The 57,671-nt window shown below is 36.4% G+C and carries 62 protein-coding genes and 1 other annotated feature (2 of these 63 cut by a window edge); of the genes, 10 read left to right on the top strand and 52 right to left on the bottom strand.

Features of this window, described 5'->3' with window-relative positions; genetic code table 11:
• The 21 genes from J7S27_02250 to J7S27_02150 form a co-directional block, all read right to left on the bottom strand.
• A protein-coding gene (locus tag J7S27_02250) for an inositol monophosphatase family protein (GenBank protein QTU83359.1) crosses the window boundary here: on the bottom strand, positions 1-676 show its 5' portion. 86 nt of this gene lie to the left of the window's left edge; only the first 676 of its 762 coding nucleotides appear in the window; the start codon lies at positions 674-676; the stop codon falls past the left edge of the window.
• Position 677: 1 nt separating this feature from the next.
• Positions 678-959 carry a UPF0223 family protein gene (locus tag J7S27_02245; GenBank protein ID QTU83358.1) on the bottom strand — a complete coding sequence of 94 codons (282 nt, stop codon included), beginning with the start codon at positions 957-959 and terminating at the stop codon, positions 678-680.
• Positions 960-978: 19 nt separating this feature from the next.
• A complete protein-coding gene (locus tag J7S27_02240; GenBank protein ID QTU83357.1) occupies positions 979-1,305 on the bottom strand; it encodes a hypothetical protein in 327 nt (108 codons plus the stop codon).
• A gap of 127 nt (positions 1,306-1,432) precedes the next feature.
• A complete protein-coding gene (topA, locus tag J7S27_02235) occupies positions 1,433-3,505 on the bottom strand; it encodes a type I DNA topoisomerase (GenBank protein ID QTU83356.1) in 2,073 nt (690 codons plus the stop codon).
• 171 nt (positions 3,506-3,676) lie between these two features.
• Positions 3,677-3,913: a YneF family protein gene (locus tag J7S27_02230; GenBank protein QTU83355.1), complete on the bottom strand. Its 237-nt coding sequence runs from the start codon at positions 3,911-3,913 to the stop codon at positions 3,677-3,679.
• Between the two features lie 227 nt (positions 3,914-4,140).
• Positions 4,141-4,680 carry a hypothetical protein gene (locus J7S27_02225; GenBank protein ID QTU83354.1) on the bottom strand — a complete coding sequence of 180 codons (540 nt, stop codon included), beginning with the start codon at positions 4,678-4,680 and terminating at the stop codon, positions 4,141-4,143.
• Positions 4,670-4,918, bottom strand: a complete 249-nt coding sequence (locus J7S27_02220; protein QTU83353.1) for a DUF896 family protein — start codon at positions 4,916-4,918, stop codon at positions 4,670-4,672. The genes J7S27_02225 and J7S27_02220 overlap by 11 nt, the downstream gene beginning before the upstream one ends.
• Before the next feature lie 2 nt (positions 4,919-4,920).
• A complete protein-coding gene (locus tag J7S27_02215; GenBank protein QTU83352.1) occupies positions 4,921-5,556 on the bottom strand; it encodes a thiamine diphosphokinase in 636 nt (211 codons plus the stop codon).
• A gap of 1 nt (position 5,557) precedes the next feature.
• On the bottom strand, positions 5,558-6,202 hold the full coding sequence (locus J7S27_02210; protein QTU83351.1) for a ribulose-phosphate 3-epimerase: 645 nt from the start codon (positions 6,200-6,202) through the stop codon (positions 5,558-5,560).
• Between the two features lie 24 nt (positions 6,203-6,226).
• Entirely contained in the window at positions 6,227-7,105 is an 879-nt protein-coding gene (rsgA, locus tag J7S27_02205) for a ribosome small subunit-dependent GTPase A (protein ID QTU83350.1), read from the bottom strand.
• 60 nt (positions 7,106-7,165) lie between these two features.
• The gene (locus tag J7S27_02200) at positions 7,166-7,519 is read right to left on the bottom strand and encodes a YtxH domain-containing protein (protein ID QTU83349.1); all 354 of its coding nucleotides are present in this window, start codon (positions 7,517-7,519) and stop codon (positions 7,166-7,168) included.
• Positions 7,520-7,531: 12 nt separating this feature from the next.
• The gene (locus J7S27_02195; GenBank protein ID QTU83348.1) at positions 7,532-7,945 is read right to left on the bottom strand and encodes a DUF948 domain-containing protein; all 414 of its coding nucleotides are present in this window, start codon (positions 7,943-7,945) and stop codon (positions 7,532-7,534) included.
• Positions 7,932-9,455 carry a HAMP domain-containing histidine kinase gene (locus tag J7S27_02190; GenBank protein QTU83347.1) on the bottom strand — a complete coding sequence of 508 codons (1,524 nt, stop codon included), beginning with the start codon at positions 9,453-9,455 and terminating at the stop codon, positions 7,932-7,934. Before J7S27_02190 ends, J7S27_02195 begins: the two co-directional genes overlap by 14 nt.
• Entirely contained in the window at positions 9,439-10,140 is a 702-nt protein-coding gene (locus tag J7S27_02185; protein ID QTU83346.1) for a response regulator transcription factor, read from the bottom strand. The genes J7S27_02190 and J7S27_02185 overlap by 17 nt, the downstream gene beginning before the upstream one ends.
• A gap of 135 nt (positions 10,141-10,275) precedes the next feature.
• Complete coding sequence (locus J7S27_02180; GenBank protein ID QTU83345.1) at positions 10,276-12,705, bottom strand: phenylalanine--tRNA ligase subunit beta; 2,430 nt, start codon at positions 12,703-12,705, stop codon at positions 10,276-10,278.
• A complete protein-coding gene (pheS, locus tag J7S27_02175; GenBank protein QTU83344.1) occupies positions 12,705-13,778 on the bottom strand; it encodes a phenylalanine--tRNA ligase subunit alpha in 1,074 nt (357 codons plus the stop codon). The genes J7S27_02180 and pheS overlap by 1 nt, the downstream gene beginning before the upstream one ends.
• Before the next feature lie 220 nt (positions 13,779-13,998).
• The gene (locus J7S27_02170; protein QTU83604.1) at positions 13,999-14,343 is read right to left on the bottom strand and encodes a helix-turn-helix transcriptional regulator; all 345 of its coding nucleotides are present in this window, start codon (positions 14,341-14,343) and stop codon (positions 13,999-14,001) included.
• Positions 14,344-14,381: 38 nt separating this feature from the next.
• The gene (nusG, locus tag J7S27_02165) at positions 14,382-14,930 is read right to left on the bottom strand and encodes a transcription termination/antitermination protein NusG (GenBank protein QTU83343.1); all 549 of its coding nucleotides are present in this window, start codon (positions 14,928-14,930) and stop codon (positions 14,382-14,384) included.
• Positions 14,931-14,993: 63 nt separating this feature from the next.
• On the bottom strand, positions 14,994-15,467 hold the full coding sequence (tsaE, locus tag J7S27_02160) for a tRNA (adenosine(37)-N6)-threonylcarbamoyltransferase complex ATPase subunit type 1 TsaE (GenBank protein ID QTU83342.1): 474 nt from the start codon (positions 15,465-15,467) through the stop codon (positions 14,994-14,996).
• Complete coding sequence (locus J7S27_02155) at positions 15,460-15,894, bottom strand: YbjN domain-containing protein (GenBank protein QTU83341.1); 435 nt, start codon at positions 15,892-15,894, stop codon at positions 15,460-15,462. Before J7S27_02155 ends, tsaE begins: the two co-directional genes overlap by 8 nt.
• 61 nt (positions 15,895-15,955) lie before the next feature.
• Positions 15,956-17,311: an MATE family efflux transporter gene (locus J7S27_02150; GenBank protein QTU83340.1), complete on the bottom strand. Its 1,356-nt coding sequence runs from the start codon at positions 17,309-17,311 to the stop codon at positions 15,956-15,958.
• Positions 17,312-17,427: 116 nt separating this feature from the next.
• On the opposite strand from J7S27_02150, the gene J7S27_02145 reads away from it, so the two are divergent.
• Positions 17,428-19,065: a Na/Pi cotransporter family protein gene (locus J7S27_02145; GenBank protein QTU83603.1), complete on the top strand. Its 1,638-nt coding sequence runs from the start codon at positions 17,428-17,430 to the stop codon at positions 19,063-19,065.
• 278 nt (positions 19,066-19,343) lie between these two features.
• Here the strand turns inward: J7S27_02145 and J7S27_02140 are convergent, their stop codons facing one another.
• Both J7S27_02140 and J7S27_02135 read right to left on the bottom strand, forming a co-directional pair.
• Positions 19,344-21,086 carry an ABC transporter ATP-binding protein gene (locus J7S27_02140; protein ID QTU83339.1) on the bottom strand — a complete coding sequence of 581 codons (1,743 nt, stop codon included), beginning with the start codon at positions 21,084-21,086 and terminating at the stop codon, positions 19,344-19,346.
• Positions 21,086-22,807 carry an ABC transporter ATP-binding protein gene (locus J7S27_02135; protein QTU83338.1) on the bottom strand — a complete coding sequence of 574 codons (1,722 nt, stop codon included), beginning with the start codon at positions 22,805-22,807 and terminating at the stop codon, positions 21,086-21,088. The genes J7S27_02140 and J7S27_02135 overlap by 1 nt, the downstream gene beginning before the upstream one ends.
• 689 nt (positions 22,808-23,496) lie before the next feature.
• On the opposite strand from J7S27_02135, the gene J7S27_02130 reads away from it, so the two are divergent.
• The gene (locus tag J7S27_02130; protein ID QTU83337.1) at positions 23,497-23,700 is read left to right on the top strand and encodes a hypothetical protein; all 204 of its coding nucleotides are present in this window, start codon (positions 23,497-23,499) and stop codon (positions 23,698-23,700) included.
• Positions 23,701-23,864: 164 nt separating this feature from the next.
• Here the strand turns inward: J7S27_02130 and J7S27_02125 are convergent, their stop codons facing one another.
• Positions 23,865-24,116 (bottom strand): type B 50S ribosomal protein L31, encoded by a 252-nt coding sequence (locus J7S27_02125; GenBank protein QTU83336.1) that lies wholly within the window; start codon positions 24,114-24,116, stop codon positions 23,865-23,867.
• 256 nt (positions 24,117-24,372) lie between these two features.
• Here J7S27_02125 and J7S27_02120 point away from each other — a divergent pair, with 256 nt between their 5' ends.
• Positions 24,373-24,561: a 50S ribosomal protein L28 gene (locus tag J7S27_02120; protein ID QTU83335.1), complete on the top strand. Its 189-nt coding sequence runs from the start codon at positions 24,373-24,375 to the stop codon at positions 24,559-24,561.
• Between the two features lie 273 nt (positions 24,562-24,834).
• On the opposite strand, the gene J7S27_02115 is transcribed toward J7S27_02120, so the two are convergent.
• The 10 genes from J7S27_02115 to J7S27_02070 form a co-directional block, all read right to left on the bottom strand.
• Positions 24,835-25,866, bottom strand: coding sequence for a PTS sugar transporter subunit IIC (locus tag J7S27_02115; protein QTU83334.1), 1,032 nt, complete (start codon positions 25,864-25,866; stop codon positions 24,835-24,837).
• A gap of 106 nt (positions 25,867-25,972) precedes the next feature.
• A complete protein-coding gene (gene lepB, locus J7S27_02110; protein QTU83602.1) occupies positions 25,973-26,584 on the bottom strand; it encodes a signal peptidase I in 612 nt (203 codons plus the stop codon).
• Positions 26,585-26,682: 98 nt separating this feature from the next.
• Positions 26,683-28,152, bottom strand: a complete 1,470-nt coding sequence (locus tag J7S27_02105; GenBank protein ID QTU83333.1) for a S41 family peptidase — start codon at positions 28,150-28,152, stop codon at positions 26,683-26,685.
• On the bottom strand, positions 28,152-28,859 hold the full coding sequence (deoD, locus tag J7S27_02100; GenBank protein ID QTU83332.1) for a purine-nucleoside phosphorylase: 708 nt from the start codon (positions 28,857-28,859) through the stop codon (positions 28,152-28,154). Before deoD ends, J7S27_02105 begins: the two co-directional genes overlap by 1 nt.
• Before the next feature lie 10 nt (positions 28,860-28,869).
• Positions 28,870-29,091, bottom strand: coding sequence for a sterile alpha motif-like domain-containing protein (locus tag J7S27_02095; protein ID QTU83331.1), 222 nt, complete (start codon positions 29,089-29,091; stop codon positions 28,870-28,872).
• Positions 29,084-29,920, bottom strand: coding sequence for a DegV family protein (locus tag J7S27_02090; GenBank protein QTU83330.1), 837 nt, complete (start codon positions 29,918-29,920; stop codon positions 29,084-29,086). The genes J7S27_02095 and J7S27_02090 overlap by 8 nt, the downstream gene beginning before the upstream one ends.
• Before the next feature lie 294 nt (positions 29,921-30,214).
• Positions 30,215-30,484, bottom strand: a complete 270-nt coding sequence (locus J7S27_02085) for a Txe/YoeB family addiction module toxin (GenBank protein QTU83329.1) — start codon at positions 30,482-30,484, stop codon at positions 30,215-30,217.
• A 3-nt stretch (positions 30,485-30,487) separates the two neighbouring features.
• Positions 30,488-30,721, bottom strand: a complete 234-nt coding sequence (locus J7S27_02080) for a type II toxin-antitoxin system Phd/YefM family antitoxin (GenBank protein QTU83328.1) — start codon at positions 30,719-30,721, stop codon at positions 30,488-30,490.
• Between the two features lie 223 nt (positions 30,722-30,944).
• Positions 30,945-31,820, bottom strand: coding sequence for an ROK family protein (locus tag J7S27_02075; GenBank protein QTU83327.1), 876 nt, complete (start codon positions 31,818-31,820; stop codon positions 30,945-30,947).
• Between the two features lie 67 nt (positions 31,821-31,887).
• Positions 31,888-33,300 (bottom strand): PTS transporter subunit EIIC, encoded by a 1,413-nt coding sequence (locus tag J7S27_02070; GenBank protein ID QTU83326.1) that lies wholly within the window; start codon positions 33,298-33,300, stop codon positions 31,888-31,890.
• A gap of 181 nt (positions 33,301-33,481) precedes the next feature.
• Here J7S27_02070 and J7S27_02065 point away from each other — a divergent pair, with 181 nt between their 5' ends.
• The 7 genes from J7S27_02065 (at position 33,482) to J7S27_02035 (ending at position 40,547) form a co-directional block, all read left to right on the top strand.
• Positions 33,482-34,930, top strand: a complete 1,449-nt coding sequence (locus J7S27_02065) for a sucrose-6-phosphate hydrolase (GenBank protein ID QTU83325.1) — start codon at positions 33,482-33,484, stop codon at positions 34,928-34,930.
• Positions 34,920-35,885, top strand: a complete 966-nt coding sequence (locus tag J7S27_02060; GenBank protein ID QTU83324.1) for a LacI family DNA-binding transcriptional regulator — start codon at positions 34,920-34,922, stop codon at positions 35,883-35,885. The genes J7S27_02065 and J7S27_02060 overlap by 11 nt, the downstream gene beginning before the upstream one ends.
• Positions 35,886-35,919: 34 nt before the next feature.
• Positions 35,920-36,111: a binding site (T-box leader), on the top strand.
• A gap of 49 nt (positions 36,112-36,160) precedes the next feature.
• Positions 36,161-37,432 (top strand): tyrosine--tRNA ligase, encoded by a 1,272-nt coding sequence (locus tag J7S27_02055; protein ID QTU83323.1) that lies wholly within the window; start codon positions 36,161-36,163, stop codon positions 37,430-37,432.
• Between the two features lie 230 nt (positions 37,433-37,662).
• Complete coding sequence (locus J7S27_02050; protein QTU83322.1) at positions 37,663-38,241, top strand: hypothetical protein; 579 nt, start codon at positions 37,663-37,665, stop codon at positions 38,239-38,241.
• A 192-nt stretch (positions 38,242-38,433) separates the two neighbouring features.
• Positions 38,434-39,045: a hypothetical protein gene (locus J7S27_02045; protein ID QTU83321.1), complete on the top strand. Its 612-nt coding sequence runs from the start codon at positions 38,434-38,436 to the stop codon at positions 39,043-39,045.
• 285 nt (positions 39,046-39,330) lie between these two features.
• Positions 39,331-40,098: a threonine/serine exporter family protein gene (locus J7S27_02040; protein QTU83320.1), complete on the top strand. Its 768-nt coding sequence runs from the start codon at positions 39,331-39,333 to the stop codon at positions 40,096-40,098.
• Entirely contained in the window at positions 40,095-40,547 is a 453-nt protein-coding gene (locus tag J7S27_02035) for a threonine/serine exporter family protein (GenBank protein QTU83319.1), read from the top strand. The genes J7S27_02040 and J7S27_02035 overlap by 4 nt, the downstream gene beginning before the upstream one ends.
• 69 nt (positions 40,548-40,616) lie before the next feature.
• Here J7S27_02035 and J7S27_02030 read toward each other — a convergent pair whose 3' ends face one another.
• The 18 genes from J7S27_02030 to J7S27_01945 form a co-directional block, all read right to left on the bottom strand.
• A complete protein-coding gene (locus J7S27_02030) occupies positions 40,617-41,222 on the bottom strand; it encodes a superoxide dismutase (GenBank protein ID QTU83318.1) in 606 nt (201 codons plus the stop codon).
• 77 nt (positions 41,223-41,299) lie between these two features.
• Positions 41,300-41,587, bottom strand: coding sequence for a glutaredoxin (locus J7S27_02025; protein QTU83317.1), 288 nt, complete (start codon positions 41,585-41,587; stop codon positions 41,300-41,302).
• 9 nt (positions 41,588-41,596) lie between these two features.
• Positions 41,597-41,908: a hypothetical protein gene (locus J7S27_02020; GenBank protein QTU83316.1), complete on the bottom strand. Its 312-nt coding sequence runs from the start codon at positions 41,906-41,908 to the stop codon at positions 41,597-41,599.
• Positions 41,905-42,666 carry an RNA methyltransferase gene (locus J7S27_02015; protein QTU83315.1) on the bottom strand — a complete coding sequence of 254 codons (762 nt, stop codon included), beginning with the start codon at positions 42,664-42,666 and terminating at the stop codon, positions 41,905-41,907. Before J7S27_02015 ends, J7S27_02020 begins: the two co-directional genes overlap by 4 nt.
• Positions 42,667-42,677: 11 nt before the next feature.
• The gene (gene purR / locus J7S27_02010; protein ID QTU83314.1) at positions 42,678-43,505 is read right to left on the bottom strand and encodes a pur operon repressor; all 828 of its coding nucleotides are present in this window, start codon (positions 43,503-43,505) and stop codon (positions 42,678-42,680) included.
• 82 nt (positions 43,506-43,587) lie between these two features.
• Complete coding sequence (locus tag J7S27_02005; GenBank protein ID QTU83313.1) at positions 43,588-44,946, bottom strand: UDP-N-acetylmuramoyl-tripeptide--D-alanyl-D-alanine ligase; 1,359 nt, start codon at positions 44,944-44,946, stop codon at positions 43,588-43,590.
• A gap of 27 nt (positions 44,947-44,973) precedes the next feature.
• Complete coding sequence (locus J7S27_02000; GenBank protein QTU83312.1) at positions 44,974-45,462, bottom strand: dihydrofolate reductase; 489 nt, start codon at positions 45,460-45,462, stop codon at positions 44,974-44,976.
• Between the two features lie 9 nt (positions 45,463-45,471).
• The gene (gene udk / locus J7S27_01995; GenBank protein ID QTU83311.1) at positions 45,472-46,095 is read right to left on the bottom strand and encodes a uridine kinase; all 624 of its coding nucleotides are present in this window, start codon (positions 46,093-46,095) and stop codon (positions 45,472-45,474) included.
• A 298-nt stretch (positions 46,096-46,393) separates the two neighbouring features.
• Positions 46,394-47,524 carry an endolytic transglycosylase MltG gene (mltG, locus tag J7S27_01990; protein ID QTU83310.1) on the bottom strand — a complete coding sequence of 377 codons (1,131 nt, stop codon included), beginning with the start codon at positions 47,522-47,524 and terminating at the stop codon, positions 46,394-46,396.
• A 32-nt stretch (positions 47,525-47,556) separates the two neighbouring features.
• Entirely contained in the window at positions 47,557-48,672 is a 1,116-nt protein-coding gene (locus tag J7S27_01985; GenBank protein QTU83309.1) for a cysteine desulfurase, read from the bottom strand.
• A gap of 9 nt (positions 48,673-48,681) precedes the next feature.
• A complete protein-coding gene (gene gshAB / locus J7S27_01980) occupies positions 48,682-50,922 on the bottom strand; it encodes a bifunctional glutamate--cysteine ligase GshA/glutathione synthetase GshB (GenBank protein QTU83308.1) in 2,241 nt (746 codons plus the stop codon).
• Positions 50,923-50,925: 3 nt separating this feature from the next.
• Positions 50,926-51,942: a DNA polymerase III subunit delta gene (gene holA, locus J7S27_01975; protein QTU83307.1), complete on the bottom strand. Its 1,017-nt coding sequence runs from the start codon at positions 51,940-51,942 to the stop codon at positions 50,926-50,928.
• A 268-nt stretch (positions 51,943-52,210) separates the two neighbouring features.
• Entirely contained in the window at positions 52,211-52,819 is a 609-nt protein-coding gene (locus J7S27_01970; protein QTU83306.1) for a hypothetical protein, read from the bottom strand.
• Between the two features lie 28 nt (positions 52,820-52,847).
• Positions 52,848-53,576 carry a class B sortase gene (gene srtB / locus J7S27_01965; protein QTU83305.1) on the bottom strand — a complete coding sequence of 243 codons (729 nt, stop codon included), beginning with the start codon at positions 53,574-53,576 and terminating at the stop codon, positions 52,848-52,850.
• 13 nt (positions 53,577-53,589) lie between these two features.
• Positions 53,590-54,720 (bottom strand): hypothetical protein, encoded by a 1,131-nt coding sequence (locus tag J7S27_01960; GenBank protein ID QTU83304.1) that lies wholly within the window; start codon positions 54,718-54,720, stop codon positions 53,590-53,592.
• Positions 54,721-54,759: 39 nt separating this feature from the next.
• The gene (gene lepB / locus J7S27_01955; GenBank protein ID QTU83303.1) at positions 54,760-55,323 is read right to left on the bottom strand and encodes a signal peptidase I; all 564 of its coding nucleotides are present in this window, start codon (positions 55,321-55,323) and stop codon (positions 54,760-54,762) included.
• Positions 55,298-55,534: a hypothetical protein gene (locus J7S27_01950; protein ID QTU83302.1), complete on the bottom strand. Its 237-nt coding sequence runs from the start codon at positions 55,532-55,534 to the stop codon at positions 55,298-55,300. The genes lepB (J7S27_01955) and J7S27_01950 overlap by 26 nt, the downstream gene beginning before the upstream one ends.
• Positions 55,524-57,671, bottom strand: the 3' portion of a protein-coding gene (locus tag J7S27_01945) for an InlB B-repeat-containing protein (GenBank protein QTU83301.1). The gene runs 1,371 nt beyond the window's last position; 2,148 of the gene's 3,519 nt are visible here — the last part of the coding sequence; its start codon lies off the right edge, out of view; the stop codon is at positions 55,524-55,526. Before J7S27_01945 ends, J7S27_01950 begins: the two co-directional genes overlap by 11 nt.

Genomic DNA, 57,671 nt, shown 5'->3' with positions numbered 1-57,671 from the left:
AATCCGTAACCACTAAACCTAATTCTTTCATAAAAATTAACCCTGCCATGTAGTCCCATGGATTTAAAAAGACGCAAACATATCCACCATGTTGCCCATTGATTAAACGGATAAACGATAACGCAGCCGAACCGACAATACGCAACCCTAAACTAGCACGCAACTTATCTTCAAATGAAACAGGATCTAAAAAGAATGTATTTGCTGAAATGTTTAACAAACTATTTTTTAAATCTGTGTCTTCAACAACGGGTAAAACTACACCATTTTTAGTTGCACCATGCCCTCTTTGTGCCGCGTACAACTCTTTAGACATGACGTCATAAATAAACCCTAACTCACCGACACCGTTACGATAGTACGCAATCATCACTGCAAAATTTTGCTTTTCTTTCACAAAATTTAGTGTCCCATCAATTGGATCTATAATCCAAACATCGCCGTCTAAATGATCGATTTTTTCTTGATGAATGCCCTCCTCACCTAAAACACGATGCGTTGGGTAATCTTTTGCAATCTTTTCTTTAAACAGTGTTTCCACTTCTTTATCAACATTTGTAACGACATCGGCTAACGATGTCTTTTGATTCACTTCTAACGGTTGCGACATGCGTTCTTTAATTAATTCACCAATCTCTAATAACCACGTTTCAATATTTTGTTTAATTGCTTTCATCTTATTCTCCTAAATAAATTTTTGATTTGCCATCATTATTTTTAGCGTGTTGTACAACTTTATACAACACATAACCCGATACATTTTCAAATTCTCTACCGATGCGCTTTTCTTCACCGATCGACGTTATAACTGTTTTGAAATCCGCATACGCCTTTAAAAAATCCGCTTTTAAAATTCCCGTTTCATAAGCTTTTTCTACAGCGTTAAACAGTGTGATGACCTTTGTCATTTCAATATGACTCCACGTATAATCAATGGGGTATTCATAATTTTTTGTCATATTCTCTCCTTACGTTTTATTAACTCATAGCCAAAGTTGTCGTTGTCCGCTTCATCGTATAGGCATAATATTTGTCGTAGTAAATACTAAATAAAAGTGTCACAATAAACTTACCCATTTGATATTGTTTTGTATAATAAAAAGCACATAACACCACAACAAACAATAAAAATACCCAGAATGGATAGCGACGATACATTTTAAAGCAATCGCCATCATGCGCTACGACTGATGGAGTTTCATACCATTTTCCAATTTTAGCAAATAAACGGATATCTTGGCTAGATGTATCCACCGTAATGACATCATCGTTCACTCGCTGATCAATTTGGCTTTTGGAACTCATTATCTTCACCAGCCCACTAACTTGCCGTCTATCAATCATCACTCGTGACATGTTTATACCCCTTTTTTCTGTTTGTATATCTATTATACCAAAAAATCCAATCCGTTTAACAGATTGGATCATTTTTTTATTTTTGAACAGTTTCTTTATAGTCACACTCGCTACATGCAATTTGTTTACCACCGCGTACTTTTTTCTCTACTAAGTAGTGAGCACATTTTGGACAACTTCTATCTAACGGTTTATCCCACGATACAAACGCACATTCTGGATATAAAGAACAACCATAAAATAGTTTATTTCGTTTTGATTTACGTTCTAAAATATCGCCTTTATGACACGTCGGACACGTCACACCAATTTTTTTCATAATGGCTTGCGTATTGCGACAATCCGGGAAATTAGAACACGCATAAAACTTACCAAATTTACCAATTTTAATAACCATTTCATGCCCACAATTTTCGCAATCAAATCCAGCGGGTTCATCTTTAATGTCAACTTTATCAATTTCTTGCTCGGCTTTTTGTAAATACTGACTAAACGGTTGATAAAACACATCAATGACATCTTGCCATACTTTTTTACCGTCTTCCACACCATCTAAATCAGATTCCATATTTGCCGTAAATGTAACATCGACAATATCCGGGAAAAAGTCGTTAATGAGTTGATTAACAATGGCACCCAACTCGGTTGGCTCAAATCGTTTAGAAACTAATTTAACGTAGTAGCGACGTTGAATGGTGTCTAACGTTGGCGCATACGTACTTGGACGACCGACACCATTTTCTTCAAGCGCTTTAATTAACGTCGCTTCTGAATAACGTGCAGGTGGTTGGGTAAAGTGTTGATTAGAATCGTTATCTTTAATTTTGACAACATCGCCATTTTCCAATTGAGGTAGTCGATTGTTTTTTTCTTTTGTTCCTTCGACACTCTCTTCATACACTTTTAAAAACCCTTGAAATTTGACGTTTGATCCATTCGCTCTAAATTGTACATTATTTTGTTCAATAGTTGCTTGTACCGTATCGTAAATAGCTGATGACATTTGGCTCGCCACAAATCGTGCCCAAATTAATGAATACAGTTTTAACTGCTCTTTCGTCAAATATTTTTCAATACTATTCGGTGTTCGGAATACACTAGTTGGTCGAATTGCCTCATGAGCATCTTGCGCACCTTGTGGACTCTTGCCTTGACGAAGTGTCCCTACATATTCTTTACCATGTTCTTGTGTAATATACTCTACAGCTTCATGACGCGCCACATCTGATACGCGCGTAGAATCGGTTCGCATATACGTAATTAAACCGACAGTCCCTAAACGCCCTAACGGAACACCTTCATACAACTGTTGTGCAATCGCCATAGTACGTCCCGTTCTAAAATTCAATTTACGCACCGCTTCTTGTTGTAAATTACTCGTTGTAAATGGTAAAGCTGGTTGACGTTTACGTTCTTTTTTAACAACTTGTGTCACCAAATACGTTGCATCTGTCAATTGCTTTTGAATATTTTCCACATCTTCTTTAGTATTCAGTTGTACCTTTTTACCTTTTACACCATAAAACTGTGCACCAAAAACCGTTTTATCTTTAATGAAATTCGCATCAATCGTCCAATATTCTTCAGGTTTAAATTGTTGAATAGCCTTTTCACGATCAATAATTAATTTTAACGCCACCGATTGAACACGTCCGGCACTCAACCCTTTTTTCACCTTTTTCCATAAAATTGGCGAAATCGAATACCCAACCAGTCTATCCAATACACGACGTGCTTGTTGTGAATCCACTAAATTCATATCAATGGCACGTGGTGTTTTAAACGCATTTTTAACCGCATCTTTAGTGATTTCATTAAAAACAACACGAATTGGCTGTGTCGCATCTAATCCTAATAAATGAGATAAATGCCACGCAATCGCTTCCCCTTCTCTATCCGGGTCACTTGCCAAATAGACATGTTGCGCTTTTTGTGCATATTTTTTTAACTCTTTAATCAAATCACCTTTACCACGAATGGCAATATAGCTTGGTTCATAATTGTTTGCAATATCAACACCCAATTTACTTTTTGGTAAATCGCGTAAATGCCCTTTACTCGCTACAACTTTATAATTTTTACCTAAATATTTTTCAATTGTTTTTGCTTTTGCGGGCGATTCAACAATGACTAAATTTTTATAACTCATCTTTTTCCCTATCTTTGTTCCCATATTCATCGTTATTCATAATAATTGACTCTATGAGTGATGTCAAATAAATAAAGAGCATAGACGTTAAAAATCGTCAAACGCTTTCTATTTTATACTGAAAGAAAAAACTGTTGATACACGTGTTATCAACAGTTTTCTAATACAAAATTACTTTTTAGATGATTTACGTTTTGATTGCATACGCATAGATTGCACAATTTGTTGTACTTTCTTTTCAGAAGGTTTTTGTCCCATTTGTGCCATCATTGTACGAATCATATTGTCATCAATCGGTGGGTTTTCTTCAAAATATTTCATCATTGAACGACGTGCAATGAAAAATCCACCGACAGCTCCTAGTGCTGCTGCAAGTAATGCAATCAATACTACGAATACTGGTTCCATACGTTTTCCTCATTTCTTAAAGTCAATATGTTCATATTTTACATAAATTTATAAAAAATTTCAATTATTTTCATATCCTTTTAAATACAGTTTCAAAAATAGCCATCATATAAAACCATGTGTCAACATACCGCTAATGATCATTATAGCGATATAAACCCACTTATGCGACAATCGCTTATACACTTTTTCCATGATACGCCTCAAATTTTATACATCAATTATTTTTAAAACGTTTTTTTCGGGTGTTTATCGACAACCCACTGTCCTTCTTTCAATGCCTGTTTGCCTTTTTCAGTTAAGCAATAGCCACGAATTGTGATTTTATTTGCTAATTCATCTTCGGTGTAATGCAATTTAAGCGTTTCATCCAACTCATCACGTTTCATTTTTGATAATCCCGTCACTTGCTTTTCTTTGAGTAACGCTTTAACTTGCGCGCTATTGATGTGATCTAACGAATCAAATACCGATTCTAAAAGCACATAACCATCTTTAATTAATTGCTTCATGCGTGCTGGTCCATCAATCCCATACGTATATTCAAAATATTTTGAATACGGCATTTCAGTTGTAAATGTTCCAAAATTGACACGCCACAATATCATAATGTCCCCCGGCAACAACCCATTTTCTAAACGCGTCATGTACAATTTACTCACTAATTTTACAGGAACTTTTTTTAAAAACGCCTCAACATCACGTTCCGGACTAATGTACGGCATTTCGGGATGATCACGATATAATTCATGCAATTTATTCAACATGGCGATTGTGTAATCCTTTTTCTTTTTGAATTTGCTTTAACTTTTCAGGCGTTACATCCGTACCTTCAGGATCAATGAATTTTAACCCCTCGATATGATGACGCATCCCTTTTCTAAACGTCTCTAAATATTCACTGCGCAACGCTTGTTGCTCCATTTTTTCGTCGGCTGACAACTCTTGTACCTTTGATTTTTTTGCCAACTCGTTAATTCTTGCTAATTTTTCTTTTGATAACATTTTTAATCCTTTGTTTGTAATACAATTATTTTTCCTTTTGAAAACGACACACACATCGTCTCGTCCACAAACTCGTTACTAATATAAGCAACGCTCTGTTGTAAATCTCTTTCTAGTAGCGGGTATTTGACATTTTTCAACGTGAGGTGTTGTATCGGCTCCACACTAATAAATGATAAGTAACGTTTATCTGCTTGCTTTGTTAAGACATGTTTTCCCGGCAATAAAAATTGCATCGTATTGGTGTCATCGATCAATTTGATTTTGTGCAACACATTGAAAAATCGTTCTTCAAAAACCAACCAAACATTGCATAACGTATGATCCAAACGCTTTCCATTGAGCGCACCAAAAATATTGATTTCATCAATATTTTCCCAACCATACTGTTCAATCATATAGCTAAGTGCATATTGTAAATCGGTATCATCTTTCTCAGCAGGTAACACCACCACTTCAGTAGCGTTTTGTACCGTCACCGAATCAAAATCACCAATGGCATAATCTAAAGTGTAGCCATGATCAATGAGCAATTTAGCGCCACCATCGACACCAATTAAAACATCAAAATCGTATTCGTTAAACTGCTGGCAAAAAGGAAGCTTATTCCCAGCATAAAACGTCATTTTCACACCCATATTACGCCTCTTTTAAACGATCTATCGCCACTTTAACGTCTTTGGCATCATAAATATATGATCCCGCAACGGCAATGTCCACGCCAGCGTCTTTGCACCATTTTGCCGTTTTATCGTTAATGCCGCCGTCTACTTCTATTAAATAGTCGTATCCTTTTTCTTGACGTAATGCATTTAACTGTTTCACTTTATCTAGCGTTTCAACAATAAAACTTTGCCCACCAAAACCGGGATTAACCGTCATCACTAACACCATATCCACTTGGTTTAAAACAGGTTCGATTAAACTTACTGGTGTAGCGGGATTGATGACCACACCACACTTAATATGATGCCCTTTAATTTGTTGTAACACACGATGTAAATGTTTCGTTGCTTCAACGTGAACTGTAATGTAATCTGCACCCGCTTTTGCGAACGCATCAATAAATCGTTCAGGTTGATCAATCATTAAATGAACATCTAATGGTAACGTCGTTACTTTTCGTAAAGCAGACACAACATTCGGCCCTAAAGTAATATTAGGAACAAACTGTCCATCCATTGCATCAATATGAATTAAGTCAGCACCTAAAGAGGCTACCAATTCCACATCACGTTGTAAATTCGCAAAATCTGCACTTAAAATTGAGGGAGCAATTTTCATTTTGTTTCTCCTATTTTCCAAATATTATTTTTTACCATATTGTATTGGTCGCAATTCAATTTCTTGTCTAAATTGTAAATAATTTTGATACCGTTGTGTCAACGGATAAGATGAATTTAAAGCTTCTTTAACAGCACATCCCGGTTCATTTAAATGCACACACCCACGAAAACGACAATTGTTTGATAAATGATTGAAATCTTCAAAATACGTAGGCAACTCCGTTAGTGTAATGTCACTTAAATCAATCGCACTAAATCCAGGGGTATCCGCAATATAGCAACCGTTCACATCATGAATTTCAACGTGACGTGTCGTATGCTTCCCACGATTTAAATAACTCGAAATTTCAGCCGTTTCAAGTTGCAATGTGGGTAACAATTGATTTAACAGCGTTGATTTCCCTGCACCCGATTGTCCCATTAAAACAGACAATTTAGATTTTAATTGTTGCTGAAGATTTTCAAACGCATTGTCTTCATGCCCTAAAACAACAGGGTATCCCATCTGTTCATAATGATTTAGCATGTCCATCATTTCTGGTGTAACAGGTGATAAATCCCCCTTACTCACATAAATAATTGGGGCGATATTATTTTTTTCTAACGTGACAATATAACGATCCAATAAATTCAATGAAAAATTCGGTTCAACAACAGACATCACAATGACAGCACAATCAATATTGGCAATAGACGGTCTAATCATTTCATTTTTTCTCGAATGCACATCTAAAATACGCCCTTCTTTTTGATTCGTATAATCAAAATCAACAATGTCCCCCACCAAAGGCGAAAATTGTTGCTTTCTAAATTTTCCCCGACCTCTCGTTTGATAAATTTCATTATCACTCAAAATATAATAAAATCCGCTTAACGCTTTTACAATTTGTCCTGTTTTCATGTTTTCCTCAAAATACAAAAAAGAGAATCATACGACTCTCTTTCATGGATTAGTCATCTATTATTGTGATACTTTTTCAGTTACTTCGGAAAGTTTTGCAGTTAATGCTTCTTTTTTGTCATTAAGCGCTTCTGTTAATGCATCTGTTTTTTCTGCCAACGTATCCGCTAATTCATCTTTTTTATCATTGAATTTTTCAACTAATGAATCGGTTGTATCTTTAGTTGCTGTCAACAACTCTTCACCTTTAACCGTTAATAACTCCATGTAATCTAACGCAATAGCTTTTAAGTCTTCTGATTTATCCAATAAATCTTCACGCAGTTCTTTGCCTGATTTTGGTGTAACCAATAAAGCAATTCCTGCACCAACTAATGCACCTACAATTAATCCTGGAACAAATTTTTTACACATATTCAATTCCTCCTATTTTTTGAATTGTCTAATAATTCTATTTAAAGAACTAGCCGTTTTGACGACTGAATTGTTTCTTGTTTGACGTTTTACCGTAAAACGTTTTGCCGCTAAGTTAGCTGTGCGATTAATGTCTGAAACACTCACACCCACATCACCAATAGCCGTAAATAAAGGATCTGTTTTTTCTAACTTTCCATTAATATCATTGAGTAATAAGTTACTTTTATTCAATAATCCTTGCACTTCAACTGATAAATTGTCTACATCGTTTGTCACGACATTTACTGTACGTTTTACTTCGCCCATTGTTTCATTGACCGTACCTAAAATTTTTGTCACTTTTTGAACGGTCAAAATAATAAAAGCGACTAATACAATGACCGCAACAAGTAGTAACGCTAATAAAATATCAATTAATGACATGTTTCCCCTCCTTATGTTGCTGTGTTTTTTGCTTGGCTTGCGCTATTTTAGTTGAATCGGTAATAATGGGAAGTTCAATTCTAAATATTGAACCACTGTTGATTACACTCTCAACGTGAATTGTCCCTTTATACCCTTCAATTAATTCTTTAGCAATGGATAAACCTAGCCCATTACCACCTTTATGTCTTGAACGTGCTTTATCAACACGATAAAAACGTCCAAAAACTTTAGCAATATCTTCTTCACGAATACCTTCACCATAATCTTGTATCGAAATTTGAACGTGATTTACAGTAGACGATAACGAAATATGAATGTATGGTTTATCTGTTGAATATTTTACCGCATTATCCAACAAAATGATAAACACTTGCTCTAAATGATGTCGCGCAATAGGTACAAATATTTCTTTGTTTTTATCGCCATCTATTTCTAACGTAAACGTAAAGTCTTCATTTATTATAACAAAATTTTGATGAATTTGGTAGATAAGGCTCAACACTTCCGTCACTTCGTTTTTATAATTGATGCCGACTTGCTCTGCTCTAGATAAATCTAACATTTCTTGAACAAGTGTTTTCATCCGTTCAATTTCATTGAGTGAGGCATGCAGCGACTCTTCTAAAACTTGGGGATCGTTTTTTCCCCAGCGATTTAGCAATTTCAAATGCCCTTCTACAATGGCAACGGGGGTTCGTAATTCATGTGAGACATCTTCAACGAATTGTTTTTGTTGATTGATATACAAATCCATTGTATCTAATAATTCATTAAAACCAACAGACAATTCCATCAACTCATCTGAACGGCGTTTGGATAAATCCATCCGTTTTTTCGTCTCGGCATCTTCTTTTAAACTCGCCATTGTTTGTGCCATATGTTTAATGGGTAAAAATAAATATAACGATATGCCATATGCCAATACAACACATATCACACTAGCAATTAATGAGATGGTAATATAATTTTGATACATTTCATTAATGCGTGCATGATAATTTTTAAGTGTATACACTAATTGAACGTAACCCGGTTGACTTTGCTGACCAATTTGCAATGAATGCGTAATAATAATCGCTTCTTTGCCATGATACATCACGACTTGCGGATGATTAAAAAAGGCATTTTCAATCACATCTCCACGCAAACCAGCACTTTCAAAAACCACCTTACCAGAAGCATCGACAATACGCCCTAGTACACCGTCGCGTTGTAACGTAGACGATAAATAATCGTATTCACGATTCGCTTTGTCGGGATTAAATAACTGTTCATAATCTAACGGCGAACGAACCGAATTATCCTTTTCAACAAAGGCAATAATTTGTTGTGAAGATTTTTGTGAAATCACTTTTTCTGATTCGAATTGGTTATGTCGCAACACCAAAATCATCGTAAATGAAATTAACAAATAGAACGTAATAAACGCAAAACTTAATAACCACGTCCATTTCCAACGAATAGATAAGCGGTTTAACTGTTTAATTCGATTAAGAACGGATAACATAACCGGTACCACGCACTGTTTGAACGTAACTGATTTGTCCGGGAACATCTATTTTATTACGTAAGTAACGAATATAGACGTCGACAACGTTCGTTTCTACTTCTGGCTTATAGCCCCAAACACGTTCTAATAACACATCACGAGATAAGACGACATTGATATTTTCCATTAGGATCAGTAATAATTCGTATTCACGTTTTGTTAAATCGATAATTTCATCACCGCGTTTAACAATACGATTTTCTTTTTCAATGGTTAAATCTTTATACGTTACTAACGTTTGTTTTGAAGATTTGGATTCTTCACTCACTTCAATGCGTCTAAACAACGCACGTAAGCGCGCTAATAACTCTTCAATCGCAAACGGTTTCACAATATAATCATCTGCCCCCTGATCCAATCCCGAAACACGATCAATAACGGAATCTCTTGCCGTCATAATAATAATCGGCGTATCTTTAACAGGACGAATACGACGACAAACCTCTAAACCGTTTAACTCGGGTAACATCAAATCAAGTAAAATCACATCAAAATCTTGAGATAACGCCGTTTCCAAACCTGTACGACCATTATGGCAAATTACGGTTTCATAACCTTCATGATGCAATTCTAAATCAACAAATCGCGCTAAATTTTTCTCATCTTCAATGATAAGTATACGTTTTTTACTTGTTTTATCCATATCTCCTCCTATGAGACTTTGTTAGTTCTATTATACTGCAAAAAAATAAAAAATGAAAGTTTGATTAAAAAACTAAAATTGTATAAAAAATATCAACTCCATTTGTTGAACAAATGAAGTTGATACATGTATAGATTAACGAATGATTGCACCCGTTTGTTCGATTAAGGCATCTTGAATATTTGTCATTTGACGTGTAATGTCTTCCTCGACTAACGTTGCTTCTAAATTCATAAAAGTTAAACGATACGCCAACGATTTTTTATCGTCGTCAATACCAGCACCTTGGTAAAGGTCAAAGAGTGTCACATCACTTAAATAACGACCGCCATTCGCGTACATCACATCAACCAATTGTGCATTTGTGACGTGTTTATCCACTAATAACGCCACATCACGTGTCATGCTTGGAAATTTTGGAACCGTTGTTTGTACTAACGCTTCTGGTAACTGTTGCAATAACGGTTCAATTGCAAACTCTGCAACGTACGTATCTTTTAAATCTAATTGTTGTGCTACTTTTGGATGCAATTGCCCAACAAAACCAATGACCTCACCATTAAAGACAATATTGGCTGTTCGACCCGGATGCATATCTTCTTTTTGTGTCGCTTCGTAACGAATTTTTTCGACAATACCGACTTGTTCAAAATAACGATCTAACGCACCTTTTATGTCATAAAAATCTACACCACGTGCAGTTTCCTGCCAAGACGTTTCCACAGCGTTTCCTGTTAACACAAGCGCAACGTGTTCTTTTTCGTCGGCTTGTGTTGGTGAGTCACTACGATAGAAAACACGCCCCGTTTCATACAATGCTAAATTCGTATTGTTTCGTGCAACGTTGTACGAAACAATATCCAGCATCGTCGTTAATAAACTACGACGCAATGTACTACGTTCTTCACTCATCGGCATCGCTAATCGAATGCCCTCATTAGCCTTTTCAGCTAATCGGTTCGCTTTTTCTTCACTTGTCAATGAATACGAAATCACTTGCGAATAACCAACACTTTCCATTAAACGACGCGTTAAACGTAAATAACGTTGTAACGGACTTAACCCACCTTGAATAGATGGTGTTGTTGGCAATGTGCTTGGCAATCGATCGTAACCATAAATTCGTGCTACTTCCTCAATAACATCTGCAGCAATCGAAATATCAAATCGACGTGTTGGCACACTGATTGTCAACTGATGATTGGATGACGTCATACCAAATCCTAAACGATCCACTAAAATATGCTCTACATCTTCTAATGTTAATTGCGTACCTAATTTACGATTGATTTCTTCTAAAGAAACATCAACGCAAACGCTTTTAAATTGTTTATTTTGAACAACGGCTTGCTCACTGACAACAACACCCTCACCCAATTCAGCGATTAACGCTAGCGCATGGTTCATCGCTTGTGTCATCATATCCACGTGAATCCCTTTTTCAAAGCGGGCGCTTGATTCGGAACGCAATCCAAGACGTTTAGATGTAGCACGCACACGTTGTGGATTAAATAACGCTACCTCTAATGCAATGGTCGTTGTATCATTTGTAATTTCACTATTATGTCCGCCCATTACTCCAGCTAGTGCAACCGGAACATCACTTGACGTAATCACAATATCATCAATGGTTAATGTACGCTCTTGTTCGTCCAACGTCACTAAACGTTCATTTTCTTTAGCTAAACGTACGGTAATGTCCTTTCCTAACTTGTTCACATCAAATGCGTGCATTGGTTGACCGTATAATAGCAACATATAATTTGTCACATCAACAACATTGTTCAATGGACGAATGCCCATTTTCATTAAAGTAGACTGTAACCATACGGGACTTTCTTTAATGGTCACGTCTTTTACAACACCTACCGAATAAACAGCAGAAAGGCTATCATCGACAACACTTACGGTTTCAATATAATTTTTAACAACATCTGTTGTATCGGCGTTTGCTTGATTAGACGGGAAATGTGGTGTCTTTTCAAAAATGGCACCGACTTCATACGCTACACCATACATGCTTAACGCATCTGCACGGTTAGCCGTTACCGATAATTCCAATACATCATCGTTCAACTGTAAATACTCCATCGCATCTACACCAATTGGGGCATCTTCTGGTAACACAAAAATGCCTTCGCTATACGCTTTTGGTACAACATTACTCGACACACCCAATTCATCTAACGAGCAAATCATTCCATTAGAAACTTGTCCACGAATTTTGCCCTTTTTAATTTTAATATTGTCAACAATACGCGCTCCAGGTAAAGCGACAATAACTTTTTGATGCGCTGCAATATTACTTGCACCACATACAATTTGTAGCATGCCACCTTCAACATGCGCATCACCAACTTCAACCTGGCAAATATGCAAGTGATCAGAGTCTGGATGATCAACAACTTCATGGGTATAACCAACCACAATGTTTTTTAACCCACTCGCTATATTTTCAACGCCTTCTACTTCAATACCTGTAGTAGACAATTTATCTGCTAATTCATTTGCCTTGACCGTTGAAACATCTATTAATTCATTTAACCATTTTTTTGAAACAAACATTATTTTGCCTCCTCTACTCTCGTTTGAAATTGATTTAAGAAGCGAACATCATTTTGATAAAAATGACGAATATCATCTACACCATATTTCAACATTGCAAAACGTTCTACACCTAACCCGAACGCAAAACCACTATATTTTGTTGAATCAACACCTGACATTTCAAGTACATTTGGATGGACCACACCCGCACCTAATACTTCAATCCAGCCGGTTTGTTTACATACAGAACAGCCTTGTCCACCACATTTAAAGCAACTAACGTCCACTTCAACCGATGGTTCTGTAAACGGGAAATAACTTGGTCTTAAACGAATGGTACGCTCTTGACCGAACATTTGACGTGCTACCACTTCTAGTGTCCCTTTTAAATCACCCATTGTAATATTTTCAGCGATAACCAACCCTTCAACTTGCATAAATTGATGTGAATGTGTCGCATCATCATCGTCACGACGGTATACTTTTCCAGGCGAAATCATTTTTAATGGCCCTTTTGAAAAATCATGTTTTTCCATTGTACGCGCTTGAACTGGAGACGTTTGTGTACGCATTAATGTTTGTTCCGTAATATAAAACGTATCTTGCATATCACGCGCTGGATGATCTGCTGGTAAATTCATTTTTCCAAAGTTATAGGCATCGGTTTCTACCTCTGGCCCTTCAACGACTTGATAGCCCATTGAAATAAATAAATCTTCAATTTCTTCTAACACACGTGTCAACAAATGTTGTGTGCCTTGTTGAACGCTACGACCCGGTAACGTAACATCAATCGTTTGTGCTTGTAACGCTTGAGCAAGTTGTTCTTCTTTAAACTCACGACTAATACGATCAAACGCCTCTTGGACACTTGAACGAATCGTGTTCGCCAATTGTCCAATTTCTTTTCTTTCATCAGGTGTTGCATTTTTTAATTGCTTCATCACCTCATTGAGCACACTTTTTTTCCCTAAAATTTCTTGACGTAACGCTTGAACATCTTCCATTCCCATCGCCAACGTTTCGGATAAAATTGTTTTTAATTGTGATTGCACTTGATTTTGAATTATCTTTAATTGTTCTAGTGACATTATAATCTCCTTTCAAAATAAAAAGTCCTTATAAAACAGCATTTGTTTTATAAGGACGTCAATAACGTGGTACCACCTTTATTCATAGACTCACATCTATCTTTTCATGTGTAACGGCATGACCCGTTGTACATTGCTGCACACGATTCGGGGAGTGAAAATAATTGAAGATGTTGTCATAGCTTTCAGTCTCGGCTATTCTCCCTGTTCACCATCTTTTTCAATTAACGTTCCCGTCATTATCTTTTCGCCATCGAGATGACCATTTTTTTATATTTTGAACTTCTTTAGCCAGTTCAAAACCTTTTTTTGTTAATTTATATGTAAATTTAGCCTTGCCAAAATTATGCGTGCTCTTCATGATGATTTGCTCCTGCTCCAACTCTTGTAGGCGCACCGTTAAAACACGATCACTAATTCCCGTAATTGCACTGGCAATTTCAGAAAAACGACAATCGGTTTGATACAAAACATCAATAATGACAGCATTCCATTTTTTGCCTAAAATTTCAAAAGCAAAAATTAAATCATCACTTTCATTTAAATCGACATGAACTTGTGCCATATCGAATTTCAGCATATCTATTGGCATGGGCGTTACCTCTACACTTTATCTACGTGGTTAAAGTCAACTTCTGCAACTGTTTGACGACCAAACATCTCAACAACTACTTTTAGTTTTTCTTTTTCAGCATCAACCGATTCAACAATACCTTCCATACCGTTAAATGAACCGTCTAAAATTGCAACGTGATCGCCCACTTTAAAGTCTCCGTTATGTTGACGTAAACTAATACCCATACGACGCAATACAGATTCCACTTCTTCTGGCAATAGTGGCGTCGGCTTACTTCCCGCCCCGTGTGAACCAATAAATCCAGTTACACCCGGCGTATTACGCACAACATACCATGCTTGATCCGACATAATCATTTCTAGCAACACGTAACCAGGAAATGTTTTGTCCATCACAACTTTTTCTTTACCATTTTTAACTTCGGTCACTTCTTCTTCAGGGACAACTACTCTAAAAATGTAATCTTCCATTCCCATACTTTGAATACGTGATTCTAAGTTAGCTTTTACTTTATTTTCATATCCAGAATACGTATGTAGGACATACCATAATTTTTCTTGTTCTACTGTTTCCATAATTACCTTCCTAACTTCTAAACAAAAAACCTTCAAAAGAAGGCTTATCCTAGTGCTAGTGTATCACGATTGCAGTTGTTTTTCAATTGCTATTACAATATTCTCGTACTTTTTTCCTATCGGTTCTAGTACAATACGACGATGATTTTCATTTTCTAATTGACGGGTGATGTGAATGATCAAATACTCTTGTGGTAATTGCTCTTCAATAAATTGACTCCACTCCACAACACATACCCCATCACGTTCAAAATATTCTTCAAAACCGAGGCCTTCTCCACCATTATTTTCTAGTCGATACACGTCCATGTGGTATAAAGGCATTGTCCCAGATGTATATTCACGTATAAAAGTATACGTAGGACTCTTAATTAACGCGTTAATTTCCAAGCCCATTGCCAAGCCTTTTGTAAAAGTTGTTTTGCCCGCGCCTAATTCACCGTCTAACAAAATTGTCATTGGTGATTGGCAACAAGTAGCCACGACTTTTGCAAACTGCATCGTTTCTTCTTGTGACGTCACCGTGTAATTAAGCATTTTTAAATACTCCAGCAACGGCTTCAATTTTACTATAAACATTTTCGATAACAGCTGGACCGTGCACAATACTTTCGTATAAACATTGTACATCTACTCCAGAGCGAATAAACGCACGCGCATACACTTCACCATCTTGCGCTAAATAAAACGTGTAATAACTTGAACTTTCATTAATTTCGTTTAGTGCTTCAAGCATGTCTTGACGTTTTTCATAACGATTCAACATTGTCACATAGCGATAAGTAATTTGCACGTCGGTTCTATCTAAATCGTTTGGTAAAACAATTTCTAAACGTGTTGTGTGATCTGCATTTAAATTGTAATCCATTACATAAACATTTAAATTATCACCTAATTCTTTTTTAGTTACGGGTACTTTTTTTAATGCAAATAAAGTTTCTAATGCGTGCGCTACTGTTGTCATAAATTACCTCACATCAATCTTTTATTATTGTCATCTTAACACATTACTCATCATTTTTCATTTAAATTTTTACATATTGCCACTTACCACTACGGTAGCGTATCCATACAATGATGGACGAGGTGAGTTGGTTGGCAAGTAACGCCCACCACGCACCAATAATGCCCATTCCCATCTCATTGACGAAAATATGCGCCAATACGGTACGCACAACAAAAACACCTATAATGGTTGCAATCATTGGCCAAATGGTATCGCCTGCTCCACGCAACGATCCAGCTAAAACAATTTGTTCCGCTAAAAACGGTTGGATAAGCGCTAAAATCGGTAAAACAATAACGACTTGTTCGATAACGTCGATTGATGACGAATAACCACTGGCGATCAATTGACCGAAAAAGTAAAAGACACCTGCCATAACAATTGACACGAGAAGCGCCATATACCGAATAATGGTACTGTACATTTTAGCTAAATCGCGTTGGTTTGACCCTAAATATTTCCCTGTTAATGTCGAAGCCGCAATACCAAACGCCTGACTAGGTGCTATAGAGAGTGTCCATAAATTCAATCCAATTTGATGTGCCGCATAAACAGATGTGCCTAAATTACTTACAATGACAGTAAATAACATGGCACCCGCACGAAACAGCAACTGCTCCATTGCACTTGGAAAACCTAATTTAAAAAGTTGCACAATTGTATTAGTATCAAAATGAAATTTATCTTTAAATGAAAAGGTAATTTTACTTTTCTTGCGAATTAAATAACCAAACATTAAAGTTGCGGATACAAAATTGGCGATAACCGTTGCAATACCTGTTCCAATTAACCCTAAAGCTGGCAATCCGAAGCTACCATATATTAAAACGCTATTTAAGCAGACATTAATGATATTGGCTATAACATTATTGCGCATCGGTATTTTCGTCTCACCGACACCACGCAACGCCGCCGAAATCGTCAACATAATCCCTTGAAAAACAAAGGCTAACATCATCAATCTAAAATACGGTACACCAATCTCAACGGTATACGCTTGTCCGCCTAAAGACGCGAGTAAATTTGGTGCAAAAACAAAACCTAAAGCGGCTAATGGAATAATGAAACATAACACGCTCAAAATCATGACATGTTTCAACACATTTTCAATTAAATGAATTTTATTGGCACCGTAATAACGTGAAATGATAGCAGTTGATCCAACATTTAACGCTTGTACTAACGAAACAGCTAAAAACAACGGTTGATTCGACAACCCTATCGCCGCTACCGCAGAAGATGAATATTGCGGGTCAGCAATACGACCAATCATCATCATATTGACCATACCGAATAGTGACCCTAACATTAACTCTACAAAGACCGGCCAAGCGATATTAATGACATCTTTAGCCACACGTTTCTTCTCTAACATACACTTTCCTCCAATTATATATGACATAATACGCTTTCATTTGAAAAAGCTCAAATATTTTGTTTTCATTTAACAAATATTCGGGTACAATGAACTCATTAAAATATTTGGAGGATATTATGTTAAACATAGTATTAGGCGCCATCGGCGGCTTAGGCCTATTCCTATACGGAATGAATTTAATGGCTGATAGTTTACAAAAAGTTGCAGGAAATCGTTTAAAAGAAATTATTCGTTCGCTTACACGCAATCGATTTATGTCTGTATTGGTCGGAATGTTCGTTACAATGATCATTCAAAGTTCCTCAGCAACGTCTGTTATGGTCGTTAGTTTTGTAAACGCAGAATTGATGAATTTATCACAAGCGGTTGGCATTATTTTTGGTGCTAATATCGGAACAACGATTACAGGACAATTAGTCTCATTTAACTTATCTCAATTTGCACCTTTAGCATTGGGACTTGGATTAGCATTTAAAATGTTCACTAAAAAACCCGCTCAAAAAGAAATTGCTGATATTTTTGTCGGATTTGGTATTTTATTTATCGGGATGTCATTTTTAACAGAAGCGCTATCTCCGCTAAAAGAATCCTCTGCTTTTATTGATTGGATTCAACAATACGGCACTAACCCATTAACAGGTGTCATGATTGGTTTTGTAATGACGCTTATCTTACAAAGCTCATCTGCAACTATCGGGGTTTTAATCGCCTTAGCAGCTAACGGTATCTTACCATTTTCAACAGCACTATTTATCATTTTTGGAGACAACATCGGTACATGTACAACAGCATTACTAAGCTCGTTAGGTGCCTCACGTCGTGGTAAACGCGTTGCATTAATCCATTTATCATTTAACATTATTGGAACCATTTACTTTATTCTATTTTTAACAGGTATCCTAACACAAGTGGTTACTAGCATGGATCCAGGTGATGTTTCTCGCCAAATTGCCAATGCTCATTCATTGTTTAACATTATTAACGTGATTGTCTTATTCCCATTTGCAAACTTATTAGTCAAACTTGCTTATTGGTTATTACCGGAAACACCAGATGAAGTGGAAAGTCAAACGAAACCGTCATCTTACTTAGATACATTATTATTAGCCACACCAACAATGGCGTTCAATAACGCAATGTACGAAATTGTTTCTATGGCTTCACAAGCGGAAAAAACACTTAACTACGCTATTGAAGGTGTACAAAGTCACGATACACACATTATTGATAAAGCGTTACGTAGCGAAAAGAAAGTCAATGCTTACGAAAAAAATATTATTGCTTATTTAATTCAATTATCTAATCAAGAAAATATTTCAGCTACCGATTTAACAAAAATCGATTTAGCTATTGGTGCGGTTCACGATATTGAACGCATTAGTGATCATGCCGAAAATATTGCTGAATTTGCTCAAGTCGTTTCAGAAAATAAAACATTATTAACAGACGATATTATTAGCGAATTAAATTACGTTTATGATTTAACGAAAAAATCGTTCTTCTATGCCATTGACGCCTTTTCTTCTGGAAACGCCAAAGACATTGAACAAGTTAAACAGTTAGAACGTGAAATTGACACGTTAAAAGCACAAGTACGTGATGGCCATATCAAACGCATGAATAAAGGTTTAGCAACTCCAGAATCTGGTGTATTCGTTATGGACTTATTATCGAACTTAGAGCGTATTTCTGACCACGCTCGTAACATTTCAGAAGTTGCCGAAAAAACGGGTGCACTTGTTGCCTTTTAATCTATAGTAATCAAACAGTTTATCAAACGATAGACTGTTTTTTTATAATCTAAAATACTCGTCAAATGCAATGAACAATCATTTAAGGTTGATGGCACAAGTCATCAACCTTAATGTCATCATTATGTATTCATTTACGTTAATGATGACATTAACCTATTTGACAGACAACCCAAAAAATGAAGTGAACACACTTTGACGACTGAACGATATAAAAAAGCCCGTTGACAATTTTTGCCAACGGGCTACTGCGTATCTACCTATGTTTAATCTATACGTTACACTTTTGCTTGCATACGGTACATTTCCGCATAACGTCCATTTAACGCCAATAACTCTTGATGATTACCGCGTTCGACAATTTCACCTTCATGCAAGACTAAAATCATATCCGCACTTTGAATGGTAGACAATCGATGGGCAATAATAAATGTTGTACGCCCTTTTTTAACGACATTCATCGCATTTTGAATAATTTCTTCGGTTTGCGTATCAATATGTGACGTTGCTTCATCTAAAATTAAAATTTTAGGATTACTTGCTAACGTTCGCGCAAATGAAATCAATTGTCGCTCTCCACTTGAAAAAGTATTACCTTTTTCAACAACGGGCTCATCAATACCATTCGGTAACTTATTTAATAAAATTGTCGCACCGACGGCTTCTAATGATTCAACAATCACTTCACGCGTCATCATATCATCGTCCATTGCGACGTTACTTGCAATCGTTCCAGAAAACAAATACGGATCTTGTAACACAATCCCCATTTTTTCACGTACACTCTCACGATTGTATAACGCAATATTTTGTCCATCAATTAAAATTTCACCTTCTTGTGGATCGTAAAAACGGAACAATAAATTGATAATTGAACTTTTTCCAGAGCCTGTATGCCCCACTAACGCAATGGTTTGGCCTTCTTTTGCTTCAATCGAAATATTTTTCAATACTTTATGATTTGGTGTGTAACCAAACGATACATTATTAAACACGACATTCCCGTTCGTCACAACTAACGGTGTTTGGCTATCTGTTTCTGACGGTTCATCAAGTAATTCAAATAAACGTTTACCGGTTGCTAGTGTTCGTTGAATATTGGGTAACACTCTGACAATCATTCCAACCGAATTAAATAGACGGTCCGTATAATTGACCATGGCAAACAATACACCGGCAGAGATACCAACTGCTCCACCAAACACTTGATAACCGACTACCGCCAATATAATCGCAATAACAATACGTTTAAACACGTCCATCAAGTTCCAAGATAATATCGCATCCACATTCACTAAACGACGTTGTACGCGTAGCATTTCACTGGTAATACGCTCAAATTCCTCACTCATGGCGTCTTCTTGTTTAAACAACTGTAAAATGGTACTACCATTCATTGTTTCATTCACATGCGTATTAATTTGACTTTGTGATTCGTAATAAATCGCCAATTCTTTATCTACTTTTTTAGTATAGATGTGTTGCCATAAAAACATAATTGGTAATAGTAGCAACAACACAACGCCTAACCATACATTAATTGAAAAAACAACAATATAAATGACAAGTGATACAAAAACACTAAATGATAATTGCGTAATCAATGTATTATAAAATTGCGTGCGCAACGTTTCTGTATCGTTAACAATCCTTGATGATACTTTTCCGGCTGGCATATTGTCAAAATATGCAATTGGTAATTGTTGCATTTTATCATACGCTTGATTACGTAAATGCTCTACCACACGCGCAGCACAATCTTGTAACACAACGTTGGCAAAATACCCAATAATAAACGAGCCACCGACAAACGCAAAGAAAACACCTAACTGTTGCCATAATAACTGCGTATTCATTTCGCCTGTTTGTGTAATAGGTGTCAATACATTATCAATCATGCCTTGAATAAATAAGGTAGAGACTTGTATCATACTTGTATTCAAAAGTTGCAACACAATACCAAGTAAAAAGTAGTATTTAACGACAGATAGTTGTCGTAATAACCTTAAAACTAACTGCATTATACTTCCTCCATTTGTTGTTTTTGATATTGTTCTGCAAACCAACCATTACGCTCAAGGAGTTGTTGTGGCGTGCCTTCTTCACAAATTTCACCGTCATCTAAAACAACTACCCAATCAGCATGCATGACGGCTGATAATCGATGCGTGACAATAACATTCGTTTTGCCTTGACGTAATACTTGCATATTTTGAATAATCGCCGTCTCTGTTTTAGCATCAACAGCAGACAGTGAATCATCTAAAATTAACACTTCTGGGTCTTTAATCAATGCCCGCGCAATCGAAATCCGTTGCTTTTGTCCACCCGAAATAGACACACCTTTTTCTCCAACAAGTGTTTCAATCCCATCACTCATACGTTCTAAATCTTGTGTAAATGACGCACTTTCAACGGCTTGTGCCAACTCTAAAATATCCGCATCTTTTTTACCAATTTTGATGTTTGCTTCCACACTTTTTGAAAACAGAACATGCTCTTGTGGAACGTATCCTAATTGTTTTTCAATGGATGCACGTGAATAGTCTTTTACAGACTTACCATTAATTAAAAATTCACCTTCTCCTACTGGATATTGCATCAACAACTGACGCACAAATGTTGTTTTACCACTTCCCGTTTGTCCGACAACACCTAGCGTTTGCCCTTTTTTCAAGGTCAACGTGATGTTTTTTAAAGCAGGTCGATCACTATTGGCGTACGTAAAATGATACCCTTTAAATTCAATTGTCGTTGGTACCTCTAAATGAACATTACCGTCCATTGACAAATCATCAGTTTCATTAACCAACTCAATAATTTTACGAAACGATACTTTACTCGTTTGATAAATTTGAGCCACATCAGCAACCATCCACATCGGATCCAACAACGTTAAAGAATACAATTGCACCGCAATCACTTGCCCAATAGTCACTTGATTTATTGTGAGTAGATAACCTCCTACACCAATAATTAAAGCGGTACTAATCGATACCCCTGTAAAAGCAACACGACCATACAACGATGTATATTGATTCAAATGAAAGGCTCTTTGACGCAATTGATGTGTTTTATCACGAAAACGCTTTTGTCCTAGAGTGCTGTTTCCATAGGCGCGTGTAACACGAATGCCTTCTACAACTTCTAATATTTCATTACTTAATCCAGATACCGCTTCACGTGTCTGTTCATATAAGTCATCCTGTTTTTTGCCAACCCAGTATATACCACACCCCGCAATAAAAATAGGAATAACGGCTAGTACAGTAAGTACCGGAGATAAAACTGCCATAGCGGGAATAATAAAAACAAGATAGCCTACAAAATACAAGATACATAAAAGACCATAACCAAGAAATTCAACAATACTATTGGTATCACTCGTAAAGCGTGTAATCATATCACCCGAACGAAACTTTTGGTAAAAAGGTGTTCGCATGTGAATCATTTTGCCGTACATGCGGTTACGTAATTCATAGTGGTATAAATTTGATTCATTGAATAAAAACCGAAGACTGATATTTTGCGACACGTAACCTAAGACGGTGATGCTTAACAGTAGCAATATTTGAGTATGTAATCTATCTTTTGTTAGCGTCTGGCTGGCAATACTATCAATTGTTTCTTGAATAATACGTGTTGGTATTAACATCACAATAAATTCTACAATGATAGCAACTAAAACAAGTAGATAGACCCACTTTCGTCGCTTAATAAATTGAAATAACTCTTTAAACATAATTCCTCCAAAAGCATTTATCTCATGCTTTTTATCACTTTACTTAAATTTTAAAAACTCCTTTTAGTCGTGTAGTGTTCATAGCGCATCAACCTCCTTTTTTATAATGATTTTATCATATCATGCCGTCGTCTCGTTTTCAAAAAAAAGCCATTTGAAATAACAAAAAAAGCCAACACCATAAAAGATGTTAGCTTTTGCATGACTCCAACGTAAATTAGTTGTTTGAGTTTTGATAGTTTTTCTATTTCCATAGCTTAGATTTTAAATCCAATCTTTTCAAAACGTTCATATTCTTTCGGATTATTTGTTTTATATGTTTCTACACTTTTACACATTCTCATACGAGATTTAATAGCATACAAGTCCCTTTCTTACCATCTATATAAATCAATTCATATCTCACATTTTTCTTTTTTCGTATTCTTTGTTGCGCACTTACTTTCTTTTGCTATGATAATGTTTTATGTTAAAATGATAAAAAGTGAATACTATTGTATATAAACTTTTATGCTACACCTTTTACCATCTAATTTGATGACTAGTTTATAAATATGATAGTATGCTACCAATTTACCAAGACAATGATATTATGCACTAGAAATTAATTGTAGATAAATATAAGGCGTTTATTCAAATGGTTAAGAATTTCAAAAAATTTTATCATCATGTAGAAAGGAGCTATACAAATGACACAAAAAGAATTATTGCAAAACCTCGTTGAAGATATGACGGAGGAACAAGCAACACAATTAATTAATATTTTTTATATTATTAATAATGATGATGACAATTTAACTGATGAAGAAATACAAGCGATTAAAGCGTACAAAAATAACGAACTAGAGTTTATAACAGAAAGTGAATTATTGAATAATTTGGGTATACAATAATGACAAAAACCGTATATTCAAAGCAATCACTAAAATTTTTGAAAACATTAGACGTTAAGGCTCAAAATTTTGCTAAATACATCAATTTTTAATAGCCTTTTGGTCAACCGCAAAAAAAGCCAACACCATAAAAGATGTTAGCTTTTGCATGACTCCAACGTAAATTAGTTGTTTGAAAAACCGTATTTTTTGTTGAATTTGTCCACACGACCGTCTGCTTGAGTGAATTTTTGACGTCCTGTGTAGAATGGGTGAGAATCAGAAGAAATCTCAACACGGATTAATGGGTAAGTGTTACCATCTTCCCACTCAACTGTTTCGTTTGAAGATTTAGTTGATCCTGATAAAAATTTGAAACCAGTTGTTGTATCCATAAATACAACTGGTTGGTAATTTGGATGGATATCTTTTTTCATTTTTATTTCTCCTTTTGCCCTGATTTATTTGCTAAGTCAGAGTTGTTTTATATGCTGGACAATATCCAGACAACGTCACTATACTACCATTTTATAATAAAAAATGCAACAAAAAAACGTCATTATTTTTGCACATTTTGACTGGAAAGTGCTCACTTTTTTATTGCATTTTTTAAAAATATATGTTAAATTACTAGGGTATGTGAATGTAAGTGTTTATACGCTTCACAGTAAATGGTTAAAGGAGGATAAACAAATGGCTAAACAATGTTTTGTAACAGGACGTAAAAGTTCAACTGGTAACAACCGTTCTCACGCTTTGAACGCTTCTCGTCGTACTTGGAAAGCTAACTTACAAAAAGTTCGCATCTTAGTTGATGGTAAACCTAAAAAAGTTTGGGTTTCAGCTCGTGCTTTGAAATCTGGTAAAGTTGAACGTGTATAGTAAATGACAACCACTCTTTTGAGTGGTTTTTTACTTAATTGAATAGCAGACGACTAATCAATTCATTTAAGCCGTATCGTTTTCTGTAACGATACGGCTTTTTCTATTGTTCGATGTCACGCGGTACAAATACCCGACAAATCAATTTCGATAAAAATATATTTTCACACATCATACAATTTAACACGTTCTGATAGCATATTGATAACCCACCAACACCAAATCATAGAAACTCTTTTTATGAACCATCATCCTTATGTGGTATAGCGTGTATCACTCTGCAATGTGAACCGCATAGTCGCTATCTTTAATCATGCTCAATCGCTTTTTAAAAATATTATCAAAAATAAACGCTAATACACATGGCACCACACCAAACAAAACAACTACACTCATGACATTAACTACCGTCAGTGATGTTTGACTTAAATGTGCAATCGGCCCTACTAATCCAATAAGCCCTAACCCCGCACTAAACGGCGTACCTTGAATCGCAAAAAATGAGGCTAGTCCACCTAAAACACTTGCCTGTAGTGCGATTGGTAAAAATAGAATCGGCTTTGTCATCATATTCGTCATGGATAATTTAGGAGAGGCAAAAATATGCGCTAAACAAACCCCTAGAGAATTTACTTGTCTACCCCCAACCGCTAACGAAAACATTGTGGCACAAATGCCTAAATTAGCCGCTCCTGCTCCAATACCCGATAACCCGACCGCTATGGCAATACCGGCAGATGATAGCGGTGAAACGACTAAATACGCAAAAATAATCGCTAATAATATACACATTGTCGTTTGCTCTAATAATAATAAAAACGCAATGCACTCACTAATGCTTTTCGTTATCATTTGTCCATACGGCAATACGGTTAAGCCGAATATACCACCACAAATCACAAGCAAACTAGGCGTCATCAATAAAGAATAGCGCGAAATAAACTGACGCGTATAGTTTAAAAGAATCACACAAAAAGCACTCGTTGCAATCATCGTCAATAAATCACCAGTGCCACGAAGTGTCATTCCTGTTTGCTGATACGCTAATGCCCCACCCGATAAAAAGGTCGCAAATCCGACAGAAATCATTTCAATCATCGTTAATTTAAAAGCGTGCGCAACACAGGCGCCAATCGCAAGACCAAGTAACCCGTTTGTTGCTTGAAGCATTTGAACAACCGCACTAGCCGGCAAGAAATATTGAGAAATCAATTTAAACACCTCAGAAAAAATGGCGGCTGGAACGAGTGCAATCACAACCCCTTGTGATGTTCCATTCAGTAATGTAATTAGTTTTTGTTTCATGTATCACTGTCCTTTCTTTAAACCTATTTTGAGTAGTGTATGATTGTCATGAATACCGTCAAACACAGTTTGATACAAATAAGGGGAGGCAAACGCCTCCCTTTGATTAAAATGGTGCAATTCCAATTTTATTTAACGGCGATATGCGTAAAAATACAATCCCTTTAAATAAACGTTTATGTACCAATCCATATTCTTCACTGTCTTTTGAATTTAAGCGATTATCGCCTAAAACAAAATAGTAGTCGTCCGGAATAACCATTACCCCATTTTTTTCAGCTAATTGTGTATTTTCTTGCGGTAAATTAGGTATCACCGTTCTAGCGTACTCCATATATTGCGTCAACGTTCTATCTTGCATATATGGCGCTGGGTGTATTTTTCTTGAAGCATCTAAATACGGTTCATCATATTTTTTACCGTTAATATACAATTCATCATTTTTATACTCTAATGTATCTCCGGGCATTCCAATGACACGTTTGATATACAATTTTTTCACATCATTACCAAACAAATCTTTTTTAATTTGCCCAGATTTATCATATTCATACGCTTGATCTGGCGCTTCAATAACAACAACATCAAAGCGACTTGGTGCACTTAATTTCCACATCATCATACTTTGATTTTCTGAAAGTGTTGGTGTCATGGAACTACCGTTAATAGTAAAGCTAGATACGACAAACATTTGAAGCAACACACTAATCATCAACATTGAACTAATGAGTATTACAAATTCTTTAATTTTCTCTAGTGTTGTTTTGTTTTTAGTGTTTGTTTCCTTAAATCGTCGTCCCATCGTATCTTTCCTTTCTATTTCAATTGATTTAACGCTTCTTCAAGCTGCACGTCATGTGTTGAAACTTTTTGACGTAACAATTCATTTAATTTAGTGGCTGTTTCGGCAGTGAATGTTGTTTGATTGATACCATTTGCTTCATTAAACTGCGCCACGACATTTGCCGTTTGTTCATCGTATATACCCGTTAGCGACACTTTATAATCAAGTGCTGCTAATATTTTTTGAATGTTCAATATTTCGTCAGAGGCATCATTTAATTGTGGTAAAGTATTCACATTAGTATACGCATAGTAAGCGTATGATGGCAATTTAACCACTTTATCTGGTTCTACACCTTTTTGATGAATCCAATTCCCTTTAGGTGTTAGCCATTTTGAATATGTAATTTTAATGCCTGTTTGGCTAGATAAATTACGAATGGTTTGTGCCGTTCCTTTACCAAACGATGTTTCACCGATCAACTGACCACGACCTAATTCTTTTATGGCTGCTGCAAAAATTTCTGCAGCACTGGCACTTCCGTTATCAATTAATACCGCAATGGGTTCAGTCACTTTAAATGTACCAAAGTCTTTTGATGCACGATGTGCCGTAATCGATTCATTGTCTTGCATAGCAACCATGATGTCGCCATCTTTAACAAAGATGTTTACAATTTTCTTAACCGATTCAAGTAATCCACCCGGATTAGAACGCACATCAATGACAAACGATTTAGCACCACTTTCACGTAATTGTTTAATTTTTGTCACCAATTCATCATAGGTGTGTTCTGCAAAAGAACTAATTCGCAACACACCAACTGTACCGTTCATTGCACCTTTTACCGTAGTATTTGGAATGGTGTCACGTGTAACCGTTACATCAAATTTAGAACCTGCACGATCAACTGTCAATGTAACACGCGTTCCTTTTTTCCCTCGAACAACTTTCGATACTTCACTAGTTGATTGACCTTTAATATCTTTACCATCTACCGCTAAAATGACGTCGCCAGACTGTAATCCCGCCTTATAAGCAGGTGATTGATCAATCGGTGAAACGACACGAATATAGCCTTCATAGCTTTCAATCTCAATACCGATACCCTCAAACTCACCTTCTATTGATTCTTGTAAAGACTTCATTTCCGCTTCATTTAAATAACTCGTGTATTGATCACCTAAACCCGCTGTAAAGCCGGCTAATGCCCCATCAATCAATTTGTTTTCATCAAATTCACCAACATAATGCTTTTTAATTAACGCATAGCTATTCGCTAATTCATCAATTAAACGTGACGGTAAACCTCTAGACTCACTTGATGCAAATGGTGAATACGCTGTTTCTTGCCCACTGATTCCAAAAACCCCAGCAAGCATGAAAAAACTTGCTATAGACAACACTATCGTCACAACAACACCAATGATCAGTTGCGGAATCGTTAGCGTAACTTTTTTAACACCAAAATACGGTTCTTTAAAATTTTTATTTTCTATCATTAGTCTTTTACCGTTTCTAAAGCGATTTCCATCATCGCCGTAAATGTTTGTTCTCTTTCTTGTGACGTTGTTTCCTCACCCGTTAATAAATGATCACTAATTGTCACCATTGCCAACGTTTTGACGTTGTGTTGCGCACCAAGAGCGTATAGCCCCGCCGCTTCCATTTCAACAGCTAACACACCGTAATCAGCCAATTTTTTCTTGTCCATTTCTGTGTTGTAGAAGCGATCAGAAGATAAAATATTTCCCACATGAATATTTGTATGGCCTAATTTTTGTGCCGTTTGATACGCCTTATACAACAAATCAAAATTAGAAATGGCACTAAAGGATACTTGATTGTCAAAAATGTGTTGGAAAATAGATGAATCTGTCGTTGCACCTTGCGCTAAAACAATATCGCGCACTTTAATATCTAATTTCATTCCACCCGCAGAACCAACACGAATCAATATTTTTACACCGTATTCCGTAATCAATTCATTTGCGTAAATCATAATAGATGGAATACCCATTCCCGTTCCTTGAACAGAAATACGTGTGCCTTTATACGTTCCCGTATACCCAAACATATTACGAACGGTATTGTACTGAACAACATCTTCTAAATACGTTTCAGCAATAAATTTTGCACGTAATGGATCTCCCGGTAATAAAACAATTTCAGCAATATCTCCTTTTTTAGCAGCAATATGTACACTCATACTTTTTCTCCTATCTTGTTATATAAATATCCCATAACTCATCAAATACATCTCCAAACGATGTATACAAATCAGTTAATTCAACATAATCACGAATCACATCATGACTTTCATTGTATTTAGGAAATGACACATCATTAAATACAATATTGGCAAATTGTGTTTTACGATCTAACTTGTACGGATCAACAAACGTTAAAACGAATTGATAAAACGTGCCACGTTTAGTCATGGTAGTGCATCAAGGCGAACGCGCCTTCTCCTGTGTGAATCGCTACCGTTGGAATTGTAAATCCAAAATGCATGTCTTGAATTTGCGTCATTTCTTTAATTTTTTCAATCGTATCATCAATTAATTTTGTTGTGGATACAAAAGAAATACTACATTCTTTTTGGACTTTTTCCTTAATTTTTGGTAAAGCAATGTCATGAAGGAATTTTTCAATCGATTTAACCCCACGCCCTTTTTGAAGCGGTGTTAAAATGCCATCTTTAAATTCAAAAATCACTTTAATATTTAATAAATTAGACAATAACCCTTTTGCTTTACTCACACGTCCACCCTTAACTAAATTATCAAGAGACATGACGCATAAATATAGCGTTGTATTATCTTTAACTTTTTCACAGTAGCTAACAATTTCATCTACGCTAGCGCCATTTTGTGCTAATTTTGCTGCTTCAATCACTTGAAATGCTTGTCCACGATCTGCAAAAGTTGTATCGATAACCGTTACAGAATTTTTAGACATATCGCCTGCCTGTTGAGCAGCACTTGATGTACCGCTTAATGCAGACGCAACATGTAACGATACAATTTCTGTTCCTTCTTCAAAACTGTCATAAACTTCTAAAAAATGCCCTAATGATGGTTGGCTCGTTTTAGGAAGCTCTTTAGCATTATTTAAAAGATCTAAAAAAGTTTCTTTTGACACATCTTTATCAGAATAAGACACGCCATCCACCAAAACATTTAAATGCACAATTTTAATATTATATTTTTCAATTTCTTCTTGTGATAAGTTACTTATCGAATCTGTTACGATTTGAACTTTTGCCATAGTATCCTCCAACATAGTTATACTTCATTATAACAAAACTTATGTCTATTAGCCAATAAACAAATCGTAATTCATTCGTTAAAACGACGACTGATTCACCATCATTCACTGACCTTTATTAAAAATGCAAATATCACTTTTATTCAAAAACAAACAAAAAAGGCACGATTTCTCGTACCTATTGCTATTCAAGTGAATACCCTTTCATATTAAGCCGTTTTAGACGACACACATTTTTCGAGTATTCTATTGTTTCATCAACAAATAACCATTAGTGAACCGCTATACTATTTTTTATTCGTAATGCGTCCACATGCTGAAAATGTATACCATCTTATTCGTTTCATCAACTTTATAGATTAGTCTATGCTGTCGGTTTATACGTCTGGAATAATAACCTAATAAATCCCCTTTTAATTTTTCATAGCTTGGTGGCGTTTGGTAAGGGTTATTTTGTAATAACACTATCAATTTTTCTACATTATTTTTTAATATAGGGTGTTGCTTGATTTTATCCTTATCTTTTTTTGCTCTTTTTAATAGCATGATTTTATAATTAGACATACTTTACCACTCAAACGGCTCAAAATCTTCAGCTGTTGCTGCGTTCCACTCTGCGACCATTTCATCTTTTATATATTGTTTAATGTAAAGTGTTTCCAATAATCCATTATAATCCGCTTCACTAATAATAACCGCATTACCTTTTTTAGTATTCACATTTATGACTTCGTTAAAATCAACAACATTTTCTAAATATTTAAAAATATCTTTCCGTAACGTTGTAGTGGTTATGTTCATTTTAATCACTCCTTTAGATATGTACATTATAACGTACACTTTAAAAAGTCGCAATCACTTGATTAAACATTCATTGACATCTCCCTATGAAACACTTCAAATGTTATGTTGCTAAAAACAAAAAGCCCAAACACTTTTATAATCGTTTAGACTTTTTATTATCTTTTATTTTCAAATAAAATTGCTATTTGTTTTGTATCGTTTCACTACGCTCCATTTATCTTTAAACGGATGCACTCACACACTTTTTAGCTAATGCAAAATTACCTAGCGTTGCTGACCCATTATTTTCTACGGCAGGTACTACGATGTAATCTTCAATATTAGGTAATGGAATATAATCGTTAAATTGTGCTTTAAATTGCTCTTGCACGCGTTTAATCATGTGGCTTTGTCCCATCACACCGCCACCCAACACAACAACTTCCGGCCTAAATAATAAAGTGGCTTGTACGACGGCTTGCGCAATGTAATATGCTTGTACATCCCAAATGGCATCGTCCAACGGTATATGTTCACCACGCATACCAGTACGGGCTTCAAGAGACGGTCCGCATGCCATGCCTTCTAAACAGCCTTTGTGAAACGGGCAAACGCCTTCAAAAGATGCGTCCGTTTCATGTTTACGAACGAGTGTGTGTCCCATTTCCGTATGACCCAATCCACCAATAAATTCGCCGTTCATATAGGCTCCACCACCAATACCCGTACCGATAGTATAGTACACAAGGTTTGTAACATCTTTTCGAGCGATAACTTCTCCATACGCAGACGAATTCACATCTGTTGTGAAAAAGACGGGAACATTTAACGCACGCTGAATCGGACCAACTAAATCAACGTTAGACCAATTGGGTTTTGGTGTATCCATCACAAAACCGTACGTTTTTGATGTCGTATCCACGTCTACCGGCCCAAATGAACCAATCGCAACAGATACTAAATTTGGAAATTGTTTAAAGAACGCAATGACTTGTGCAATCGTTTCATCGGGTGTTGTCGTTGGAAATTGAATTTTATCGACAACTTCAAACGATTCATTACCTACCGCACAAATAAATTTTGTGCCACCAGCTTCTAAACTACCATATAATGTCATATTTTTATCCTCATAACTAAAGACAATGAACAGATACTTTCATACCTGTCCATTGCCTCTGTTTTCATTATTTTGCTTCGTCTTCAAATCCAAAGAAGTATGTTAATGCAAAACCTAGTGCAAACGCAACTGCAACCATCAATAAGTATTGTGGTAATTGGTTAATGTATAACAATGTTCCTGGAATGATTGTAATACCAGAACCTGTTCCTGCTAAACCTAATAATGATGCAACACCACCGGCAATAGACCCAGCGATTAATGATAAGAAGAACGGTTTACGGTAACGTAAGTTTACCCCGAAAATTGCTGGCTCTGTAATACCTAAGAACGCTGATAAAGCAGCTGGGAAAGCCAATGCTTTTAATTTTGCGTTTTTCGTTTTCACACCAACGGCAACTGTTGCAGCACCTTGCGCTGTCATCGCTGCTGTAATGATCGCGTTGAATGGGTTAGCACCTGTATCAGCTAACAATTGAATTTCTAATAAGTTAAACACATGGTGAATACCTGTTACAACGATTAATTGATGAACACCACCAATGATGAAACCAGCTAATCCGAATGGTAAGCCTAACGCTGTAACGGTTGCATGTTTTACGTATTCTTCAACTGAATGGAATACTGGTCCGATAACGAATAAACCTAATACTGACATCACTAATAACACAACAAACGGTGTTACTAATAAATCTAATACGTCTGGCACATGTTTACGAACCCATTTTTCAAATTTCGCACCAACTAAACCAACCATGAATGCTGGAATAACTGACCCTTGATGACCAACAACTGGAACTAATCCGAAGAAGTTCATTGGTTCAACGACATATTTTACCGCTTGACCATCAACTATTTTAGCCGCTTCGCTTCCGATAGTCCATGCATTTGGGAGAGAACCTGAAATTAACATCAATCCTAAAACAATACCTAAAACAGGGTTTCCACCGAACACTTTAAATGTTGACCATACAACTAACGCTGGTAACGCGATAAATGCTGTATCCGTTAAAATTTGAGTATATGTAATAAAATCAGGGTTGTATGCTGTCACACCGAAAAAGCCCATTACTGCAGGTTGCGTTAATAAACCACGCAATCCCATGAATAAACCTGTTGCTACAATTGCAGGAATGATTGGTACAAACACATCACCAAGTGTACGGATAGCACGTTGGAACCACGTACCTTGTTGTGTAGCTTCTGCCTTCATTTCTTCTTTAGATGATGTTGGTAAGCCTAAAGCAACGACTTCATCGTACACTTTATTAACTTTACCTGTTCCTAAAATGATTTGGTATTGTCCAGAGTTGAAAAATGACCCTTGAACACCTTCAATGCTTTCAACAGCTTCTTTGTTGATTGCATTTTCATCTTTCACCATGACGCGAAGGCGTGTTGCACAGTGCGCGACACTTTGTACATTCGACTTGCCACCAATAGCGTCAACAATTTGTTTTGCAATATCTTTGTCTGACATTGTAATTCCTCCTCAATTTTTCAAGCAAACGCTTAATATGGCTACAGTGTATTAAAAACTTAAATATATGTCAACCGCTTGACACAAAATTTTGTAAAAGAGTTCATAAAAATACTTTCTTTATGTATAATATAGTTAAACAATACTGTCAGACGATTGACAGTTACTTGGAGGAATCACTGTGAATTGGACAACAGAAAAACGTTATTTACCCTATGACCAATGGAATGAAGCCGTTGTAAACGACATGAAACAACACGCACAAACATCCCCTTGGCATCCTAAATATCACGTACACGCAAAACATGGACTGCTTAATGATCCGAACGGATTTAGCTATTTCAACGGAGAGTATCATTTATTTTATCAACACTTCCCATTCGGTGCCGTACACGGATTAAAATCATGGACACATACCGTATCACACGATTTAGTAACCTTTACAGAAACAGGTCACAACATTACACCCGATGGCCCATACGAAACACACGGTGTTTATTCCGGTTCTGCACGTCAAATAGACGATAAGCTGTTTATTTTTTATACGGGAAATGTCCGCGACAAAAACTGGAATCGCCAAACGTATCAATTAGGTGGTTACTTTGAAAAAAATGGTGCATTTAATCGATTACCTCATATACTCATCGAACAACCAGATGATGTAACCGAACATTTTAGAGACCCACAAATTTTTGAATATGCTGGAAATTTATATAGCATCGTCGGCGGGCAAGACTTAAATCAAAAAGGGATGATTAAAGTTTACGAAGCCATTCATAACGATGTGGAAAACTGGCGTTTTATAGGTGATTTATCATTTGAAAACGACTACACCGCGTATATGATGGAATGTCCAAACCTTGTATTTGTCAATGAACACCCCGTTTTGTTATACTGTCCTCAAGGACTCGATAAAAATGTGCTTGAGTATCGTAACATTTATCCCAATTTATATAAAATTGGACAAACCTTTAATCCAGAAAATGTATCTATTGAAAACATTAGTGAATTGCAACAATTAGATTATGGATTCGAAACGTACGCCACACAAGCTTTTAACGCACCCGACGGTAAAGTTTACAGCATTTCATGGGTTGGTTTACCAGATAGCACGTACCCAAGTGATGCGTATCATCATCAAGGTGTGATGAGTTTGGTAAAAGAATTGACGATTAAAGACGGAAAACTATACCAATACCCCGTACCCGCTCTAGCGTCATTACGAACAAACCCTCAACCGTTAAAAAGCATGGCGCAAACAACAAATAACTACGAATTAGAGTTTGTACTACCAAAAGACAGTCACTCTACGTTAACACTATTTGCCAATGAAAATGGCGACGGATTAGACATTACCATCGATTTAAGTAACGGATGTATTCGCGTTGATCGCACACGTGCAGGCGTTCCATTTGAAACGCAATTTGGTACTGTGCGAAATGCACACTTGGATAATGCTGAAACCACTATTAATATTTTTATCGACACTTCAATTTTTGAAATTTTTATTAATAAAGGAGAAAAAGTATTTACCGGTCGCATTTTCCCTAACAATAACGCATCAGGCATTATCCTTTCTGGCGATGCCTTAAACGGTCAATACTTTAATATAATAACTCATGGTCGCTAAACTTACCGATGTGGCAAAACTAGCTGGCGTTAGTCCAACTACCGTTTCTCGTGTCATTAACAAAAAAGGATACCTATCCGAAAAAACCATTCAAACGGTTCAAGATGCCATGAAAACGCTTGGCTATAAACCCAATTCATTAGCCCGCGGGTTACAAGGCAAACCCGCTCAACTCGTTGGTCTAATTTTCCCAAGTGTCAAACACATCTTTTTTGCCGAATTAATTGATGCGCTAGAAAAAGAGCTGTTTCAAAACGGTTATAAAACAATTATTTGCAATAGCGAAAATGATATCGCAAAAGAAAAAGAATATTTGGAGATGCTTTCTGCCAATCAAGTGGACGGTATCATTTCAAGTAGTCACAACTTAGACGTTGACGACTACCATCACGTCAGTGCACCTATTATTTCTTTTGATCGCAATTTAGCACCCGATATTTGTGTTGTCTCATCTGACAATTTTTCAGGCGGACAACTTGCTGCTCAAACGTTGTTGGCAGCACACTGTAAAAAACCGATCATCATTACAGGTAGTGACAATTCCAATTCACCAACAGGCAATCGACAAAAAGGATTTTCATCGATTTTACCTGATGCCCCTGTTTACAAATTATCGAGCAACTATTCTCCGGCTCGTAAACAAATGGAAATTAAAACCATTTTGACGAACGCTAAATGTGATGCCATTTTTACAACAGACGATTTAACGGCACTACTTGTCTTAAAAGTTGCCGACCAACTGGGATTAGCCATCCCAAAAGATATAAAACTAATTGGATATGACGGAACAGCATTTATTGAAAATTTTGTTCCACATTTAACAACCATTCAACAACCCATTCATGAAATGGCAAAATTAATGGTAGATTTATTAATTAAAAAGATGAATCACGAAAAATTAGCACAACGATGCTACGAATTACCCATTAAATTAATCGCCGGCAAAACGGTTTGACATTGAAATTTTAGCATGCTATAATCACGAAAAATATATTGCGATGAAATTGATAGTAAATAAACGTCAGTGCTTTTAGAAAGTTAGTGGTTGCTGAAAACTAACACACCCGTTTATTGAATTACACAACGGAGCAACCCATTGGGCGTTTCACACGTTACGTGAAAAAGAGATTTGTCATTGACAAATAACTTGGGTGGTACCGCGGTAATCTATCGTCCCTAGCATTTTGCTAGGGCTTTTTTTATGGCATAAACAGTAGAAAGGAAATGAATATGAATATTATTGAAGATTTACAATGGCGTGGTGCCATTAACCAACAAACCGATGAAAAAGGATTACACGAATTAGTTTCTCAACAAAAAATTAGCGTATACTGCGGGGTTGACCCAACAGGTGACTCGATGCATATCGGTCATTTAATTCCCTTCATGATTTTACGCCGTTTCCAAATGGCTGGCCACACCCCCGTTATTTTAATTGGTGGTGCAACAGGTAGTATTGGTGACCCAAGCGGACGTACAAGCGAACGCCAATTACAATCTATGGAAGCTGTACAACACAACGTACAAAAACTAACGGCTCAAATGCAAAAACTATTTTTAACAAGTGATGCCGATAAGCAAGCGGTAAAAATGGTAAACAACTACGACTGGACACATCAATTATCCCTTTTAGATTTTTTACGTGACTTTGGAAAACATTTTAATATCAATACGATGTTAGCAAAAGATATTGTATCCAGTCGTTTAGAAACAGGTATTTCATTCACTGAATTTTCATATCAAATTTTACAGTCAATGGACTTTTTACACTTATTTGAAAATGAAGGTGTGCAATTACAAATTGGTGGCGCTGATCAATGGGGAAATATTACGGCTGGTTTAGAGTTAATTCGTAAAAAAGCCGGTCACCAAGCAAAAGCGTTCGGTTTAACGATTCCGTTAATGTTAAAAGCCGATGGTACAAAATTCGGTAAAACGGCTGGTGGTGCCGTTTGGTTAGACCCGGAAAAAACAACACCGTACGAATTTTACCAATTTTGGTTAAATCAAGATGATCGTGATGTGATTAAATATTTAAAATACTTTACATTTTTATCACAAGACGAAATTGCACAATTAGAAGAAAGTGTTGCTAACGAACCGCATAAACGTGCTGCTCAAATTCGTCTTGCTGAGGAAGTGTGTGCATTTGTACACGGTCAAGATGCGTTAAATGATGCCAAACGCATTACAGCTGCTCTATTTACAGGCGACATTAAATCGTTAAGTGCAAGCGATATTGCACAAGGCTTTAAAAATATGCCAACATTTAGCACAACTACTCCTAACGATAACATTGTGGAATGGTTAGTCAATATTGGTATTTCACCAAGCCGTAGACAAGCACGTGAAGATGTATCCAATGGTGCGATTAGCATTAACGGCGAAAAAATGACTAGTGTTGATTTTAAAATCACCGCAACAGAAACAATTGAAAATCGCTTTATCATTGTACGACGTGGTAAAAAGAATTACTTCCTAGTTAACGTGACACAAGCTTAATGAGATAACGCTTATTGCTTATGCAATAGGCGTTTTTTGGACTCTCTATCAAATAGGAGTGATGGCTCATAAAGATAGTGTTTTAACAAATGGACTCTCTGTCAAATAAGATTGATAGCACAAGAAAGCAACCCTAAAAAATTATACCGTCTATTTTGTTGGAGTTATTTTAAATCAAGTTATTTTCTGTTAAAATAACGATATAATACAGACCGAAATGAGTGATGACAATGAAAAAGCGTTTTTTATGTACATTTTTATGTTTGTTTGGCTGTACCGCAACACCACAACAACAACCACAAACACCACCATCAACAACAACGTCGACAACAGCTACAACTACTAGTACAACTACTGAAACAACATCAACAACAACTCAATCAACGATCAATGAAAATTTAGATAAATACGTCTTTCACGACGGTGCCTTCTCGATTAGAGCCCGCAGACTTTGGTTAGAAATTAACGAAGAAAAAAAATGGGAATTTGAATTAGTCGGGTATCGTTCACGTGCTTCTTTTGTCGTCAACGCATTAGAAATCGTGTCTGATGTCAAAGCTTTATTTTCTGAAAATGAAAATACTTTTGAAAGTAAACGGCATGCCGTTATCCCTTTAAATCACATGCCCTACCCTACTGTAAAAACCATTGTTGAAAAAGAAGAAAACGGACATGAGATTATCGTCGTTCTATACGCTGTCAACTTAAACGAACGTACCGTACTTATAAAAGTCAGCGTTGAAGAAGACTTGTTTGAATCGATTCGAAAAGAAATTGATGCCATGGTGGCTTCCATTATGTCGGAGTAAGTGTCACTGTCTATCAGGTGTTACTAGTATCAGTGAGGAAAATTATGAGGAAATACACTAATTGCAAAATTATTTTCAATCAATTATAATGTCATTATATTTACAATCAACACTAATATTTCAAAACGATTATTTATAACACAATGATGTAAATAACCGATACATTAGTGACTCAATCAAAGGAGCCAAAACATGAAAAAATTGATTTTATTCTCATCAGTTGTTGCTTTAGTTGGTTGTGCGAATACCGCTTCAACAAAACAAGAAACAACTACGACAACTACTGCTATGACAACAACTACTGCAAAAACAGAAATGTCAACAACAGCTGCAAACGCATCAGCAAGCAAAACAAAAAAATTCGTATCAGCAAATGGTGCACTTAGCTTAACGGCACCATCTAAATGGATTGATATGACAAGTGCCGCTGATTCAGAAGATGTAGATATTGCATTAGTCAACGTTTCAACAGCTAACTTCATTACACTTAAAGGCGACGAATCAGATTCTGTTACAGACGACACATTGAGTTTCTTTGCAAAAGCTGCATTTGCTGCATTTTTAGAAGCTTCAGGTGGTAATCGTGATAGTTTAGTCACTAGCGAAACAACAATTGCAGGTAAAAAAGCAATTAAAGGTGTTGCCGAAGTGACAATCGAGGGACAAGTTCAAAAAGTGGATCTATACACTGTTAAAATGGGAAAACAAGCAATTTTAATTAGCCATATCTATGCAACTGGCGAAAACAGTGAACAATTATCTAAAGAAGCATACGATGTCATCAATACTTTAGCAAACGAATAATCACATCATTAAATCATTTAAAGACTACCTTTTAGGTGGTCTTTTTTTTACTTTCTACAACTATTCATTACAATAATAGCAATTTATTTCTTTCTCTATTCATGCTATAAAAATCCTTTTCCCTCCTTTAATTGTCATATTTTGACTTATCCACAACGTTACTTTTCAAAATAGAATACCTAGTCGCTATATTGTTTTTATGCTATACTAAATTTGATCATTTTCAGTTTATACAGTATAAAAATCGATGTCTTTTCCATCGATTTTGACTGCGAAAGGAATACTATGCCACATCGAAAAATTGCTGATATTGCATTACTTGCTGGAAAAATTATGCTTGAAAGCAACGCTGAAACGTATCGTGTAGAAGAAACAATGGAATACATTTTAAAAATTACACAATTTGAAACAACCGAAGCGTTTGTATTAACTACAGGATTGATGATTACATTAGACGATCCATCCATTGAAGCCATCACACTCATTCAACGCATCCGATACCGCTCAGTCAATTTAAACAATATTCATCACGTGAACAACATTTCAAGACAACTCGTTGCGGGTAATATTAGTTTTGATGATGCGTACAATCAACTACGCACACTTTCTAGCACGCAATATACACCACGTGAACAAAATATTTCTAATTTGATTTTAGCCATTGGTTTTACTTTAATGTTAAACGGTAACTTGTTTGAAGCTGGTATTACCGCCATTAACACATTATTTAGTTTAGTGATTTGGCATTTATTTAGACATCAAAAAGACGCTTTATTTTTACGAAATTTATGTTGTTGCGCCATAATTGGTATCATTTCCACAATTGGTGTTCGATTACTCCCCGATTCCATTACGCTCAACGCCATTATTTATGGTTCAGTGATGCCAATGGTACCCGGAACACTCATTACTAACGCCATTCGTGATACTTTTAAAGGCGACTACACTTCCGGTGTCGCAAGAACGCTTGAAGCATTAATCGTTGGCTTATCTATTGCAGGCGGCATTACAATTGGCGTTATTCTTTCTGGAGGAGGTGCCTATATTTTATGATCACAAACATTTGGGTTGCCATCATCACATCGTTTGTTGCAACATATGCCGGCGCCATTACGCTAGACGCCCCACGCCATTTCTTATTACCTAGCGGTCTTGGCGGTGCGATTTGTTGGGTGGTATACAGTATTGTCCTTGAGTATAGCAACAACTCGATTGCATCATTTGTATCTAGTTTAGCCGTAGCCGTTTTAAGCAATATTTTTGCACGACGCTATAAATCACCGGTTACAATGTTTTTTATCCCCTCATTTTTACCAATCGTACCAGGGGTTGGCGTATACCGTACCGTATATTTTTACATTAGTAATAACCCGCATCACGGTTACCAAAACTTAGTGGCTACACTTGAAACGTCCATTGCGATTGCCATTGCGATTATTATTGTCGATTCATCGTTCAAACTCGTTTATAAATTTAAAAAATCAAAACAGACCGCAAATTAACACTTGCGGTCTGTTTTTTTAGTTCGTTAGTTAATCATTATAATACGTGTCTATCTTAATCATAACCTATTATTTTGCTGCAACAAAACGTTCATTTGCTTTTGCCCAGTCAACAACGTTCCAGAATGCTGAAACATAGTCAGGACGACGGTTTTGATAGTTTAAGTAATAAGCATGTTCCCAAACGTCTAAACCTAAAATTGGTGTTTTTCCATCTGTTAATGGAGAATCTTGATTTGGTGTTGATACGACTTCTAACTCGCCATTTGAAACAACTAACCAAGCCCAGCCTGAACCAAAACGTGTTTTTGCTGCTGTTTCAAACGCTTCTTTAAACGCTTCTACACTACCAAATTTAGCAACGATAGCATCTTTCAATTCGCCGTGTAATTCGCCACCATTAGCAGATAATGATGTCCAGAAGAATGAGTGGTTTGCATGTCCACCACCGTTGTTACGTACAGCCATACGAATATTTTCTGGTACTTCATTTAAATGAGCAACCAATTCATCAATTGATTTTTCAAAAAATTCAGGCGCACTTTCTAAAGCCGCATTTAAGTTTGTCACATAAGCTTGATGATGTTTTGAATGGTGAATTTCCATTGTTAAAGCATCGATATGTGGCTCTAACGCAGAATAAGCGTACTCTAATTTTGGTAATTCAAATGTCATAATATTTCCTCCGAATAGTGTTTTAATAGTGTTAGCATATCATATACTAGGACCTAATCCAACGATATTGCTTGTATTTATTTTTCAAAATTGGTTAATTTACAAGATGTTCCATTTAAATCATTTAATTCAAAAATAAACTGATCATCTTTGGTATGTAAAACAGGAACACCAACAAATCCCCACTGTTTTCTCTCGTCAAATTCAGGACGATTATCACGCAACGCTAAAAAGCGTTTTAAATTTTTCATACTTGCTGTAATATCAACCGCTTCATAATTTAAACCTTGTCTGTCTAACTCATCTTTAAATGGCGGACAGTCAGGACAATGTGAAGAATAATAAAAAATGTGTTCTTTCAACATCACTCACTCCTATCTTAAAAAGTACCAAGCAAAAATCGCATGAACCATACCCATAACAAGTGGCTTTCGCGTTTTATTTACTTTGTAATCATCAAACACGGACAGTTGCAATAAGGTTAGCGACACAATGACTAAAATCGCATGATTGGCTAAATCTTGATTCGTCATATACAAAATCGTTGCATACGCAAATAAAATGAGCCCCGATACTTTAGCCGTTAAGCGACTTTTTTGCTTTTCTTTTGAATACAGTCGAAAACATTCCATCACTAAACTAATGATATAAGCAATCGCTGTGAAGGATACAACATCAAATCTCATACTTTCTCTCCTATAAAATGATACATGGCAATACCTGCAGCAACCGCAACATTCAATGATTCCGCTTGACCGAGCATACGTATGTAAACGGTTTGATTACATTTTTCAAGGACGTTTGTCGATACACCGCTACCTTCATTTCCAACAACTATGGCAACATTATCACTTTTTTCAACGGTTAATAAATCTTGTGACGTTGCATCAAGTGCAGTCGCTAAAACACGTGTATTTTGTTGTTGCAACTGTTCAATAACAGTGACTAACTCCCCTTTATAAAGGGCAATATGAAATTGACTACCTTGCATGGCGCGTACCGTTTTATCATTAAATACGTCAACTGTACCCTCACCAATGATGACGCCATCAAATCCCGCTGCATCTGCCGTTCGTATAATCGTTCCAACATTGCCCGGATCTTGTACACCATCTAATAAAATATACTTTCCTTTTTTGTCGACAGATTGTTGAATAGACGTTTTCACCACACCAAAAACACCTGTCGGTGTCTGTGTTTGTGTCAATTCGTTCATCACATCATTAGAAATAATGCTGATTGGCACAGTTAACTGACTACCATACGTGTCGTATGCCTCTTGTGTGAGCATGCATTCAATCAATTGATTGGCACGATGCGCTTCTTCGACTAAATGCCATGTTTCAATTAAATAACGTTGTTCTTTTTTACGCCCTTTTGCAGTATGCAATTTTTTCCACGATTTCACGCGCGGATTTTGTACAGACGTTAAATACGTGATCATCTCATTCTCCATTATTTTCGTTTTTCAATGTAATTGCCTAGACTCACTTGAATGCGTTTTTCTCGGTAATCCAATTCATCAATTTTCAACAATGAGACATAAGACGGCACGTCTGTTTTACCCACAAATTTTGTTTCGACAAAAACAGCAATCCCAATCGTTTTTGATTTAAACTCTTCGACTAAACTACACATCCCGTTGACCGTACCCCCGCCTTTTAAGAAGTCGTCAATAATTAATACGCGAGAATTTTCAGGTAAACTCCGTTTGGATAATTCCATTTTTTCAACACGACGAGAAGAAGCTGACGCGTAATTGACACTGACCGTTGCCCCTTCAGTTACTTTAGAATCACGACGTACAATTACAAATGGCACACCTAATTCTCTAGCAACAGCTTGTGCTAATGGCACACCTTTTGTCGCTACCGTCATGACAACATCCACTTGTTTATGAATGAATTGCGTGGCAATTAGACGTCCAACACGTGAAAGCACACTTGGACTACCGAGTAAATCAGATAAATAGACATAATCTCCCGGCAACACACGATCAGGGTGTTCCATTTCGGTTTTTAAATACGTTAATACTTTTTTAACCTCTGTTTTTTCCATAAATGGCAAATAGCGTACGCCACCAGCTGCACCCGGAACCGTTTCAATAATACCTGTTCCTTGCTTTTGAAACGTATCTTTTAAAATATCTAAATCTTCACTAATCGATGATTTAGCTGAATCATATTTTGTTGAAAAATATGTCAGCGGAATCAATTTCATTGGATTTGACAATAAATAATGCGTCATATCAATCAAACGATGTGTGCGTTTAATTTTAGTCATCTCAACAACCCCTTTCCTAAGTTATATTCAGTATACATGAATTTGCGAAATTCAACAAACGTAAACGCAAAAATGTTCGTGTTTAGCCTTTTAACGCCTCTACCACTTCTAATAAATTAGTTCCAAAACTAGATTTCACCAACACTTTAGCGTCACGTATATGCTTTTGACAGTCTTTAATCAACTCATCTTTAGCGTTAAGCGGATAATACGACACTTTATCACGATTATTTAAAGCGGTATATAAATTTTCCATTTCTTTACCGTATAAATAAACATGCTCCAACACATCTAAATTTATCGCCTGTGCCACACTTTCATGTAACGCACTCGTATTTTCACCGAGTTCACGCATATCACCTAAAATCGCATATTTTTTCATGGTTGTATCAATCGCTTGGAAATCTTTTAAAATCGCTTTCATGGACGTTGGTGAAGCATTATACGCATCATTTAAAACGTCATTGCCATTCATTCCTTTAATCCATTGCGTACGATTGGCTGTCAATACAAATGTCGCTAACGCTTCTTGCATGTTGTTTACAGCAACACCAAAATATTGACCCACCAATAATGCTGCACCAGCGTTCAATGCATTGTACGCTCCAATAATCGGCAATGTAAATTGACTATCGGAAAACTGTTGCACTTTAAATGTCGTTTCTTGTTCACTTGTTTGAATGTCTAACAGTTGTAACGTTGATTCATTTGACACGCCAAAAGTTTGTACCGTTATCCCATCAAACGTTTGATTTAATAGTGGCTCATTTTGTGGAACAATGAGTACACTTTCATTAGGCATACCTTCTAAAATTTCAAGTTTAGCTTTGGCAATACCTTCACGTGTTTTTAAAAATTCTAAGTGACTATCACCAATCAGTGTAATCACACTAATTTCAGGCTGTGCAATATGGGATAGGCGATTAATTTGATTAAAACCATCCATTCCCATTTCAACAACAGCCACTTGTGTATTTTCTGGCATATCCAATAACGTTTTTGGCACGCCAATATCGTTATTATAATTGCCTTGCGTTTTATAAACCGTATACTTCTTAGACAAAATTGCTGCAATCATGTCTTTTGTTGTGGTTTTTCCATTACTACCCGTTACACCAACTACGCGCACATTTAATAAATTTTTATAAAAATACGCTAATTTTTGAAACGCTTCTAATGTATCGTCTACAAAAATAACATTACAATTTTCAGGTGCCAACGATTGCTCTTTATGCCACAACACCGCTTTTGCGCCATTTTCTAACGCTTTATCGACATAATCGTGCCCATCCGTTGTTCCCACTAACGGCACGAACAAACTCGTTTCATTACACAAACGTGAATCAAATTGAACGTTGTCAATCGTATCAAAACGATTGGCAGACGTATAATCTATGGCATAAACAGCTTTTACAATATCTACAATTTTTAATGGTTTCATCTTTTTACCTACTCAAAAAGGCTATTGCTAGCCTTTTTGTCGACTATATTTTTTAAATGTGTGCGGATAACGATTTTTCTCGTCGACCACACCTTGTTGTTCACTCTCTAACACAAACGCATCAAACGAAATATTCGGAAAATACGTATCGCCTTCAAACGTTTCATCAATAACGGTTTGTATCAATACGTCTGCATAAGGTGCAAATTGTTCATACAACTGCGCCCCACCGACAATGTACACGTCTTTCGTTTTTGCTAATGTTAAAATGTCCTGAATGTCGTGTACCACATCTACGTTATCTGCTACATAATCGTGATTACGCGTTAATACAATTGTTTGACGATTTGGCAATACCCGTTTATTCATCCCTTCAAATGTTGTACGCCCCATCACAATTGTTTGGTTAAGTGTCGTTTCTTTAAAAAAACGTAAATCATTCGGCAAATGCCAAGGTAGCATACCGCCTTTTCCAATTAACCCGTTTTTATCTTGTGCCCAAATCATACAAATCATAACATACCCCTACGCCTGCAAAATTGTTGCAATTTTTGTACAAATTAAATCAATACCCACTTCATTTGATGCCCCTTCGGGAATGATCACATCCGCCAAACGTTTTGTTGGTTCAATAAATTGATGGTGCATTGGTTTAACAACTTCTAAATATTGCTTAATGACCGATTCAAGCGAACGACCGCGATCTCTCATATCACGTACAATACGACGAATAATGCGTAAATCGTCATCGGTATCAACATAAATTTTAATGTCCATCAATTCACGTAATCGCTCATCTTCTAAAACAAATAACCCTTCCAAAATGATAACGTCTTTTGGCTCAACAACGACAACTTTACTGGAACGTGTATGATTCACATAGTCGTACACCGGTTTATTAATCGTTTCTTTATTCATTAATTTTTTAATATCTGCAATTAATAGATCGCCATCAAACGCAAATGGATGGTCATAGTTAGTTTTTAAACGTTCTTCAAATGAAATATGACTTTGGTCTTTATAATACGCATCTTGTTCAATCAAGACAACTGACAACCCGGGGAAAGCCTCTACAATTTTTCGACTAATGGACGTTTTCCCACTACCCGATCCTCCCGTCACACCAATTACAATAGGTTTTTTACTCATAACTTTCCTCTTTCATTATTTCATATAATCTTTTGTGCAATTTTACTGCATTCCATTTGGATACACACTAGATGACTAAATCATCAATCGCTTATATAGCCTTTTTCAGCGTTTCTCCATTTGTACCCTTTAGTATTTTATATCTTACATCTATACTAGGCAACTGTTTTCACATTGTTTTATCAACTTTTTATGATCACTCTAATGTTATTTTAAAACTTGCCTAATCACACATGAAGGCAAGCAGAATTTTATCTGATTGCCTTCAATAATATGCGATTCATACCATTTCACTCAATTAGTGATTCACGTACTGTTCCACTAAAGCGTTATGTTCTTCAATTGTTCGTGAGTAGTATACGTTTCCTGTTTTTAAATCTGCCACAAAATACAAGTAGTCTGTTTGTTCAGGATTTAACGTTGCCGTAATTGCCGATTCACTTGGTGAGTTAAATGGTCCCGGACCATAACCTGTATGTTTGTATAAGTTGTACGGCGAATCAACTTCTAAATCGGCATAAGTAACCAATTCTTTATGAACACCTAACGCATACAATACCGTAATATCTGATTGTAACGGCATATTCGCTACTAGACGATTGTTAAAGACACTTACAATTTTTCGACGATCTTCATCAGTGACACCTTCTTTTTCAGCTAACGATGCCATTGTCAACACTTGATGTACGGTTTTATTTTGTGACTGAATAGTAGCATAATAACGATTCATCACGGTATTCGTTTTATCCACCATTTTTGTAATCATTGATTTGGCGTCATCCGCTTTTACGTAATCGTATGTTGCAGGGAATAAATAACCTTCCAGTTTATATTTCACGCCTTGGCTAGTTGTCATACTTGTCAATAAATCAGGGTATTTTGAAACCAATTCCGCAATAAATGCTTCATCTTGCGCAGTTGCCATAAACGTTTGGGCATCAATCGGCGTATTTTGTGCAACAACTTGTGCAATATCTTCTAATGTCACACCTTCTTTAACCAATACGGTTGCTAAAACCAACGATTTATCCACCCGACCTGTTTTAATGACGGTAATGATTTCATCAAACGTCATTGATGGTGAAATGGCGTAATGCCCCGCTTGTAAATCACCAATATCCTTTGTTTTCAAATAAAAATTGAACATAGACGCACTACGAATTAATTTCTTTTCTTCCAGTACATCCGCTAAATCGCGTAATGTATATCCATTTTCAACTTCTACTTCTACTTTTTGCGTATCTTTCACATTATACGGCTGGAAATTATAACTGACGTTGCTGTAAACCACGAAACCAACAACCAACACTACAAACATGACCGCCGTCACAATTAGCCATACAATTTTTTTAGCGACTTGATCTTCACGATTGTGTCGTTGATTACGCTTTTTCGTCTCATGCGTCGCTGTATCTATTGATTTATCCATATAATCTCCTTATTTCACCATTATCGTTATCATTATACGCCAAATTGTTTTAATTTTTCAACTAATGCCCTAACATCTTCTTGCGTTGTAAAACGCGAAAAGGAAACACGAATCGATTCACTGGCACGCTGGGGTTGTTGTGGAAATTGCTCCAACAATACACTGCTCGGTTGCAAACTCCCCGCCGAACAAGCAGATCCCGCAGACACAATAATGCCGACTAAATCTAATTGAATCAGCAATTTACTTGATTGCACATCAGGCAAATATAAATTAATGATTTTTGATACTTTTTCTGTAGGTAACACACTGCCGTTCACTTCAAAACGCACATTATTTTTGGGCAGTTCTTCTAATAGATAGTTTTGCAACATTGTCGTATGCGCAACTTGATGGTCATCAAGTAATTCAACCGCCTTTGCAAATCCAACAATATTATGCACATTTTCCGTTCCAGCACGTTTTTGACTTTCTTGTGAACCACCAATTAACAACGACTCAAACGGTAGCTTGTCACAAATATACAACGCACCAATCCCTTTTGGTCCATGAATTTTATGCGCGGATACACTTAACGCATCCACACCTAACGTTTTCACATCAATCGGTAATTGCCCATACGCTTGAACGGCATCCGTATGCACAAATGCACCAACTGCTTTTGCTAAACGAACAACTGCTTCAATCGGTTGAATTGCACCCGTTTCATTATTGACCATCATCACACTAACAACACCCGTTTCGGACGTTAACGTGTTTTTTAACGCTTCTAAATCAATAATACCACGCTCATCCACACCAATTACGCTAACTACAAACCCTTGCTTTTCTAACGATTGTGCGTACGCATAAACACTCGGGTGTTCAATAGCAGAAATGACTAACTGTTTTTTACCAGAATGTTTCATTAAGAAGCGCAAAGCAGCATTATTACTTTCTGTTGCACCACTTGTAAAAATCAGTTCATTATTTTTTGCGCCTAGCGATTGACTAATCACTTGTCTAGCCTTTTCAACTTGTTGCTTTGCGGCTCTACCCATTTGATTGATACTAGATGGATTGCCATACACCTCTTTTAACGTGTGCGTCATCGCTTCGATGACTTCAGGTAGTAGCGGTGTTGTTGCGGCATTGTCTAAATAAAACATACTATCTCCTTATCGAATGCTCAATTCTGGAAAGAGCATTTTTAAAATATCTATTGTTAGGCGACGACTTAATCCAACAGCCGGATAAATATGCATCATCATCATTGGATTAAAATTCGCTTCAATGACACCATAACTCGTTTTTGAATGTGACGCATCTTTTGTGTAATCGTCAATCATTAAATCAACACCACACACTTTAGCAAACATCGCTTTAGCAACACCTTGCGCAATCATTTTGTAGCTATCGTGCATTTTATCCGTCATATCAACAGAATCGCCACCTGTGCTAATGTTTGAATTGGCACGCAATACGACACGAACACCTTCTGGAACAATTGTTTCTTTAGTATACCCTTGCTCTTTTAGTTGCAACGTTTCAATATCACCAATCACAATTTTTTTAAGCGGTGTTTTAGAACCATCCCCACGTAATGCATTGTCGTTTTTAATAGATACCAACTGTTCAATGGTATGTATGCCATCTCCAATGACATGTGCACCAACACGTAGTAAAACCGCTTTTGTTTCATCACCAATCACAAAGAAGCGATATTCCGTACCTTTAATAAACTCTTCAATCATGACGTCTTTATCTTCCGTCAAGGCAATTTCAACCGCTTTTAAAAAGTCTTCTTTTGTATACGTCGCTTCTTGAAAAATAGTAATACCCAATCCGTAATTCGTTGACTTTGGTTTAATCACAATGGCATTATCTTTTATCAATGGATAAATGTCTATGGCTTGTTCAATCGATTGCACTTCTTGGCTATTCGGCACACGGAATTTCGCTTGAGACAACACCTTTTTCGTCACCACTTTATTTTCCATCATTAACGGCGAAATGTAATTATCATGACTCGTCATATTGCCGTTTTTAACATATTCTTTATGCTCCCCATAGCGTAACGTTAAAAATTGATCATTGGCGTCTAAAATTTCAATGTGTAACCCATTGACGATTGCATCTTCCAACAACGCTTGAGTCGATAATTCCATTTTATCAAACGCTTGAATACCGTATGGACGTTGCAAAAAGTTTGCTTTATATTCAACTGCTTTTGACAATCCAAATTCCAACATATTTTGATCTTTTGTCGCCATCACTAACTGACCGCCTAACGTTTGCTCTGGATGACTTAACCATTCCAGACGCGTCAACACCACATCACGATCACTAGCTGGAAAATGACACACGTCTATCATTTCTAACATTTGTTCCATCACCCACTGGGCTTCGTTCATATCAACCGGTGCGTCTAATGGGTGTTGTAGCGCTGTTTGTTGCGTGTAATCATTCGTTGGCGTATCTGCTTCATCTAAATACACCATCAACTGAATGAAGAGTTGAATAAAACGTGCATCTTCAACGCTAATACCAACAGGGCTAAAAGGATTAATATCAAACAGACGGAATTCTATATATGAAATGCCTTTTTCAACAAAGTCAGCCACCTTTTTTTGTCCTCTAAAGCGCACACTTGAATAAAACTCTTTTTCCGCAATTAAATCACCGTTTTGCACATATTGTGTAATCGCATTGGCGTACGCTTCAATCGATGTAAACGGCACACGAATTGTTGCATCATTGACATACCCATGATGACTGGCACGTAAACTGCGCACCAACTTTTGTGGTGGTTGCGTTGTTGTGTAATAACCAGCTGGTGTGTCGATAGACGTTCCAAATAAATAAACTAAAATCCATTGATAACGCAGAAATTGACGCGCGATGTGCATGTAAAATGCGTTTCTGTCTGCTATAGAGGCATCATCACCCAATAAACTGTCTAAAAACGTCTCATCAAATCCATAATTAAAATGGATTCCCGATACCATTTGCTTTTGTTTGCCATATTTTTTCGTTAAATATTGGCGATAAGCAATATCCGTTGGATCCATTTGTGCTTCAATGATGTCGTGATCATCGGGTAATTTCGCTAACATGCTCATTGGCCAAATGATTTCATCTTCCGCCATTTCTTTTAACGTCACTTCATGCAAAGCATGTAACCACATTGTTGCTTCTTCAACCGATTTTGTCACCGGTGTAATTAACTCCAATTGGCTTTCCGCATAATCCGTTTGAATGTACGGATGATACGACCGATCGGCAAAACGTTGCGGATGCATTCGGTTGCTTAATTCACCTTTTTTCGTTAAACGTTGCCCTTCTTTTTCAATTCCAATACTACTTAATTGAAAACTTGAAAATAATTCCTGTTCAATAATACGTTGCTTGTAACTCATCTTCTACCTATTTTCCGCAATTTTGATCAATGTCAATTCCATCAAAACATCTTTATCCATTGCACTTGTTTTTAATTGATAATCACACATCGTTAACTGCTCTAAAATCTTTGCAATATGCTCTTTTTGATACGCTCGTGCTTGCCTAGAAGCAATTTGCACACGATACGGATGTTGCGCTAAATATTTAGCCATATCTCCATCTTGATACCCTTGCTCTTGTAACAATCGGCACTGATACATCAAACGATACTGACTCATTAAAATCGCCAACAATTTAATGGGCTCTTCTTTTTGCAAAATTAAATCGCGATACACTTGCACCGCTTTTTTCACCCGATTCGACAGCAAATCTTCACTCAACGTAAAAATATTATTTTCTAGCGATTGATGAACACCCGTTACAACATCTTCTTTTTCTATTGCGGTACGTGGTGTAATTTGCACCATTAATTTGTCAACGGATTGCACCATTACGCCAAGATTCGCATTGGTGCGTGCCACGAGTTCCATTAATGCGTCACGCTCAATTGTAAACTGGTTATCTTTAACATAGCTTGTCACATACGACATTAAGCCATCTTGTGTGAGTGGATTGACATCAATAAATGTAGCGTATTTTTGTAATTTTTTCACAATTTTTTTACGTTTGTCTAACGCTTCACGATGAATAGCTAATACAAAAATGGTTGTTGGATTCGCTTGTTCTACATAGTCACTCAACAATTCAACATCTGCATCAGTCCATTTTGTTTTGTCCCCCGTTAAAAAAGTAGCTTCTTCAACAAAAACTACTTTTTTATCACCAAAAAATGGAAAACTGTTTGCTTCTTCAATGACGTGACTCATCGTCTGTTCTGTAAAATTAAAGACAGACACATTCATTTCTAAATCTTCTTTGGGTAAACATTGTGTTAAAAACTGCTCTTTAATGTTTTGGTATAAATAATGGTCAGTACCATACACCACATACACTAAAGAAAAATCATTTAATTGTATCGCTTTTTTCAGTTGATTCATACTTATCCTCGATTGACTATACTCAATTCATTATAGCATACCGACAAGCAAATCACGCAAAAAAGTGCCTATATATTAGTCATCATCATTCATCGATTCGTTTATGACAGCAAACGATTTTAGATACCATTATCAAAAAAGCCACCAACACCAAATAGTATAGAACCCATTTAACAGAAAACCAAAAAAGCAGTGCCCTAACACCTGAAACGGTTAGGACACCACTTTTAATGTTGTGGTAATTTTTGAGTTAATCTCTCACCACTTATTATTCTTCTTTACTATCCCTAGATTTTTTCTTCAAAACAATTAGGAAAAAATCAAACGCTAAAATACCTAAGGCAAGGACAATAGACATCTGTTGTTCACCCGTAAACGGTAGAAAACCCGAAAGTCCATTTGTTGTTGGTGGGGTCTGCACGTTAGGGATAATCGGCTTCATGTGATTATGAAACACAATATCACTTTTTGCAGATTCACCCGATTTCATGGCAATCAGTTTACCAGTCAACCCATTTTGACCATCATTCAACACACGCACTAGAACTGTATACTCACTCAAATCATATTCAAGAAGTGAATCATCTTTAACTTTTTGTTTAAGCGTATACGTGTAATCTCCAACCTTAGTGTACGTCAATCCTTTAAAATAGGCTGTCGTATTTGATTTAACGTCAAGTTCTTTTTCTGTACCGTCCTCGGCTGTCAAAACAGCTTTAAAAACGGTATTGTCACCTTTATTATTGGTCTGATCATCCATTTCAATAGTCACAGGAATAGTTGTTTCATAACGAATCGACTCTGCAAATGCATACGATTGATTTGTGAACGTCAACAACATGATAAACGTTACGAAATACGTCATCATTTTTTTCATATGATATTCAAAACTCCTTTCTGACTAATTATTTCAAGCTGATTCGCCCAAATAACAAAATACGTCCATTTGTTGTAGTATCCGAACACGTTGATAAACAAATCAACTGATCCGTTGGCTGAACACCAATTTCTCGATAGTGCACGGCGTTATTTTTTACATGCTCCAAAACTCTCATAGCGTCTCGATGCGTTACATTATAAACAATTTCATCAGAAGCTATCGTTTTCATTGCAGCAAATATACTCACATTAAATTCTTTTTCAAATGCTGACAACGTTCCCGTTTGATGTTGTTCAAAAAAGTCTTTTTCTAAAAAATTTTCTAAATCACCAAACATCGCTCTATTGCTCATATGATGCCCGTAAATAACCGTATAAGGATCCAGAAAATCTCGGCTATTTTGAGAATCTAAAAAGATAGCACCCGACAAAGAGAAATTGCCATAAATATCTTTGTTGACATACTCTAATGTGGTTTTTCCAATAACCAAAGGGTAGTCAATATGTGTATCATCAATGGTCAACCAACCCACCACATCAGAATTTATTTTTTGTAAATCCGATAAGGATAGCGAACTATTATTCTGATGTGGTTTGTACGCCAGTAACTCTTTCGATACAAAGGCGCCTTGGCTAATTCTCATATTATCCCAAAGGCAATAACTACCAAAAAGAAACATGAGTAGTGATAATATCAAGAAACACTTTTGAATCACTCTATTTCCCGCTCGTGCGAATATAGCCGCTTTTTCCATGAAGTATTCCTAATTATTCTTCTTCTGAACGTCTACGTAAGCTCAATACAAGCATACCAGCAGCTGCTGTTACTAATAATAAATATGGTCCGTATTCAAGTAATAAACCTGTTGGTGTTGTAATTTCTTTTTCGTTAATGAATGTTACTGTATCATCAGAAGTAATTTTTTTATTTTCTACTGTAGCACCTTCTACTGCTTCAGCATTTTCACCATCTTTATGTTTTGTTGAGTAACCTTCAGTAGCATAAGAATTTTCTGTTACCGTAACTTTGTCATCTTTTGATAAACCACTAATTTCTGCCCATTCACCGTCTTTTAATGTAATGGTAACTTCGTCGCCTTTGCTTTCGATTTTAGCAGCAGCACGAGATGTATTGTTGAATTTTACATTATACTTTTCGCCGGCATCTCCATCAACTTTAAGTTTAAAGGTAAAGTCTTTTTGTTTATCCCCTTGGTTACCACGAACTTCTTTTTTAATTTTCAATTTACTTAACGCTTTATTAGGGTCTGTATTTGTGTTTCGTGTTGGTTCTTCATTTTTTGGTTGGTCATTTGGATTAGTTGGGTCTGGTGTCACTGGAACTGGTCCAGGTTCAACACCGTAGTCATTCACAAAACCACCGCCAGTTGAATCTTTAACTTTATTATTTTCTTTATTCACAAATGTATAAGAATACACTTCCATACCATTTGCGCCGTTTTGTACATAAACGTCAAAATATTTTGAATCTGTACGGTAATGCATACCCGCATAATCACCTACTGTTTCAGTAATGACATAGCGATATACACCCGGTGATGTAAATTTATCATTAACAATTTTTAATTTAGCTTTTTGTTTTGAATAAATTACATTATTATTCAATGAGCTTTCTACTTCTGGTGTTAAATCAATTGTGTCGTTTTCAAAAACAACCCCACCTTCAATACCTGCTTTAACGGCATTATTTCTCTCATCTGCATCTGCAGCCGTACCCGGAGCGACATTAAATGTAAACGATGTAGCTGGTCCATAAACACCAGTCTCTTTACGCACCCATTTTTGAATATCAACATGCATTGGAACATCTGTATTTCCTTCTGCATGAACGACACTTGGCACATTTGTTGCTAATAAGCTTAAAGCTAAAGCTGACATACTTATTTTCTTAATAGATTTCATAATTCCATTCCTTATTTAAATATTAGATTTTCTTAAAATAGTAATAATTTTTCCTTTTATCGAGTGAATATTAACCGGTCCAAAATAGCGACTGTCTTTACCACCTTCTCGATAATCTACAAGAACAAACACTTCTTCATTTGATAATTGAAGTGGATACGTCACATCCGAATCATATTGAGCGGTTGTTTGATAAATATAGTTTTCAGTCAATAAACTGTCGTTTACTTTCACACGATTATCTTTTGTAATTTCTACCTTTTCACCAACTGTTGCAATAACACGTCCTAAATAATATTTATCGTCCTTTTCAAAGTAAATGACATCACCACTACGCACACTTTTTTCTAAACGGTAGTATAGGAATATATCTCCCGCACTCATGCGCGGCATCATTTCATCATTTGGCACTGAACTTAACCCAAAGACAAAACCAAAAAGAAGATATACACTCCCTAACAATAGGATAAGGTGTTTGAAAAAACGACTAATGTCCTCTTTATCACGCAATCGCTTTAACCGTTGCTTGATAATACTCTCAACAGTTTGTTCTTTAATCGGTTTCCTTTTGTTCATCATGATGACTCCTTCTAGCATTGATAAGGCTATCACGTTCTGCCAGTAAGGCTTCATATTTTGCTTCGTGTATTGCGATTAATGTTTGATACTCTTGTTGTAAGCTAGCTAATTTTCTCCAAACATCTTTTTCGTCTACACCAAAAAATAATTTCTTTTTAAACTTTAATTGTTTAAAAAATGTGAGTAATTCCTCTTCACTTTTAATCGTCATAGTGTCTACCTCTTCTTTGTGAAACGACAATATAAAAAATCGCTACGAGTGCAAATCCACTTAATAGCATTGCAGGGACACTATCAAAAAATAGTCCTGTAGGCGGAGAAGCAATTTTCGTATTTTTAAACACGACATGAGCATTGTCACTCGCTCCATCCACTTCATATTCCCAAATTTTTATTCCATTTCTATCCGCTAAACTACCTAATGGTTTTTTCTCCATGATGTTCGGATTATTCAATGCAAATTTCCATGTTTCGACATTTTGAACATGATCATTCTTTACTTCTGCAATTCGAATACCGGCTCCCTCTGGTAAAACAGTAAACCGTTTGCTTGGATCTGTTTGATCTGCCGTTATTTGCTCTAGCGTTTTTGTTTCACCCGGACGAAGCGTAAAGCTTCCGTTTATACTACTTCGAGATTCAAACACCGAACCGGGTAGATGGATTTTATAATGAAAAGTAAACTCTCTATTAGGTGTATTATTATCAATCTGATTCCCATCAACTTCTTTTTTTACGGTAATCAGCGCTTCACGTTGCCAACGCGCATACAAAACATTTGCATTTTCTTTATTTAACGTATCGACATGAAATTTATCGCCAATTTGAGCTATTTCTCCATTGGCTGTTGGTTGAGTAGACCACCCTAAAAATTTATATCCCACTAAAGATAATTTATCGCCAAAGAATCGAGTAGGATTGCTTCCACCAATTTTCGCATTATCATCATTCGCCTCAAATTGTTGAACTAAAGAATTTGGCTGTTGACTTGAATAAAGTGATGGATAATTAAAATGATATGTCACATCGACTTTTCGATTTTCCGACCACTGAGCATATAAATGTGTATCCCCAGCAGGTAGTGTAATGGCATCTCCCGGATAATAAGTTATCCCCGTACCATCAGCCTTCGTATTCCAACTCACAAAACCTTCCGATGTATCTGGTGCTGTCCAACCCCAGCTTGATTCTATTTTTTCAACTTTACCATCAACATCTGGAAAATCTGAATTCGTTGCTTTTTTCGTTTCTCCAGTTGCTGTATTTGGATGATAATACAAATTAGCGACTGTTGTTGGTATCCATTGTGCAACTAATGTAATATTTCGATTGACTTCTGAATTAAAATTATACAAATTACCATTTAGTTTCCACCCAGCAAATCGATAATTTGGTCGTGTTGGATCTGTCGGTTTTTGTGCACTGTCTCCAGATGCAAGTGGCAAACTTGAAACAGGCGTTCCACCGTTACTATCAAAAGTTACCGTTACGTCCACTGGTTTCCAAATCGCATATAACACTAAATTGCTTGCGTCCATTTTATAAGAACCATCAAATTTTATAAATTTAGAACCGGCAGGGTCTAATGCCCACCCTTTCCAAACATAATGTGATGGAATATCCGCTGGTCTGCTAGGTTCAGCCAAATTATATGTCGTATCTAACGTCGCACCATAAGGAACATTTGTTTTATTCCCAACCGTTATGGCATTGCCATACTTATAATCAATCGTGTATCGTTTTCGATTTAGACGGACATCATAACCTATTCGATTTGGTTCCAGTGAACTTCTTTCACTTACGGGGAAAAATCTGTTTGCATTATGATATGACGCTGATACAAGCTCGTATCCTCTAAATTTATTGGTTAGCGTAAATCTTGCTCCACTCAATTCTGCTTTTTGACCATGTACCAGACGATATGAACCATCAGGTTCTTGAACATGCCAATAAATTGTATACGCATTTCTTTCGTTTATCGGTGACGTGTATCTTAAATGAACGATGTAATTCGCAATATCTCTCATATGGCGATCTTCAAATTTAAAATCTGGCCAATAAGTTGTTGCAGCAACAGTAGAACTTGTTCTACCTGTATCAAATCTAAAGTTTGGTGTCCCCGATTGCAATTCAGGAAAATCAGTAATTGGTGACTCCCAAATTCCACGTGATACATAGAATGGTCTAGTTTCATTTGCTACATAATAATTAACCGTCACAACTTTTCGATCATAATAAACATTGATAATGGTTGAGCCATCACCTTTTATTTTGTCATAATTACTTTCTGCACGAACAAATCCAAATCCTCGCTCATTTTCCAAGGCAACAGATGTAGGGGTTGTACT

Source organism: Carnobacteriaceae bacterium zg-C25 (assembly GCA_017945845.1).
Classification (GTDB): Bacteria; Bacillota; Bacilli; order Lactobacillales; family Aerococcaceae; genus WM01.
The sequence above is the reverse complement of the archived record's forward strand: the minus strand, read 5'-3'. Positions and strand labels throughout refer to the sequence as shown.

What these genes read in the sequence shown, in the direction of transcription:
- J7S27_02245 (QTU83358.1), bottom strand. Translation starts at nt 959, where the DNA reads ATGACAAAAAATTATGAATACCCCATTGATTATACGTGGAGTCATATT.
- J7S27_02240 (QTU83357.1), bottom strand. Translation starts at nt 1,305, where the DNA reads ATGAGTTCCAAAAGCCAAATTGATCAGCGAGTGAACGATGATGTCATT.
- topA (QTU83356.1), bottom strand. Translation starts at nt 3,505, where the DNA reads ATGAGTTATAAAAATTTAGTCATTGTTGAATCGCCCGCAAAAGCAAAA.
- J7S27_02230 (QTU83355.1), bottom strand. Translation starts at nt 3,913, where the DNA reads ATGGAACCAGTATTCGTAGTATTGATTGCATTACTTGCAGCAGCACTA.
- J7S27_02225 (QTU83354.1), bottom strand. Translation starts at nt 4,680, where the DNA reads ATGTTGAATAAATTGCATGAATTATATCGTGATCATCCCGAAATGCCG.
- J7S27_02220 (QTU83353.1), bottom strand. Translation starts at nt 4,918, where the DNA reads ATGTTATCAAAAGAAAAATTAGCAAGAATTAACGAGTTGGCAAAAAAA.
- J7S27_02215 (QTU83352.1), bottom strand. Translation starts at nt 5,556, where the DNA reads ATGGGTGTGAAAATGACGTTTTATGCTGGGAATAAGCTTCCTTTTTGC.
- J7S27_02210 (QTU83351.1), bottom strand. Translation starts at nt 6,202, where the DNA reads ATGAAAATTGCTCCCTCAATTTTAAGTGCAGATTTTGCGAATTTACAA.
- rsgA (QTU83350.1), bottom strand. Translation starts at nt 7,105, where the DNA reads ATGAAAACAGGACAAATTGTAAAAGCGTTAAGCGGATTTTATTATATT.
- J7S27_02200 (QTU83349.1), bottom strand. Translation starts at nt 7,519, where the DNA reads ATGTGTAAAAAATTTGTTCCAGGATTAATTGTAGGTGCATTAGTTGGT.
- J7S27_02195 (QTU83348.1), bottom strand. Translation starts at nt 7,945, where the DNA reads ATGTCATTAATTGATATTTTATTAGCGTTACTACTTGTTGCGGTCATT.
- J7S27_02190 (QTU83347.1), bottom strand. Translation starts at nt 9,455, where the DNA reads ATGTTATCCGTTCTTAATCGAATTAAACAGTTAAACCGCTTATCTATT.
- J7S27_02185 (QTU83346.1), bottom strand. Translation starts at nt 10,140, where the DNA reads ATGGATAAAACAAGTAAAAAACGTATACTTATCATTGAAGATGAGAAA.
- J7S27_02180 (QTU83345.1), bottom strand. Translation starts at nt 12,705, where the DNA reads ATGTTTGTTTCAAAAAAATGGTTAAATGAATTAATAGATGTTTCAACG.
- pheS (QTU83344.1), bottom strand. Translation starts at nt 13,778, where the DNA reads ATGTCACTAGAACAATTAAAGATAATTCAAAATCAAGTGCAATCACAA.
- J7S27_02170 (QTU83604.1), bottom strand. Translation starts at nt 14,343, where the DNA reads ATGGCACAAGTTCATGTCGATTTAAATGAAAGTGATGATTTAATTTTT.
- nusG (QTU83343.1), bottom strand. Translation starts at nt 14,930, where the DNA reads ATGGAAACAGTAGAACAAGAAAAATTATGGTATGTCCTACATACGTAT.
- tsaE (QTU83342.1), bottom strand. Translation starts at nt 15,467, where the DNA reads ATGCTTAATTACACGGTGACGTCACAAGAAGAAACGATGCAGTTTGCA.
- J7S27_02155 (QTU83341.1), bottom strand. Translation starts at nt 15,894, where the DNA reads ATGACAACAGTAGCGCACGCATTAGAAACTTTATTTGCATTAAAAAAA.
- J7S27_02150 (QTU83340.1), bottom strand. Translation starts at nt 17,311, where the DNA reads ATGTTAGAGAAGAAACGTGTGGCTAAAGATGTCATTAATATCGCTTGG.
- J7S27_02140 (QTU83339.1), bottom strand. Translation starts at nt 21,086, where the DNA reads ATGCAGTTAGTTTTAAGGTTATTACGACAACTATCTGTCGTTAAATAC.
- J7S27_02135 (QTU83338.1), bottom strand. Translation starts at nt 22,807, where the DNA reads ATGTTTAAAGAGTTATTTCAATTTATTAAGCGACGAAAGTGGGTCTAT.
- J7S27_02130 (QTU83337.1), top strand. Translation starts at nt 23,497, where the DNA reads ATGACACAAAAAGAATTATTGCAAAACCTCGTTGAAGATATGACGGAG.
- J7S27_02125 (QTU83336.1), bottom strand. Translation starts at nt 24,116, where the DNA reads ATGAAAAAAGATATCCATCCAAATTACCAACCAGTTGTATTTATGGAT.
- J7S27_02120 (QTU83335.1), top strand. Translation starts at nt 24,373, where the DNA reads ATGGCTAAACAATGTTTTGTAACAGGACGTAAAAGTTCAACTGGTAAC.
- J7S27_02115 (QTU83334.1), bottom strand. Translation starts at nt 25,866, where the DNA reads ATGAAACAAAAACTAATTACATTACTGAATGGAACATCACAAGGGGTT.
- lepB (QTU83602.1), bottom strand. Translation starts at nt 26,584, where the DNA reads ATGTTGATGATTAGTGTGTTGCTTCAAATGTTTGTCGTATCTAGCTTT.
- J7S27_02105 (QTU83333.1), bottom strand. Translation starts at nt 28,152, where the DNA reads ATGATAGAAAATAAAAATTTTAAAGAACCGTATTTTGGTGTTAAAAAA.
- deoD (QTU83332.1), bottom strand. Translation starts at nt 28,859, where the DNA reads ATGAGTGTACATATTGCTGCTAAAAAAGGAGATATTGCTGAAATTGTT.
- J7S27_02095 (QTU83331.1), bottom strand. Translation starts at nt 29,091, where the DNA reads ATGACTAAACGTGGCACGTTTTATCAATTCGTTTTAACGTTTGTTGAT.
- J7S27_02090 (QTU83330.1), bottom strand. Translation starts at nt 29,920, where the DNA reads ATGGCAAAAGTTCAAATCGTAACAGATTCGATAAGTAACTTATCACAA.
- J7S27_02085 (QTU83329.1), bottom strand. Translation starts at nt 30,484, where the DNA reads ATGTCTAATTATAAAATCATGCTATTAAAAAGAGCAAAAAAAGATAAG.
- J7S27_02080 (QTU83328.1), bottom strand. Translation starts at nt 30,721, where the DNA reads ATGAACATAACCACTACAACGTTACGGAAAGATATTTTTAAATATTTA.
- J7S27_02075 (QTU83327.1), bottom strand. Translation starts at nt 31,820, where the DNA reads ATGACATTATATGGTAGTTTAGAAGCTGGTGGCACAAAATTTATTTGT.
- J7S27_02070 (QTU83326.1), bottom strand. Translation starts at nt 33,300, where the DNA reads ATGTCAGACAAAGATATTGCAAAACAAATTGTTGACGCTATTGGTGGC.
- J7S27_02060 (QTU83324.1), top strand. Translation starts at nt 34,920, where the DNA reads ATGGTCGCTAAACTTACCGATGTGGCAAAACTAGCTGGCGTTAGTCCA.
- J7S27_02055 (QTU83323.1), top strand. Translation starts at nt 36,161, where the DNA reads ATGAATATTATTGAAGATTTACAATGGCGTGGTGCCATTAACCAACAA.
- J7S27_02050 (QTU83322.1), top strand. Translation starts at nt 37,663, where the DNA reads ATGAAAAAGCGTTTTTTATGTACATTTTTATGTTTGTTTGGCTGTACC.
- J7S27_02045 (QTU83321.1), top strand. Translation starts at nt 38,434, where the DNA reads ATGAAAAAATTGATTTTATTCTCATCAGTTGTTGCTTTAGTTGGTTGT.
- J7S27_02040 (QTU83320.1), top strand. Translation starts at nt 39,331, where the DNA reads ATGCCACATCGAAAAATTGCTGATATTGCATTACTTGCTGGAAAAATT.
- J7S27_02035 (QTU83319.1), top strand. Translation starts at nt 40,095, where the DNA reads ATGATCACAAACATTTGGGTTGCCATCATCACATCGTTTGTTGCAACA.
- J7S27_02030 (QTU83318.1), bottom strand. Translation starts at nt 41,222, where the DNA reads ATGACATTTGAATTACCAAAATTAGAGTACGCTTATTCTGCGTTAGAG.
- J7S27_02025 (QTU83317.1), bottom strand. Translation starts at nt 41,587, where the DNA reads ATGTTGAAAGAACACATTTTTTATTATTCTTCACATTGTCCTGACTGT.
- J7S27_02020 (QTU83316.1), bottom strand. Translation starts at nt 41,908, where the DNA reads ATGAGATTTGATGTTGTATCCTTCACAGCGATTGCTTATATCATTAGT.
- J7S27_02015 (QTU83315.1), bottom strand. Translation starts at nt 42,666, where the DNA reads ATGATCACGTATTTAACGTCTGTACAAAATCCGCGCGTGAAATCGTGG.
- purR (QTU83314.1), bottom strand. Translation starts at nt 43,505, where the DNA reads ATGACTAAAATTAAACGCACACATCGTTTGATTGATATGACGCATTAT.
- J7S27_02005 (QTU83313.1), bottom strand. Translation starts at nt 44,946, where the DNA reads ATGAAACCATTAAAAATTGTAGATATTGTAAAAGCTGTTTATGCCATA.
- J7S27_02000 (QTU83312.1), bottom strand. Translation starts at nt 45,462, where the DNA reads ATGATTTGTATGATTTGGGCACAAGATAAAAACGGGTTAATTGGAAAA.
- udk (QTU83311.1), bottom strand. Translation starts at nt 46,095, where the DNA reads ATGAGTAAAAAACCTATTGTAATTGGTGTGACGGGAGGATCGGGTAGT.
- mltG (QTU83310.1), bottom strand. Translation starts at nt 47,524, where the DNA reads ATGGATAAATCAATAGATACAGCGACGCATGAGACGAAAAAGCGTAAT.
- J7S27_01985 (QTU83309.1), bottom strand. Translation starts at nt 48,672, where the DNA reads ATGTTTTATTTAGACAATGCCGCAACAACACCGCTACTACCTGAAGTC.
- gshAB (QTU83308.1), bottom strand. Translation starts at nt 50,922, where the DNA reads ATGAGTTACAAGCAACGTATTATTGAACAGGAATTATTTTCAAGTTTT.
- holA (QTU83307.1), bottom strand. Translation starts at nt 51,942, where the DNA reads ATGAATCAACTGAAAAAAGCGATACAATTAAATGATTTTTCTTTAGTG.
- J7S27_01970 (QTU83306.1), bottom strand. Translation starts at nt 52,819, where the DNA reads ATGAAAAAAATGATGACGTATTTCGTAACGTTTATCATGTTGTTGACG.
- srtB (QTU83305.1), bottom strand. Translation starts at nt 53,576, where the DNA reads ATGGAAAAAGCGGCTATATTCGCACGAGCGGGAAATAGAGTGATTCAA.
- J7S27_01960 (QTU83304.1), bottom strand. Translation starts at nt 54,720, where the DNA reads ATGTCAGCTTTAGCTTTAAGCTTATTAGCAACAAATGTGCCAAGTGTC.
- lepB (QTU83303.1), bottom strand. Translation starts at nt 55,323, where the DNA reads ATGATGAACAAAAGGAAACCGATTAAAGAACAAACTGTTGAGAGTATT.
- J7S27_01950 (QTU83302.1), bottom strand. Translation starts at nt 55,534, where the DNA reads ATGACGATTAAAAGTGAAGAGGAATTACTCACATTTTTTAAACAATTA.